We start from the raw sequence: 54,686 nt of genomic DNA, 5'->3' as shown, positions 1-54,686 counted from the left end.
ACATCCGGCAGTTCGACATTTTTGTTTGCCGGGAAAACAAACATCTGCAAGGGGATATCTTCCTGAAAATCTTTTGACAGGATAAAGTCCATGGTTTTTTTTGCAAGCTCCATGTTGGAAGTCCCTTTTAAAATCCCTGCAAACTCAATCTGCCTGAATGCAGATCCGTTTTCAATCACTACGCCGGTGGGGGCTTGATTTAACTTTGTTTCAGAAAAAAAGACTTCAGCAGACGGGCTTGATGCATAACTGACGACAATGGGTTTATCCCCTTTGGATGCTGCGGTGAATTTTCCCCAATAAGCTTCTTTCCAGCCATTGGTCACAAGAACCTCATTGGCTTTAAGTTTTTGCCAGTAATCAATATACCCGTCCTGGCCAAACCGGCTGATGGTTGCCAGTAAAAACGCCAGTCCCGGAGAAGATGTTGCAGGATTTTCAACAACGGTTAATCCTTTATATGCAGGTTTTATTAAATCTTCCAGCATGGCAGGAGGCACTTTATTATTCTCCTTAAACCATTTGATATCATAATTCAAACAGACATCTCCAAAATCCACTGGAACGAGCCTGTTTTCAGGGTCCAGTTTCAGCGCCTGGTCAACCGCATCCAAGTGCAAAGGGGCGTAAGCAACAAACATATCTGCTTTCAAAGCCCTGCTTAAAAATGTATTATCTACCCCGTAAAAGATATCTGCAAGGGGATTGTTTTTTGACAAAATCGCCTTGTTAAGCGCTTCTCCCGCGTCTCCGGATTTCAGGATGATAATTTTTGCATGAAGCCTGGCTTCAAACCTTGAGACGACCTCTTTACTGACACTAAAACTGTCATGGGTCATAATAGTTACCGTTTGACTCTCAGTTATTATCGGTTGTGCTTCATCCTGGTTTTGCTCTTCTTTTGAGCAGGCAAAAAGGCTGATCAGTACTAAGCATACTATAATCAAAAAAATCTTTTGTTTCATCATTTCTCTCCAAAATAAAAAAACCATCCTCTGAAAAAAACATCTGATCATCAGAGAATGGTTAATAATAGATTCGTTCCCTCCGCCGGCATTATCCGGATCAGGTTATGAACGGTCGGGCAAACCCCTCTCAGCATGACAATCATGCTCCCGCACAAATATTTTTTCTTTAATACTGAATAAAACGATTCTCACAGACTGTCAAGAAATAGATTTGATCCCGACAGACATTTGGCTCTTTCTACCCCTGCCTTTTTCTTGACTATCCTTGCTAACCACCTTATTATAAAAGGAAAAGGCCTCATCTTATGATGACTAACTCAAGTTTGCAATTAACCTTCATGCAAACTTAAAGAATCGATAAAGAGTCCCGATTATGAAACAATGCAAATCATGCGGACAAATTATCTCTCAAAAGATTACAACGTGCCCGGCCTGCGGCGGCCACATTGTAGACGGAATAAAATTTATTGATGATTACAGGATTTTGGCCATTATCCATGAGGGCCATTCCTCTCTTGTCTGCAAAGCTGTAAAAGGCCATGGTAAAACGCCGGTTTCCATCAGATTATTCGCGAAAGAATCAGGCGTGGATGACCGTGTTGCCAAACGGCTCGAAAAAGAGCTCAAAGAACTCAACAAACTGCCGTCCGAGCACTTTGTCCAGCATTATACCGTTAAAAAAAGCAGTGACGGGCTCTGGTACAGGGTCAGCGAATGGGTCGATGCGTCTGATTGGGGCTCTATCTTTATGTCCGGACAATTGAATGACCAGCGCAGGATAATCACCCTTTTTCACAATATCGCATCCGTACTTGATATGTTAAATAAAGCTGATCATTTTATGCCCTACCTGATTCTTGATGATATCCTGATCCCAAAAGAAAAAACAAAAAATCTCCATGTAAAAATCAACTATAAGCTTTCCAGGTTTCTGAGTGCAAGGGCAACCCACCACGGTCCCATGCTGCAAAAATTGCTTGAATGTCACCCTGATATTATCAACCAGGGAGCCATTGATTTTAAAAGCGGTATCTGGTCTCTTGGGAAAATATTTATTGAACTTTTAACCGCAGACCACAACCTGAAAGACTTCTCCTCAAAGGTTGATGAACTAAAAGGTCTAGATCCTGAACTTGCCGTTCTGATCAAAATCATGCTGTCGGACGACCCGGACCTGCGGCCTCAAACCATGGGCAAAGTAGTATCTGCGTTATCACACATTTTAGACCGGCTGCCTTATTCAAACCGAAAACTATCACCCTATAAAAAAAAGCCCAGGCTGCTCAAAGAATTACGGTGGTTTAAAAAGGTGGTGATCCTTTTGATTTTAATTATTATGGGGATCATTGCCTTTGGCGCCTTCTCATGGCTGTATGTCACTTTTGATAAAAACAAAAAAGAAGTGGTAGTTTCTAATTTTGTTGAATCCTATGCCAGTTCTGTTGCATTTCTTCTGGTGGAATACTGGCTGTCTGACACCCAGAAAATTATATATAAAAACAAGGTGGAAGGCACGGCCTTTCTGGTGGACAGCAACGGATATCTTTTAACCAATCGTCACGTCGCCTGTCCATGGCTTGATGACATCTCTCTTTTCCAGGTTCATAACCGGTATGCCATTTTTAAAAAACCCGTTAAATTTGATTACAGAATGTTTTTGTGGTTTGAAGGAGAAAAAGCGTTTAACCGTTTGCCGGCATTAAGAGACAGCAGGGAATTATCGGATTCTTATTATCTTTCATCCGCATACAGCACTGGTGGCGAAGGCAACTTAAGAATCGCCGGGGTTCCAAGGTCTTCTGTGAAAACCGGCGAAATAATAAAGTCTCCATTTAAAAACGATTTTGCGGTTTTAAAAATAGATGCACTGCCTTCCAACCTGAAACCTTTACCCCTTGAAACGACAATTGCTTCCGATGATATCCAGCGTCTCTCACCTGTGGTAATCTTAGGATTCCCCTTAGGAAGCCGTACCCAGGGTGACCATATTAATACAAGTATTACCAGGGGACATGTCAGAAGGACATCCAGAGAAATTATCCAGGTGGACTCCTCGATTTATAAAGGCAACAGTGGGGGACCTGCTATCAATGACAAAGGCCGTGTCATCGGTATTGCATCCGGAGTGGTGACAGATCAGATAAGTGAATATTTTAAACTTACCGCGCCTTTATCAGATTTTGGACTCATACTGCCCATTTCAAGACCGGCAAGGTTTATTGAATCGATTAAAACAGGTCAACCTCATTGGGATGGGGTTCTTGATTTTTCTTTGACATCCAAACTTGAACAGATTACCAGCCTTGCAAATGAAAATAAATTCAAGGAAGCTGCCGATCTCTGTGAAACCATGCTTAAAACAAGCAAAGACCCTGTCCTGCTGTTTTCAGCAGGAATGCTGAAGTTTTGTACCGGGGATTTTGATAAGAGCAGGCATTTTTTTAAAACCATTTCCTTGATCGAACAGGAAAACACAACCTCCCGGCTGATGCTCTATATCATCAACTGGATAAAAACCCGTGAAAGAACCAATGGCATTACAAAAGGCTTTTTTACTATGGACTGGTATGAAGGAGATGAATTTTTAGGCTATCTTGCAAAAGTATTAAAAGATAAAAAAAGAATGCGCCCCGGATTTATTGAGTATGAAACCCGGGCCGAAAAAAGCTGGAGACTGTTTGTTGAAGGGCTTATTTCAGAAAAAAATAATGAATTAGGCACTGCCCAAAAAATGTTTAAACAATCTATTCTAAGTGCCGGTATCAATAATTGGGTTTATTTTCTTTCTTTTTCAAGGCTGAATCGCATCCAGGAAGAACATGCGACATATCTGGAAGATAAACAATTGCACAAAAAGGATGTTGAAGTATTCCGGCAGAAAGCCAGAGAACACAAAAAGCAGGCAGCCGAACGCAGGGCAATGATGGCAGCATTGATTAACGAATTTGAGTCGAACAAATTGAGCCATGAAAAAAAAATCCAAAGTTATATCAAACTTCTTGAAATAGCACCGGAAAACAGGACCATTGTTGGAAGAATCGCTTTTTACCATGCCGTAAACAGTGAATGGCAAAAGGCACTTGACTTCATTGATGCCTATTTTAAGCAACCCACCCGGGAGTCCGCCTTAAGTCTCAGTCTGGGATTATTAAAAGGAGAAATTCTGAATATCATGGGAAACCGACAGGAATCAATGGATCACCTAACTAAATTTTCAAACGAAATCCATAACCCCTGGTACAGCATTATCAGCAAACACCTTGTTTCAAAAATAAAAGAGGGTAAGCTGATTAAACTTGCCGGGAAAAAACCTGAAAAACTAATTACCCTGCACACGGCACTGGGCCTGTGGGCAGAAGGAGATCAAAACAGGGAAAAAGCATCCCACCATTACAGGGAGGCCTTAAGCTCGTATCTCGATGACTGGAACGAGTACGATCTGGCCCTTGGCAGAATCATGCATTTCAGGCAGCCCCTTAACTGATTCATTGGAAAGCCTCCGGCCAATACGCATCAGAACTGTTTATCTGTTTTCTTTTTTAATTTGATCCAGGCTTCGAGCCTTAGTTTTACAGTTTTCTCATATCCCCGATCCATTGGAAAATAAAACCGCTGCTCTCCAAGGTCGTCCGGCAGATAGGACTGGGGAATATAGGCATCCTTATAATCATGGGCATACTTGTACCCTTTGCCGTAATTCAAATCTTTCATCAACTTTGTCGGGGCATTCCTGATATGAAGCGGAACCGGTGAATAACCGATCTTTCGAATTATCTTTTTTACCTGTTTATGCGCTGTATAGACTGCATTGCTCTTGAGAGCGGTTGCAAGATAGATGGCTGCCTGAAAGAGTACGTCGTCCCCTTCCGGGTGGCCTAAAATCCGAAAGGATTCACTGGCATTCAAGGCCATGGTCAGCGCTCCCGGATCAGCCATCCCAATATCTTCTGTAGCAAACCGGATCATTCTTCTGAGCATGTAATACGGGTCATCTCCTGCCATGAGCATCCGTTCAAGCCAGTAAATCGCTGCATCCGGATCACTGCCCCGCATGCTCTTGATAAATGCAGAGATCAGATTAAAATGTTCCTCTCCCGCCTTATCGTATAACAATGATTTTTTTTCGATGGCAGTCTCAATATCCTGAACATCAATCTGTTTTTTTTGAACGAAATGAAGCATTGCCGTCTCAAGATTGATCAGGGCAATCCGGGCATCGCCGTCAGACACCCTTGCTATGTGCTCCAATGCATCATGAGACAGCCTGTCTTTCTTAAGATCCAGACCGTTTTCCGGATCTGTTAATGCCCGTTTTAAAATAATTAAGATGCTTTCTTTTTCAAGGGCTTTAAGGGTAAATACCCTGCATCGGGATACCAGGGCGGGAATGACTTCAAAGGAAGGATTTTCCGTGGTAGCCCCCACAAGAATAATCAACCCTTTTTCCACATGATGGAGAAAGGCGTCCTGCTGGGCTTTGTTGAACCTGTGAATTTCGTCCACAAAAAGAATGGTTCGTTTTTGATACAACGCCCGGTTTCTTTTGGCCTGTTCGATAATCTGCCGGATGTCTTTAACCCCGGATAGAACAGCAGATATTTTTACAAATTCAGATTTTGTTTCATTGGCAATAATTCCTGCCAAAGTTGTCTTGCCGCATCCGGGCGGCCCCCAGAGAAGGATGGAAAATACCCTGTCATCTTCAATGGCCTTTTGAAGAAGGCTTCCTTTGGCTGTCAGGTGCTCCTGACCCACAAGCTCATCAAGGGTTCTGGGGCGCATTCTGTCAGCCAGAGGACGGGATAAGGATTTATCCAGGGGTTTATGAGATTCAAAAAGATTCATTCTGTTTAAGCGTTGTCCATGTCCCTTTTTCTTTTTCTTTGACTCTGTTCTTTTCGCAACTTTTGTTTTTTGGTCATCTGTCTTTTCTTTTTCTTAAAAATTCTTTGGTCCTCTCTTGTGTTACCTGAAAATGCTATTTTCCCTGTCTTTTCCCTGAAATAGAGTTTAATGGGCGTTTTTTCCAAAGGAATCATCTGCCTCAACTGATTGATCAGATATCGCTTATAGGAAAAATGAACTGCTTTTGAAAAATTGACAAAACAAACAAAGCACGGTGGTTTTGCCGCTACCTGTGTGGAGTAGAAAAATTTTAATCTTTTCCCTTTATGCAATGAAGGCTCTTCCCTGTAAACAGCATCCTCAATAATCCGATTCAGCACACCGGTATTGATCCTGTGGCAATATTCCTTGTAGATTTTGACGACTTCATCCAGGATCCTATGGCAGCGTTGTCCTGTCAGGGCTGAAATCGTTATGGCAGGCGCATAGGATAAAAATTTTGCCTTATACCTTAAATCCTTCATATATTTTTTTATATTTTTTCGTTCCTTGTCCAGAAGGTCCCACTTGTTTAACAGAAACAGGGCGCCGCATCCCCTGTCTTCAGCATATCCCGCAATGGTAATATCCTGATCCGTAATCCCTTCATCTGAATCAATCAAAATTAACGCCACATCACACTCATCAAGACTTTTCAATGCCTTCAGGATTGAAAATTTTTCAATTTTCTGGGTGACCTTGCCCTTACGTCGAATACCTGCCGTATCCACAAGGACAAACTGCCTGCCTCTATGCTCAACACTGAGTTCTATGGCATCTCTTGTGGTACCAGCCTTTTCATCGACCACTACCCGCTGTTCGCCAAACAGCCTGTTGGCAAGGGAAGATTTTCCTACATTGGGCCGGCCGACAATGGCAATTTTAATCAGGGAGTCATCGTCGTCGTCTTCCTGCTCATATTCCGGCAGCGCTTCCATAAGGTCATCTAAAAAATCACCCACACCAATACCGTGTTCTGCTGAAATCTTATAAAAATGATCAATGCCCAATGAATAAAACTCTGAAAGCTCATCATACTGTTTGGTGCTTTCTATTTTATTGATCAGATAAAACACCGGTTTGGACATCCTTCGTAAAAAATCAGCCAGCTCCCGGTCATAGGGTGACAATCCTGCCCGGCCATCCATGATGAATATGAGGACATCAGCCTGGTCAGCTGCAGCTGTCAACTGCTCTTTAATCTGGGAGGCAAAATAATCATCATCCGAACTTAAAAACCCGCCCGTATCGATCACGGTAAACTCAATATCATCCCATAGTGCATCCGCATAGTGCCTATCCCTTGTCACACCCGGAAAATCATCCACAAGCGCCTGTCTTGAGCGTATAATCCTGTTAAACAATGTGGATTTGCCCACATTGGGTCTGCCCAGAAGGGCCACAACCGGTTTCATGTTTTAACCTCCAAAAATTAAACGAAAACTTTTTTTGTCTTATACAATATATTGAATTATTTATAAATAGGTATGATGAATCCCATTTAAATTGTCTTTATTTTGTCCAGGAAAATAACAAAGAACCGATACACAGGAAAGCAAGGCTCATCACAAGGAGTATGGTAATCTCAGAGGAGACCTCGGAAAGCGTGGCACCATCATTGATAATTTTTCTGACTGCCGATAGAAAATGAGTTAACGGGAGCGCGTTTGCAATGCTTTTAACCCAGGCCGATGCCCCTTCTATGGAAAACCATACTTCAGACAAGAACATCATGGGCCAGCAAATAAAATTAATAGCCCCGTTGGTTAATTCTTCATTCGTCCCCCGGCATGCGATGATCAATCCAAGGGAGACAAGACAGATGCTTCCTGCCAGAAAAATCACAAATGCATCAAAATAAGATCCCTGCATCTGAAAAGAAAAAAATAAATCACATCCAAACCAGACCAGAGATGATGTTGCCAGCAAAATCAAAACCCGGGATACCAATTGGGCGGTCAGATATTCAAATGCCGTAACAGGGGTTGCCTTAAGCCGTTTTAACACACCGCTTCTCCTGTATCTGACAATGACATACCCCACCCCGAAAAGGGAAGAAAACATGATATTCATCCCAAGAATACCCGGAAAGAGCCAGTCTATATATCGTACCTGCGCACCTTTGATTTGCTGTTTAATTACCCTGGATGCAAACATCTCTTCGGGTATAATGGATTCCTTGACCACTTTTTCCAACACATATCCCTTGGGAGACGAATTGTTGATCCAGTACCTGAGTTTCGGACCTTTATTTTCTAACAAAATATCTATCTTGTGGTGCAGGAGCTTATCCATGGCCTCATCATGGGTTTCAAAAGGGACAATCTTGATGTGGTCATAGGTTTTAAGTTTCTCAGGAATCTTAAGCTCATTGACTGTCATCGAATCTTGTTTTACCGGGAAAACACCCAGTTTGAATTCAGATCTTGAATCGGAACTGAAAATTACACCAAACCCTGCAACAATTAAAAACGGAAAAAGAATATTCCAGCCAAATCCTGCCCGATCTCTTATAAACTCGAAGTTCCTGGCCACAAACAGTGCCCACATCCTTTTGAAACTCATGATACTATTCTCTTAAGCGCTTACCGGTTAATTTTAAAAAAACAGACTCCAGGTTCCGGGGGCTGTCCATATCTTTACAATGTTTGTCCACCAGGTTCTCAGGAGACCCCTGTTCAATGATACGCCCTTTATCCATAATGGCAATCGTATCACATAAGCTTTCAGCCTCTTCCATATAATGGGTGGTCAAAATAATGGTCCTTCCTTTTTTATTCATATCGTGGATGATTTCCCAAATATGTTTTCTTGCCTGGGGATCAAGACCGGTGGACGGCTCATCTAAAAATATGAGTTCCGGATCATTTAAAAGGGCAAGCCCCAGCAACAGCCTTTGCCGCTGGCCGCCTGAAATTTTATTATTCAGACTCTTTTTAATGTTTTCAAGCATGCACAAGGCAATAATGTCCTCAACCGGTAAATGGTTATGATAAAAAGCGGCAAATGTCCTTAAGGTTTCTTCCACGGTTAAAAATGCCAGAAGCTCTGTGTGCTGGAACTGGATGCCAACTTCCTGGTTAAAGGCTTTGTCTCTTTCACCACCTTTGTAAAAAATATCACCGGAATCCTGTGCAATGATATTCTCCATCATTTCCACGATAGTGGTTTTCCCGGCTCCATTCGGACCTAAAAGGCCAAAACAACTGCCTTTGGCGATAGTAAGAGAAATACCATCCACCGCAGTGTTGCCATTATATTTTTTCTTTAACTGCCTGACTTCAATAATGTTTGATACAGTTGACATTGATTTTTAAACCTGCTCGCTCCTTTTCCTTGTAATATAGAAGCCAAAAATTATTATTTAATGTATGATCAGCAATTAGACCTCAACCATATCTTCTATTTCCTTTAATCGTTTTTCTAAATCCTCTGATTTTTCCATATTCTTTTGCTCTTCAAGTTGTTCCATTATCGAGTCAAACATATTTCTGAGCGCTGGTAAAACTTCTTTTTTAAAAGTTTCTTTTTGTTCTGCTGAAAATTGTGAAATTTGATTAACAAGCTCATCTATCTTTTTATGAAATGCTTCAGTGTTAAAAGTATCTAAATATTCTTCAAGTTGACTCACAATCTCATTATTTTGTTTTTTAATACTCCCCATTACCTTTTTTAACTCTTCTTCAGCGGTAGCAATTTTGTATTCTAAAAAGGTAATCCCTTTCACTAAAGATCCTGATTTTAAAGGTGTTTTATCCGATGCTTCTAAAGAGGAAACAGCAACAATGTGTGCATTTGAATTTTTTGAAAAAAGATTGCTCACCAAAACAAATGGTGTGGTCTCATATATTTTTTCTTTATATTTTTTATCAATAATAATTTCAACTTTGGACATTTGAGACTCAACCAAGGATACTTTTCTTACCTTCCCTATTAAGACCTTTTGACCTTTTAGATCTTCTGCTAAATAGACATCACTACCTTGAATAAGGTTTCTATGATTTTTATAGAGCACATCAATTACCAAGTCTCGTTGAAACAATGACATGATGTTTGACAATGGATTTGCTAAACAAGGGCTATTAAAACCTAAAATGATAATAACGAATAAGATTACATTTAAATATTTTTTCATCATACATTCCTCAGGTTTGATTAATTTTTTCAATGATTGTTGTTTTGGTGAGTGCCAATGGGGGTTGCTCCTTTTAATTAACATATTGAAAACACATATTGACTTAGTATATTTACTTTCATTACATTGAAGTTGTCAAGAATAGGGATAAAATGAGACCGCCTTAAGCCGGGCAGTGATTATTAATGAGGATATTAACGGGATTAAGGAATAAGCATGCTGTTTGAGCCACTTAAAAAAGGGGATACCATAGCGTTTTTTTCACCCTCTTCTCCTGGTACATTTACAGCCCCGAAACGATTTGAACGTGCGAAAACATTCCTTAAAAATAAAGGATTTCATCTTATGCCGGGAAACCTGACCGGCATAAAGGATGGATACCGGTCAGGCAATGCCAAGCAAAGAGCAGATGAACTGAATGAACTGATTTCCAATCCCAATGTAGACTGCATCATTTCCACCATTGGCGGAATCAATTCAAATGCATTGCTGCCCCATATTGATTATGATGCATTTAAACAACATCCCAAGATCATCATCGGCCATTCTGATGTCACATCTATTTTGCTGGCACTTTACGCAAAAACTGGCATCACTACATTTTACGGCCCATCTGTGATCCATTCTTTTGGAGAATTTTCCCCTTTTCTGAACATGACCTGGACCTATTTTGAGGATATTCTCTTAAAAAATCATTCTCTGCCCCATCCCTACAAAATGCCGGATTACTGGACTGATGATTTTATGAACTGGGAGGAAAAGACAAAAGAGAAGACCCGTAACAAAAATAAATGGTTAACTATAAATAAAGGGCAGGTAGAAGGCAGGATCCTGGGCGGAACATTGAATGCAATGAGTACAATCTTGGGTACCGACTATATGCCTCCTGTAGATAAAAACACCATTTTATTTATTGAAGATACAACAAAAACAGCCGCCTATGTGGAACGGTTGTTCTCCCTGTTAAAAGCTCACCATTATTTTAAAAATATCGGCGGAATAATTTTGGGTAAGCATGAACAATACGATGACCAGAAAACAGGTAAATTGCCCCATGACATTCTAATGGAAATTGCAGGGGAAATAGACATACCGATTCTTGGAGAATTTGATTGTTGTCACACCCAACCCTGTTTTACACTGCCCCTGGGCAAAAGATTCAGACTTGATGCAACTAAACAAACAGTAAGTTTGTTGGAACCATGGAGTGTTGTCAAGGAATAAACAGTCCTCTTTTTTGACCCTGTAAATAATTGCTGTTTTATGCATTGATGGTTCTAACTATTCATGGGAAAATGGCCATACCTAATTATATAATGCATTTTTCCCTAATATTTATTTGAGAATATATACATCTGGATAGTCCATAAGCTTCAAGGTGACAGCGATGGCACCTGCAATTGCTTGGACATCATGGATGACAATCAGACTATTGCTTTTGTTTAATTCCTCCATCATAGGTTTAGAAAACATATCGCTGTAATCAACATAGTTAGCACCTTTAATATGATTTTTTTCATATTTTGATTTATCACGGAAATCAACAAAAGTGCAATTTTTTAACTTTCCTGCATCTTTTTCAGTTATAAGTAATGCGCCAAAATCAATTTTATTTACATCGATTAAATCATTAAGAAGTTTTAACCTGCCTTCAGTGGAGTACCCTGCTTTTTTCCATGTCTTGATACCGTCTCTCATCCAATATACATTTGTGTAACCATTCTCAACCGCCAACCTGGCGGCGTGATAGGATTTCCATCATGTGCCTGACGCACAATAGGTCATAATGGGAGTACTTTTATCTTTTGGAAGCTGTGCAATATCAAAGTCAACTTTGTTTAACGGCATATCAGTGCGTTTGTGATCCTTTGGGACCATGCACGTTATGTGTATTGTACCGGAAGGATGCCCTTTCATGAAATCAGTCGTATGGCTGTGACATGCAACCACTGTCACGCCGTCTTCATGAAGTTTTTTTGCTTCTTTCATGCTTACTGCCTTGAATCCGTCCCCCCCTTTTTCAGGAGCAGGCACCTTCGCCGCAAATCCGAATGTAGATGATCCAATTATAAAAAATAATGAAAGAATAAGAATTAATATTTTTTTATGCATCGTTAACCTCCTTTTTCTTTTAATGTTTTTGTTTTTTGAATAATTTCCATTCCTCAAAAATTAGGTATGACCATAGAATTATGTCCTTATTTCACCTCCTTTAGCTTAAATTACAATTTTCGGATATCTTCTTCACCATTCACAGCTGTATCAATCGTATATCCTTTTTTTGACAGAGTGTGTTTCATCAGCTTCAAGACAGATGGTTCATCATCTATTACAAGGATAGTGGGTGTTATGGAGTAGCTTTTCAGTAGTGTTCCTGTTTTTTTAATTTTACTTGGAACAAACTACAGGTCAACAAATTAAAAAGCTAAAAAATAGACATGATTTTATCAGGTAAAAACTGTCATTAATTAAGGGATGACAAATAAGTCCTCAAATTTATTTTTTTATTTTTCAATTCAAATTTTTGTCTGATATTATTTCGATGTGAGGATACTGCCCGTATGGATTTATTGAGAAGTTGTGATATTTCTTTGTTTGTTTTCCCATCTTTAACAAGGTGGGCTACCTGAATTTCTGTAGGTGTCAAACCCATCATTGGACCTGACAATTTTTTTGAAAAAGGGGTGGTCATCTCCTTAATACCGGATTCCAGGATATCAAGCATGTCTTCTTGAACATTCTTTGTAAGATGGGTTCTCAATTGATTTAGGAGGGGCTGTATAAGTGACTTAAAATTAGAATATATATTTTCACCGATTTGATTTTTATCCTCTTCTCTTTTATTCAACAGCACCCGTAAAGCTGTATTTACATCTTCAAGAGAGGAAGTCCTTTCTTTTATTTTTTCTTCAAGATCGACATTCCAATTTTTTAGCTTTTCTTCCATTTTTTTTCGGTGAGTAATATCTATTGCAATTTCCATACGTACAAGTCGTCCGCCTGTCCAGGGAATTGCTTGATCGTGCAGCTCATACCATTTGTCTAATATTTGATTGTGAATTTCCCATACATAGGGTCCCGTCGGATTTCCATCTGCATTTACTAATTTATCATTTGAGCAGAATTTACAGGGACCAATTTGGTTTTTGTGAAGTGATTTCCAGCATAATTTACCGATTAGATCCTTTCCATAAAGTTTTTTCATGTGATCGTTCATGAAAAGGATCTCATATGAGTCCATATCGGTAATGTAAATTAATGAATCAAGATTATTAAAAATAGCTTCTAATTGAAACTGACTATATTTCAGTATATTCTCCGCCTTCCTGCGATCAGATTCTGATTGCTCTAATTCCTGAATCCTTTTTTCTAATTCTTTATAAGTCGATTTTTCAGCCATGTGAATTCCCTTTTATATCGAAACGGGATTAGACCCAAGGTGGTGGAATACTTGCCATATTCCGCACGTTTCCCAAACCATACAGCAACCAGAATGCGTTTAATATTTGGCCACGATTTAAATAAAAATTACAATAATAGATATTGTGATGTAACGCAAATAAATTTTCAAAAAATAATTCAACTTCTTTGAAAGGTCAATTATAATTTTGTTACGTCAAGTTGGAGAGTAACCGAATTTTTCAAAAAAAAATATCCGGTGATTCGGGAAATGTGATCTATATATTGGTACTTTATTAAGTGTAATCTCAAAAAAATTGCAGGATAGGTTATCAACTCTTGCCTTTGTTCTTTTTCTTGCTTTTACCTTTACCTTTATCTTTAAGTTTTATTTTGTTATTTTTAGAAACATCAGGCATGTCATGATTCCGCTTTAAAGTATGGAATTCCTGTGATCCGGGTTTGATGCCCAGGTTTTTGGCAAGTACACCCCAACCTTTCTTCTTTTTTTCTCTGTATTTTTCCATAACTTGATTTGTTGACTTTGATGCCATCTCCCCATAACGGAAAACCATGTAAGCATCCGCAGGATTCGTTACATCTCTGAGTACAGCTTTTATTTCTGTATCACCTACTTTAAAACGAGCTCTAAGCCTTGCTTTGAATCCTTCCGGATCAGCTTCAGCTTGGATATTAAGATCCCTCATCCAACTGAAATCTCCAGCTATAGCAACAGTGGCTGACGAAACAAGCAAGAACATAAAGGATACTAAAAACAACATTTTTTGCATCTTCATAACATTTTCCTTTTAAAGTCCCTTCATAGAAGGAAGTATAACCTTATCAACAACAAATTTTATACTTATATTCTTTGTTTCACTTCCCCACATACAGCTTTTTGTGCCAACCGCAGCATCACATTTATCCGGTTCACCGATAATTTCAATCACCTGTTGATAATCCATTCCGACCTTAATCTTGTCATAATTCTCTTTGCTCAATTTGCTGCATCCAATGAGAGTGAAAGATAACAGTAAGGTTGTCAGAATCATAAATTTTAGAAGTTTTTTCATGTAAATTTCCTTTTTCATCTTTGATTTTGTTTGAATAAGAATATCCTTTTAGGTAACTGTGTGTCAAAGAAAATAACCGGTGAGTTGAAATTTAATAGTCACAGATTACCATAAAAAAACGCACCTGTATGTTCATGGTGCCGGGAGCAGATCATTGAGTGAGTCCAGTGGTCCTGCTAGTTCGTTTAATTATTTAACGATCTCCATTAATGGCTTAAATGAATACATTGCTGGACGCCTGCCTTGGGCGGGTGTGACAGTATCTATTATTTTATTTTCGAGCAAGTTTTTTATCACCCTGGCTGCATGTGGTTTTGACAATTCTGTTGATTCTGTAAAATTTGGTGTTTCAAATATTAATTTTGAAAAAAGAAAATCCTGAACTTTCAAAGAATTTCGTGATTTGGTTACATCTTGAATAATATGCTTCATTTCTTCATACAGCTGAATGATACTTTTAGCTCGTTTTGTATTGTTAATGGCTTGACTGGTAATTGCCTCAAGAAAATAATTAATCCATTCATGCCATGCTTTTTTGTCTGATACTGCTCTTAGATTATCATAATAATTTTGTCTGTTTTCTTCAAAAAATTCACTCACATACAATGCCGGATACTTAAGAATTTTTTGTTCAAACAAGAATAGAGGGATAAGAATTCTGCCAATTCTTCCGTTTCCATCTAAAAAAGGGTGAATGATTTCAAATTGAGCATGGATTATAGCCAATTGTACAAGTTTATCTTTTTCATTATAATGGCAATATTTTTCCCAATTAGATAAAAAATCTAAGAGAAGATGCGGTTCTGGCGGAACATAGCTTGCTGTTTCAATTGTTGAATTTGATTTTCCAATCCAATTTTGAATTCTCCTAAATTCACCTCTTGCTTTGTTTTGACCCCTTACTCCTTGTAAAAGTATCTTGTGCATGTCTTTAATAAAGTTTAAACAGACGGGTCTGTTTTCAAGTTCCTTTGTGGCAAACAGCAGGGCATTCCTGTAATTGATAACTTCCTCAATGTCGTTAATATTGTCCTGTTTTCTTTTTGGAGCTGCCTCAAACGCTAAAACTTCATTCAGAGATGCCTGTGTTCCTTCAATTTTTGATGACAACACTGCCTCTTGGATCATAAGTGGATTTAAAAATAATAAAGGGTTTGGAATGCTTTCAAGCAGACCATCAAATTTTGCCACTGCGGAATTTGCTTTGACAATATTGGTGACCAGGTTTTCCCAGTTAATATTTTCAAGCGGCAATTTTTCTGAAATAAAGGGTTTTGGCATGTTATTTCTCTTTAGTGTCTCATTTAAAGGCATATTACAAGACGAAACATCTTTTGTCAATCATTCATGATACGCAAGATTGCGTATTCATTTAGGAGGAAAACGACAGGCATCAGCGGATTATCCGCTGGATACCATGCTTATGCCTTTTTCATTCGCTCCATTAGCCAACCTACGATTGGTTCAAAAGGTGCCCTTTTGCTGTTAAATAATTGGGCCATTTCATCATCATAAAAAAACCTTTTGTAGAGTTTGTATCCGTCCAAAATTTCAATTATTCAAATTTTCTAAAATCAAATGGATCAAATTTTTGATTGCCAATCCGGTCTATTCTGCATCAAAATTCCTTAAAAATTCTGGCAAGTGGATGCCCTTTAGCTTCTATAACCAAATCATTAAAATACCCATAGGCCGTTTGAGATGCTTCATATTCTGCCTTTACAAGTCTATCCTGAACTTGGTCCAAAAGATGTTTTGCCTTATCTGGATCGGCTTTTTCTTCAGCCAAATGTGTAAATGAATGGAGCAGGATTTTTTTTACATCCCATTTGCGGGCAAGCCATTTAGCATTTTTTACCAGTTTGGTTTCAGAAGAACTGCCATTTTCAACATCTTTAGGTTCAACATGTATGAAGGCAACCACAGCTTTTTCATGCTCTTCTGGTTCTGAGTTTTGAACATTCTCAAGCGTCTTTATTGTTGGTTTCCAGGCAAATTTATCACAATACCAAAATAATACTCTCATCAAATCACCATCCAATTTTATTTTTCATTTCCATTCTCAATATATTCAAAAATACAACTTTTAGAGTATGAAAAAATGATTACTCTTCAAGCTCCTCCAATACAGGGTCATTCCTTTTTAAAATAGTACAGGTTTCAGATTTCTGGTCAAAAACAATAACAGCTTTCCCGGATTTAAGCTGACCGAGCACCTGAGATATTTTTGTATCCAAGGGGGTTTCAACTTCTCCATAGTCAGTGCCGTCCCGGGTGACAAATTCTTCGATAACGCTATGTAAAGCTTCTGGTGATAATTGATCGTATGGGATTTTAACAGCGGTCATTGTTCAAGATTATATTGTCAAAAGCTTTTCATCATTTACTAAAATTTCTGTAAGCGGAACTCCCCAATATATTACTTCAATTCCAAGTTTTTCCAGATTATCAGTTACTCCTAATTGATCAGCACAAGCTCTACAGGCGGTAACATGAACACCAGCTTCCAAAGCTTCTCCAACTTTTTTTTGAATATCGATATTTTCACTTACCAATTTGGTAGGCGCTCCCCAAACTATTAGAGTGACTTTTTCCCACCAACCTTTGAGAAGGGAATTAATGGTATACATGAAAACCATTTTTTCAGCAGTAATAGGGTTGTCATTGGTCCATAACACGTAAAGATGTTTATTTTTGCTCATCAATATCCTCCCCGGTAGCAGGATTTCTTCCCTTCCACGGTGCTTTTTCATTTGCCTGGAATTTACCAAAACTTGAAATCATAATATCTTTAAAACCCGCACAGGATTTTTATCATTATTTCCCTCAGCCGAAAACTGGACCACATGATTTTTTAGTAACCCCCTTTTTTTTAAGAATAGGATGTTCCTTGAAATAAAGCTTGTCCTTTGCAAGATGACATTTCTTATATTTTGATCCACTACCACACCAGCAGAGATCATTTTTCCGCGGTAATATTGCAGGGGGTACCTGTCCATTATTACTAAAAAGCTGACTGAACCAACCCATAAAAAATGCTCCTATTTTAATAAAATTTACAATATCTATAATATAAGCGAAGCATTGATTTTGTAAAGAATTAATGATCAAATTGAAAATTATCTTTTGGGATCTTTAACCGGGTCCTTTTGTTTTTTATGTGTACCAATACCCGCGCCCGTGAAAGCATCATCCCCTGAAATTATCCAAGGTTTTTCTGAGGATGTTACTTGATGCCTTTTTTAGGTGGGATGCTCCAATATCGAAAAATTGAGTATATACAGATGAATCACTGTATGGGTTATGACTCAATTACAATTGTACAAAAAATTCGAATTTGAAATGAAAAACGGTTTAAAAAAATAAAAAAGCTCTCAGCAAACACTGAAAGCCTTGATATTCTTGTTGGCGTCCCCAAGGGGATTCGAACCCCTGTCGCCGGCGTGAAAGGCCGGTGTCCTGGACCGGGCTAGACGATGGGGACGCAATGTCTTTTTTTTTGGTGGTGGGCCGTGCTGGGCTCGAACCAGCGACTCTCTGCTTAAAAGGCAGATACTCTGCCAACTGAGTTAACGGCCCAAGGCCAATCAAAAAAACAGAAAATATTTATATGATTTAAAAAAAAATGTCAATAGTTTTTTGGAAATCATATCTTTTTTTTAAAATCAAACAGGGCTTGTAATCCGCATTCAGAATATCAAGGATAAGGTCATTAAGAAGCTATGAAAACCAAAACCGTGTGCCATCTTAACATAAAATGAATATTGTTCGTAAAAATATATAATAATAAAAATTATATTCTTGACAAAAAATAATTATAAGAATATTATACTCAATTATTATGATTTAAAAAAATAAGGTGAAAAATGGACGGTACTGATCTTCAAATCCTGAAAATTTTGCAAAAAAAAGCGCGGGTGCCCAATGTAGAAGTCGCCAGGACTATCGGGATGGCTCCATCTGCAGTGCTGGAACGAATTAAAAAGTTAGAAGCACGGGGGGTGATTGAGGGGTATGAAGTTCGTCTCAATCCCGACATGTTTAATTGTTCAATGATTGCTTTTATCCAAATCAAGGTGACGGCACAGGCCAGACTCATTGAAACCGGCGAACTGCTTTCAAAAATAGATCAAATCCAGGAGGTGCACTACCTGGCCGGAGAAGACTGTCTCATGGTCAAGCTGCGCGTAGCAGACAATATAGAGCTTGAAACCATTTTAAGAACCCAAATAGCAACCCTTGATGTTGTAAAAGATACCAAAACATTTATCGCCCTTTCCACCTATAAAGAAAGTGCAAAAATAATGTTGCCCGAAACTTTTGAATAAGGAATTTATCCCCCGTGCCGATGTCAAATTCATACAAAAAAAGACTTTCTCGCCTTCTACCGCAAATTGTGGATACATTTGGAACACCTTTCCATATTTACGATGAAAAAGGGATAAAAGAGACATGCCGCAAACTGAACACTGCCTTTGAAAACATTGAGGGATTCAAAGAATTTTTTGCAGTCAAAGCACTGCCAAACCCCTCCATCATGAAAATCATGCAGGAAATGGGATTTGGATTTGACTGCAGTTCCACACCGGAGATCCATTTGTCCAGGCAGATCGGCAGTTTCAAGGAAGATATCATGTTTACTTCAAATAACACCAGCATCTCCCAGTTTGAAACCGCACTGGAAAATGGGGGGGGTGTATCCTGAATCTGGATGACATTTCCTTGATTTCAAAAGTACCGGACATTCCTGACCTTATCTGTTTCAGGTACAACCCCGGCCCCCTGCGAAAAGGCAATAAAATCATTGGAAATCCCGTGGAATCAAAATATGGTGTCAGCCATGATCAAATCATCGATGCTTACAGCCAGTCCATAAAACTTGGGGTTAAAAGATTCGGTATTCACACCATGCTGGCATCCAATGAACTGAATTACGAATATATGGTTGAAACCACCCGAATGCTGCTGGATATAGTTGAACGAATCTGTGAAAAACTTGATATTACCTTTGAATTTATCAATATTGGCGGCGGACTGGGCATTCCTTACGCCCCGGATGCGAAACCGTTTGACCTTGATTCCATGGCCAGTGAAACTGCCCGGCTTTTCAAAAAATTTAAAGGAATCAATGGATGGGCACCCAAACTATACATGGAAAGCGGTCGATATATCACCGGCCCTCATGGGGTGCTGGTCACATCTGTAATCAACCATAAAAATACCTATAGAAAATATGTTGGTGTGGATGCATCCATGTCAGCACTTATGCGACCGGGCATGTATGACGCCTACCACCACATCCATATTCACGGAAAAGAGGATTCTCTCCTTTTGAAAAAAGCCGATGTGATGGGTGCATTATGCGAAAATATAGACAAATTTGCCGTTCAAAGAGAACTGCCTGCCACGGTTGAAGGTGATATTCTGGTTATCCACGACACCGGGGCCCACGGGCACGCCATGGGATTTAATTATAACGGCCACCTAAGACCAAAGGAGTTGCTGTTGAGAGAGGATTCAAGTGTTGAGCTGATCAGAAGTGCTGAAACCATGGAAAATTATTTTTCAACCCTCTCTTTTGAACCCGATACGTTAACTTTTGAGGAGATATAAAAAACCATGACATACTGCATTATCCTGACAACCTGTCCCAACAACGAGGAAGCAAACACCCTCGCTTCAAAACTCATTAATGAAAAACTGGCGGCCTGTGTTCAGCTCTCCTCTATAACCAGTTACTATACCTGGAAGGGCGACATCCATACTGATCCTGAAATCAGGCTGTTTATCAAAACAAGAACAAGGCTGTATGAATCGGTCGAGCAATTCATCAAACAGCATCACAGCTATGAAGTCCCTCAAATTGTTCAGATTCCCATTATGGACGGATCAGCTGAATACCTTGACTGGATTGATGAGAATACGCCTGCTTAGTCAAAAACCCCTGAACATCCTCGACACTGTTAACACCTTCAAGCACAGCATGGGCAAGCTTTTTAGTATTTCCACCCTTTGAATAATAAAGAACAAAAAATGACCCTTGCTCTGTTTGCTTTCCCTTAGTATAATCGTCTTTACCATTGACACATTTGCAATCGAATCAACCATACCCATTCAACTCCAAGGTAGAGATATGGAAAAAGACCCGGTTAAAATAAAACTTAAAGATATCGGCAAAATCCTTGTTAATCATTTTGGAAACAGGGACAACATAAATTGCTATATCAGCTCAAACGCTGCAACCCCCACTGCCAGTATTGAAGCACTGACCGAAGCCATCAAGGAAGAAAGCCCCAAGCTTCCTTTTATGAAAATGATCCATATCCTTTTACAAGGGAATGTCCCCTATGTCGAAGACGGCCTGCAAGACCGGGTAAAAGCCTACTCCATTTTCTCCGGAGGTGCCGTCAGGGATGCTGCCAATGCTGGAAGGGCATACTATCTTCCCTGCACTCTGGGAACGATGGACCGCCTGATCGGCAAAGGGTGTGCTTACGAAATAGATGTCGTTATAATGAAAGTACGCCAAAATAAAATGACCGGTGAATACAGCCTTGGTCTTTCTGTTGATGCCATCCACTCAGCTCTTGAGACCGCCACGATTGTTATTGCCGAGCTTGACCCTTCCATGCCCTTCACACAGGGACAAAGTGTCATTTCAGAGCAGGATATTGATTACATTATTGAAGATGGCATTAAGCCTGTCTATGCGTTTGATGCTCCTGATTTTGACAATCTCTCCAATGAAGAAAGGAGGATAGGAGAACTCATCACCGAATATTTCCTCGATGATGGAATGACCTTACAGGTGGGAATAGGGAAAATTCCCGATGCAGTTATTGGCGTTATCAGTTCAGCTGGCTATAAAGACCTTGGCGTACAGACCGAGCTATACGGGGATGGTTTGATGCATCTTCAGGAAAAAGGGATCATTAACAACAAAAGAAAAAAGATTAATACCGGATACAGTACCACAAGCCTGGTTATGGGATCAAAAAAACTTTATGATTTTGTTCATATGCGCTCCCAGGTTCAGATGAGGCCCTGTATATATACAAATTCAGCTCAAAAACTCCAGGCCTGCGCCCCTTTCCTTTCAGTCAATACTGCCATCGGTGTGGATTTGACAGGCAATGTATGGGCAGATTATATTAACCCCTCAACCTATTACGGTGGTGTTGGCGGGCAGCCTGATTTTGTAAGGGCACTAAGCCATAAAAAATACGGTACTCCCATTATCGCCATGAGAAGCTGCGCAAGAAATGGAACATCGAAAATTGTCCCTGCTCACCCCTCCGGCATCACACTGACTGCTTCTGCCTATGACGGTGTCGTTATTGTAACCGAATACGGCATTGCGGATTTACGAGATCTGCCCACCGGATTCAAAGCACTTGCCATAGCGAGCATTTCACATCCTGATTTCAGGGATGACCTTTTAAAAACAATTTATAATAATTCAAGAATTACAAAGCCAAAAGGATTTTCACTGGATAAGATACCACCGGGTGTCATCATGTATACCGGCAAAATTAAACTATAACTTCCTAAGAACTCTTGCCAAAACAGAATGTTAAAAATAAAAATGTTAAAAATAAAAATAACTCTCTTGTTTTCCCTGTACTTTGGTTTAAAATTATTTAATAATTAGTGCACTCAATCACCTTCACAGGCACGGCAGGAGAAATTGAATGAATCTTAGGAATGTTTGCCCTGACAAACTGATTACAACGCAGGAGAGCGTTAAAAAAATAAAAAACGGATCAAGGGTCTTTATCGGCACTGGATGCGGTGAGCCCCAAAGATTAATAAAAGCCATGGTAGAAGATTTATCCATTCAGGATATTGTTATCTACCAAATGCTTTCAACCACCCTTGCCAAATATGTCAATGATAAAAATTTTCTTTCAAGATTCTCTATAAAACTGTTTTTCATTTCTGTTTTAATGCGGCAGGCTGCTTTTGAAGGAAAGATAGATTATATTCCAGTTTATCTGTCACAGATCCCTACCATTTTTGAAAACCACGAAATCGGCCTTGATGTCGCCCTGATACAGATCAGCCCGCCGGATGATCATGGTTACTGTAGTTTAGGGATCTCGGTTGACATCACCCTTTCCGGGATGAAAAATGCAGATATTGTCATCGCCCAGGTCAATCCTGAAATGCCCAGAACCTGGGGGGACAGTATTATCCATGTTGATGAGATTGATTATCTTGTAGAGCATAAAGAGCCCATACTGGAATCCCTTCCTGAAATGAAAAATCAGAAAATCGTTGAAAGAATCGGCCATTATGTCAATATGCTTGTGGATGACGGGGCTACACTGCAAATTGGATTCGGACATCTGCCCGATGCTGTCATCCCCTATCTTTCCGATAAAAAAGATCTGGGTATCCACACACAGGTTATCACGGACGGACTTTTGCCTTTATTTGAAAAAAAAGTCATCACCAACAAAAAAAAATCATACCTTCCGGACAAGGTTGTTGCATCCCTGTGCATGGGATCCAAAAAGTTGTATGATTATGTTGACAACAATCCCATTTTTTATTTTAAATCTTCAGAATTTGTAAATGACCCCAATGTGATTGCAAAAAATGATAATTTTATTTCCATCAGTTCTGCTCTTGAGGTGGATCTGACAGGCCAGGTCTGTACAGATTCAAAGGGATATCTTTTTTACAGCGGCATTGGTGATCAGGTTGATTTTATCCGGGGTTCAGCCATGTCAAAGGGTGGTTTTTCCATTATTATCATTCCATCCACTGCCCAAAATGGTGAGGTTTCAAGAATTGTCACTCACTTAAGTGAAGGTGCCGGTGTGGCAACCACCAGGGGAGATATTGATATTATTGTGACTGAGTACGGCATTGCTGAGATGCGAAGGAAAAGCATCTATCAACGGGTTATGGAACTTGCCCGGATTGCTCACCCGAAATTCAGGAAAAACCTGATAGAAGAAGCAAAAAAAAGGCGTTACATTTTTCCGGATCAGCTCCCGCCAACGACTCAGGATCTTCTATTCCTGGATCAATACCACCATTCAGTAAAACTGGCCAATGGAAAAAATGTTGATTTCAGGCCCCTTTTACCGTCTGATGAGTTTGAATCCAGGCATTTTTACTATTCTTTGCAGGAAGACTCTATTTATTACAGATTTTTTAACAAACGAAAAATTTTTTCAAGGGATATGCTTCAAAAACAATGGGCCCTGGTGGATTATCGAAGAAACATGACCATCATCGGACTGATGCAGTTGGGCAAACGAAAACAGATTGTGGCGATTGGATCTTATGCTGAAGCAGATGCTGATTCCGCTGAAGTGGCATTTCTTGTTAAGGAAAGGCTCCATGGAATGGGAATTGGATCATATCTTCTTAAAATCCTTGAAACTATTGCAAAGGAGAACAATTACAAACAATTTATAGCAACGGTTCTGGCTGAAAACCGCAAAATGATCAATGTATTCCAAAAAAAATATCCATCAGCAAAATTCTTACGGAGCGGTAGCGGTGAAGTGGAAGTTGAAATGTCTTTTATGTAAATTTCTTTTTTAAATTCAGTTCCGGAAAATCCCAGTAAAAATATTCCTTAATTTCTTCGTCAACCGCCTTCCCTTGTTTGGCAATCTCAATTTGTCTTAATTCAATTCGCCTGATTTTGCCGCTGATGGTCTTTGGAACTTCAGAAACAAACTCTATGATTCTTGGGATTTTAAATTTTGGTAAAATGGTGATGGTATGTTTAAAAAGTTTCAGCGCCAGTTCCCTCGAAGCCTGATAACTTGGATTTAAAATCACATAGGCTTTAACAAGCTGATATCGATTTGGATCAGGCGCACCGATGACTGCCGCTTCTGCTACGGCAGGATATTCCACAAGGGCACTTTCAACTTCAAAAGGACCAATCCTGTAATCCGAGGATTTAATCACATCATCTGCCCTGCCCACAAACCACCAATACCCGTCTTCATCAAAAGATGCCCGGTCGCCGGTATAATAATAATTATCCACGAAAACAGAACTCATTTTTTCAGGACTGCCAATATATTCTGAAAAGAGCCCAATAGCCCGCCATTTATCGAGTTTAACCACAATATGGCCCGCCTGGTCCGCTTCAGTGATCTCATTGCCTTCATTATCGGCCAAAGCCACATCATACATGAAAGAAGGATACCCAAAAGATCCGGATCGCATTTTACCTTTCATCCAGGGAGGGTTTCCAATCATGGCTGTGGATTCAGTCTGACCGTAAAAGTCCCTTATCTCTGTATCAGTATGATTTTTCCATTTTTCAATCACATCGGGATTCAAGGGTTCTCCGGCACTGATAGATTGCTTTAAACAGGACAGGTTAAAAGAGTCAAGATTCATATTCACAAACATTCTCCAGGCGGTTGGAGGCGCACAAAACGTTGTCACTCCATGCCGTGAAACAGCATCAAGATATTGTTCTCCATCCAGGAATGAAAATTTAAACCCGGTTGTTGTGGCACCGACATTAAAGGGGGCAAAAAAGCTGGACCATGCCCATTTTGCCCATCCGGGTGCACTCAGGTTATGATGAACATCATCAGGTTTTATACCAATCATCACTGTGGTTGACAAATGTCCCACAGGATACGATACTGCTGTGTGTCCGACCCTTTTAGGAAGACCGGTTGTCCCGGAAGTGAAAAAGCAGAAAAGAATATCATCAGATCTTGTCTTTGCAGCCTTAGCTTCAAGGGATTCATTTTCAATTGTTTCAAATGATATCCAGCCCTCTTTTTGTCCCAAAACCAGTTTGAGTGTCGGTTCAATATCTATTTCTTCAAGCGCTTTATCAATCAGGCATGCAGAATCTTCATCTGCCACGATAGCCTTGGGAAAATAAGTTTCAAACCTGAATTCCAACTCTCTTTGACTCATTGTAGTCGCTGTTGGGATATTGACCATTCCCGCCTTAATGCAGGCAAGTCCCGCAAACCAGCTTTCAGGCAAGACAGGACTCATCATATAAAAATTATCCCCTTTTTCAATCCCTGATTTTAAAAAGAAATTTATCAGTTGATTTGCCCTTTGTGATAAGGTTCTGTAAGAATAAGTTTTGGTCTCCAAAGTATCGATATCTGTCCAGATCAAGGCTTCTTTTTCAGGAGTCTCCTTGACATGAAGATCTTCAAATATATCAGCGGCCCAATTAAAATATTCAGGCGGTTCCATGACATTTAACCGGGCAAACAGTTTTTGGGCACGCTCTTCCTTGTCCAGGGCTTCTTCCATCATATTTATCCGGATAACCTCTTTGAAAAACTCTTTCATTCCCTTAAAACACTCCTTGCAATCTATTTTAATGTTATATATAAATTAAGACCAAAACTATGGATTGTATAATTGATCATAATTATATTTGTCAATTTTTTTTTCTAATTTTTTGTAGATTTAATAAATTATTTAAACCGAACACCTCTGTATGGAAAAAGACGATACCACAATAATACTTGCCCCTATTCAGGGGTTTACCGATGTTACTTATCGAAATGTATTTTCAGATCATTTCTCAGGCGTAGATGAGGCTGTGGCCCCGTTTATTTCAACCATGGGCCAAATGCGACTAAAACCCTCCAGGATAAAAGATGTGGATCCTGAAAATAATAAAACCCTTTTTGTGGTCCCTCAAATCCTTGGAAATGTCGCCAAAGACTTCATATTTCTTGCAGATCATCTTTATGAAATGGGATTGAAAAAAATAAACTGGAACCTGGGCTGCCCCCATTCAAAAATTGCAAAAAAAAAGAGAGGGTCAGGGCTTTTAATGTATCCTGAGGAAATTGATGCTTTCCTGGATACCGTGCTGTCCAAAATTTCAAATACACTTTCTATAAAGCTCCGGTTGGGCAGAAGATCAAAAGATGAAATTTTCAAAGTCTTGCCTGTTTTGGATAAATATCCCTTAGATGAAATCATTCTTCACCCCAGAACCGGGCTACAGATGTATGAGGGGACATCAGATCATGATGCCTTTGCGAAAGCACTTCTTTACACCCGGCACTCGCTCACTTATAACGGTGATATAACGAATTTAAATTCATTCCATGCTGTCCAAAAAAAATTCCCCCATACCAGACGATTCATGATTGGCCGGGGCATTCTTTCCAATCCATTCCTTGCAGAGGATATAAAAAGAATTATCGTAAAAAAAAATCAAACTGCACGATTAAAAGATTTTCATGATGATCTTTTTGACAGCTACGAAAAAATATTCTCCGGCCCAGCTCATTTAACCGGACGAATGAAAGGATTCTGGAGCTATCTTGGCCCGTCTTTCAAACAAAGCAAAAAACCGCTTAAAAACATACTGAAAACCACCTCTATTGCTAAATACCAGGATATGGTAAAACGGTTTTTCAAAGCCGAACTTGAATTTAATAAATAGATAGAAATTTTACCTATTGAATTATCATTAATTTTTTTATTATATATAGAGAATAATTCGGGGTGTATATTAATAATATGGAGAGAATAAGTGAATAAGCTTAAATTGATTGAAACACTGAAAAACAGATGTTCTCTGAGTCAAAATGAAGCAACTGACGTTGTGAATTTATTTTTTTTTGAGATGGCAAATGCCCTGACAAATGGGAATCGAGTTGAACTGAGGGGACTATGGTCCTTTCATCTGAAAGAATATAAATCCTATACCGGCAGGAATCCGAAAACAGGAGAAATTGTTCAGATTGATCCTAAAAAACTTCCCTTCTTTAAATGTGGCAAAGAATTAAAAAAAAGAGCTGATTACAGGCTCAATTAATTAATATAGGTAATAAAACACTAAAATAACCGTTCCTTAAATAAAAATACGGGGGTACTGAAAATGATTCAACCGACAAAAAATATCCTTTTTGCATCTGATCTTTCTGCTGATATGAGGCAGGTTTTTGAGCATGCTGCAACTTTAGCCACCTTCCATAATGCCAATATCATCGTTCTTCATGTGATGGAAGAGCATTCTGAAAATCAAGTCCGCATGGCCTTTGGTGAACAATTATATCAAAACTTAAAATCCAAGCATCGAAACGAGGCAAAAGACATTCTGATAGGAAAAAATATTGATGCCCTGAGAATCCGTCAGGCCATTGCCGGTTTTTTTGAAGGCGCCGAACAAAACAAAGACGAATCTGAGAACAATTCCCTGATTTCAAAAATTCTGGTAGCTGAAGGTCGTTCCATTGCTGATGAAATCACATCAACTGTTAAAGAGGAAGGCTGCGACTTGATTGTTATGGGATGCAAACAGCAGGGACTCCTGGCAGATGCCATGGGAAACAATATGGTCAGAAAGGTATTGAAACGATCCCGGGTTCCGGTTTTTATCATTCCTTTTGAGAAAAAATAGGGTCTATTGAAGGCAGATCTTTTTAATATGTTCCAGGTATTGGCCCATTCCTCTCATAAAAATATCATTATGATTTGCCCCCTTGATCTCCAAAAGTGTTTTATCGCTTGACGCACATGCATCAAAGAGAGCCTGACCATCTGAAAATGGGATGATGTGGTCAAATTGAGCATGAATCACCAGACAGGGTTTTGAAAACGTCTTGATTTTATCAATATTTTCAAAACCCTGTTCTTCCTTAAAGCCGATGATCTGAGGATTAATACCAAGCTTTTGCAGCAATGGTGCCGCCCAGGCAAATCCACTTTCAATAATCAGACATTTAAAATCATTTGCTCTTGTGGCACAAAGTTCAATTACAGAAGCACTGCCCAAAGATCTTCCCATGACACAGAGAGGACCGGTCAATTTCATGTTTGACATATACGCCAGGACAAAATCAAAAACCCTAAGGCAATCCGTCATCATTGATGTGACAGATGCAGTACCTGTTGATCTTCCGTATCCCCGGTAATCCACCACAAAAAAATTGATCCCCATATCATTATACAGACATCCGAAATCGTCATAATCCGAAACAATTTCCCCATTGCCATGAAAAAAAAGTATCAAGGGGGCATCGTTCTTTACAAAATGAAATGATGCCCCCACCTGAACATCTTCGTCAACCTGGATCATTATGTCATCCCGGTTGTTTCCTGTCTGCCTTAAGCTGTCTTCAAATCGTGGATGGAAAAGATGCCTTAAAACTTGAGGCTGATCCAAAACTGAGAAATTTTTCGTATTCAATTGTACCATACACCCTCCTCCTGACGAAATCATTCTTTATTCAGTGGTCTTTGCCCCTGGCAAAGGTTACCCCTATTCCAAAAATTGAAAGAATAGCACCCATCAGCATTGTTCGCTTAAAACTGATCATAAAAAAAGGTTCCATTGATGCCAGATAATTTTCAAGGCTTGAACCATTTGTAAGCATTGAAAAAGAACTTGTAAAAATCAATCCGGCCAGCGCAACTCCGACCACCATCCCAAGGTTCCTGGCTGTAGCAACAGCCCCGGAGGCGATTCCGCGTCTTGACAACGGCACGCAACTCATAATGGCCGTATTATTGGGAGACACATAAAGCGCTGTTCCGATTCCGGCAAGGGCAATCCGCCACAGGATTGATAAAACACCCATGGACGGATGAACATGCATTAATGAAATCAAAGACACTGCCAAGACACTCATACCCATCATACATAAACGCCTTGAACCAAACGTATCATACAGCATTCCTGACACGGGACTTACAAATAAAAGGAACAAAAAAAGGACAATCATGATCAACCCTGTTTTTGATGCGGAAAAACCACAGGGATATGTCAGGTAAAACGGCATCATAAAAACAATAACAAAAAGAGCCGCAAATAAAATAGCCGAAGAAATCACTGGAAATAAAAATAATTTTATTTTCAAAAGTTCCATATCAAACAAGGGATAGTCTGATCTTGCCTCATTTGTCACAAAACCGATACTTGCCAGAATGCAAAGACCTGCAAATGAGAGGGATAGAATTGAAGCGATCCCCCACTTGGACAATTGTGTTAAAAAAATAATCAGGCTTGATATCATAATGATCAATAAAACACTTCCTGTTTTATCCATGGGCTCATAACTTCCCCGGGCCGTATGAACGCTTTTTAAAATAAACATTCCCCCTATGGCAGCAGCAATCCCAATGGGAATATTGATATAAAAAATGAACCGCCAGGAAAGATATTCAAGAATAAGTCCGCCAACGACCGGTCCGGTCGTGAGTCCGGCAGCAACCACGGCCCCGATCATCCCAAGTGCTTTTCCCCGCTCCTGGACAGGGAAAACATCTACAATCAGGGCTGGTGAACAGGCCATCAGCATAGAAGCTCCACACCCTTGTACACTCCTGGAAACGATTAAAAATTGAGGCGTTCGGGCCATAGCACATAATAGAGAACCCGCCACAAATATGGCAAACCCCAGGACATACACAGATCTCCTGCCTTTAATATCAGAAAGCCTGCCAAAGGTTAAAAGCAAAGAGGAAATAGTCATAAGGTAAATTAAGACCACCCACTGAATGGTTTGCATATCTGTTTGCAAATCCTGCATCATATAAGGGAGTGCAACATTGACAATACTGGAATCCAGGGTTGACATAAAAATTGAGGTTGCAACAAGGAAAAAAATTTTCCATTTTTTTTCATCAACAGGGGTCATCTTTTCATTCCATTCTTTGTAGTAATGAAAAGATTATGTTATATGAAGCCAATTGACAAGAAAAATAAAAACGGATGAGGGGGCTATGGCCGCTGTTAATGAAGTTGTCTTAATATATCTTGAAGATACACCCATCTCTTTTGCAAGGGTGGAAGGTATCCTGCCGGATGCAAAAAAAGACTGGTATCATATCAAACTGCTAATGCTCCAAATCCCTTTACAGATTGTCACATGGACTTTAAAAGATGACTATATTAATGGCCAGGAATTTCATATGAGTGGCAAAAAAATGAAAATAGAAAAGGTTGAAAGCCCTGTTGAAGATCTGCCGTTATCAAAGCCAGACATTCCTTCCGATCAGAAAACCAAAAAAAATATTGGCTCCGAAAAAAAGGAACACGCCAAGATCATCTCTTTTTCCGACTTAAAAAAGAATCATGAACCGGAATCCGGATAAGATCTTATCTGCCTCAAGAAGAACGGATATTCCCGCCTTCTACCTGGACTGGTTCATGGACCGTATCAAACTCGGGTTTTTCAATGTAATAAACCCGTATAACAAAACCATTAAAAAAGTCGAAGTATCCAGGGATTCAATTCATTCAATTGTATTCTGGTCAAAAAACTATGATGCATTTATCAAAGCTAAAGCAGGTGAAAAACTGAATGAACTTGGCTTCAATCTCTATTTCAATTTTACAATAAACTCTGAGTCCTCTCTACTTGAGCCTAATCTGCCACCCTTAAGGAAAAGACTTGAACAATTAAACGAACTTGCCTCCCTCTTTGGGCCTGAAAAAATATCCTGGCGATTTGACCCCATTTGTTTTTACGAAACAGGTGACAACGGATCGGCAAAAAACAATCTTTCGGATTTTTCCATAATTGCAGGACAAGCCTCAAAACTTGGAATTAAAAAATGTGTCACAAGTTTTTTTGACAATTACACCAAGATCCGGAGAAGGCTTAAATTTTTATGTCAAAAAAATCATCGATCTGTTTTTTTTACTGATCCGTCAATGGATAAAAAAACAGCCGTGATTCATCGAATGGAAAAACATTTGGCAGCAACCGGCATAACGCTTTCTCTGTGCTGCGAAAAAGAATTGTTCGCAAATCTTGATACCGACACAAGGATTCGTCAAAATTCATGCGTAGACGGCAATTTGTTAAAAACACTCTTTAAGGGTCACCCTGAAATCAAAAGAGACTACGGCCAACGCTCAAAACAGGGGTGTAACTGCACTAAATCCATTGATATCGGATCGTATGAAGAACATCCATGTTTCCATAATTGTCTTTATTGCTATGCAAACCCTAAAATTGATACCTTCATTAAAAAAACTAAAATTCAATGAAAATTAAAAACCTTTTTATAAACGGAAAAACCTTTTTAGCTCCCCTTGCAGGAATTACCAACCTGCCATTCCGACTTCTTGTGAAAGAATGCGGTTGTGCTGTTGTCTGTTCCGAAATGGTCAGCGCCAAAGGGATTTTTTATAATTCTGAAAAAACCCTGGCTCTTTTATCTTCTAAAAAAGAAGAACAGCCCCTGTCTGTCCAATTGTTCGGTTCTGATCCCGATTCCATGGCAAAAGGTGCAAAAGTTATACAGGACCTGAAAGTTGCCAGTATTATCGATATTAACTTTGGATGCAGTGTGAAAAAGGTCGTAAAACAGGGGGCCGGGGTTGCATTGATGAAAGAAGCCGAACTAAGCGAAAGAATCTTAACCGCCGTCCGAAAGGCAATTGATCTGCCGCTGACCATAAAATTACGATCTGGCTGGGATTTTTCAGGACAACAGGCATTTAAAATCGCACAAATCGCACAGAACTCAGGCGTGGATGCCATCGTCATGCATCCCAGAACCGCAAATCAGGGATTTAAAGGCAAGGCGAACTGGGACTTAATTAAAGAATTAAAGCAGCAATTGTCTATTCCTGTTATTGGCAATGGTGACATTAACACTGTTGAAGATGCCCAAAAAATGATCGCACAGACCGGTTGTGATGCTGTCATGGTTGGACGCGCTGCCATGAAAAATCCATTTATTCTGTCCCAGATTGATAATTTTCTTTCTACCGGATCTTATAAAACCCCTTCGAATTACGATATATTCAGAACAATGGAGCGGTTGACCGAGATGTATGTGGACTATTTTGGAGAAAAACCTGCCTGCAAAATGCTTCGCGGCAGGCTTTCATGGTTTGTAAAAGGAATGCCTGGAAGTTCTGCTTTCAGAAAAAATATATCCCGCATCAATTCAAATAATCAAGTGCTGGCCCTCATTAAAGAATTTGAAACCAGTATGGCATAGGCTTTTATTCTTTTTTATAGGCGGCCGTTGCTATGGAGCTGATTCCTCCTCTGGGTGTAAACTCACCGGTGACTTCCATTCTCAAAGGTTTTAAAACCTGAACCAGATCATCAAGGATCTTGTTGACCACATGTTCATAAAACATGCCGACATTTCTAAATTGTAACAAATAATATTTTAACGACTTCAGTTCAACAATGGTCTCATCAGGTTGATACTTTATCGTGATGCAACCATTATCCGGCAGCCCTGTCATTGGACATACCGACGTATATTCAGGCTGCTTTATGATGATATCAATACTTCGTTTGGATTTATATGCGTATTCTATCGGTTGCAAAAAATCAGTTTTTACAATGCTTGGATTTTCGATTCGGTAATTGGTCTTATACGTTTTATTTTCAATCATATTTCAATTGTCCTTACAAATGATAAAATTTAATAAATAATAAATTTTATCATAAAAAAAATTATGTTTCAAACAATTAAACAGCGAAAAGGCGCATCGTTATCGCCATTTGAAAAATCGTAAAAAAAGCTTGACAAAAGTCTGGAAAAAAAGGATAAATTTGACAGTAATATTATGCTGACATTAAAGAAATTTTGAACCTTCTTTAAAAATTAATAGGTTGAAAGATTTGATCAGTTTTAGCCGGATTTGGTGTTACCATTTTTGGCATTTTAATATAGTTCGAGGAGGATACAAACCAAATGAATGATTTTTTACAAAGTCTCCGTAATGGCCAGACCGAAAAACAACGAACACCAAAAACACGTAAAAACTATGATAATTCCTATCATTACACCAGTCTCCCCAGATTCCCTTCTTATGGTGGATACCAGAATACCAGAAACCAGCACATGAAAAAACCCTCTGCTCCACATCAGGCTGGAAATCAGCTCCCAGTGGAGGATACTTCAACAACATCCATATTAGCAGAAGCCATTGAAAACTTAAGCAGCCACTTTGAAATTCTGATAAAAAATCAGGATGACCTGATAAATACTCAGGAAAGAACTGTAGACATGCTGGAACGCCAGGCTATCGCCATTGAAAGGATTGTAGATCATCTGAATATCGCTCCCGTAAAAAAACTAATATATCAAAAAAACAGCGTCTCTAATAAAAAAACTTTTGAACACCATTATGTAACCTCCCAAAAACCGAAACCTGACATCACCACACCTGTTGAAACACCTGTTGAAACACCTGTTGAGAATATTGAACCTAAAAAATCGATTATTCGAAAAAGGAAAAAAGTCGTAGCAAAAAAGATCGAAGAAACTGCTTCAACTGATCCAAAACTTCTCAACCGTAAAACTGTCATGGATATCATCCACAGTATGAGAGCCGATGGCGCGACATTTGATCAGGTTGCCAGCCGCTTGATTGAACTGGGCCAGCCGACCTTCTCCGGTCGGGGAGAATGGCACGCACAAACCATTCACAGGCTTTGCAATAAAAAATAAGCTTATCTTAAGCTTCAAAAATAAACAGCGGACAAGAAAATGCTTCCTCGCTGTTTATTTTTTTATGGACGTCATATATCCTTCCCATTCCGAAGGGATAAGCTGCTTTTTTTTCGTATTACAATCTTTACAGCATGTCACAAGATTAAACTTTTCCGACTTGCCTCCCCTGGCCAGGGGAATGACATGATCCATGGTAAGTTCTTTGGGTAAAAAATTATTTTTACAATAATGACAGATTCCCAACGCGCGTTTTCGCTTCCACCATTGACTGGATCGCAGTTTTCTCGCCTTGTCCCGTTCTTTTTTCAAGAATGCTTCGTCTGCGAAAGTAAAAAACTGATCCATGGATTTAGTAACCGAATTCGTTCAACATTCTTCCATTGTCGACCCAGTTTTTCGTCACTTTTACAAACAGCTTTAACAGCACTTTCTGGCCGGTCATTTGTTCAATGTCTTTTCTTGCCTTGGTCCCTATTTTTGATAACATGGAACCTTTCTTTCCGATGATGATACCCTTTTGAGAATCCCTGATGACATGAATGCTGGCATGGATGACGATCAACTTCTTTTCCACTTCAAAGGAATCCACAGTCACCGCGCTTGAATAAGGGATCTCCATCCCTGTTAACCGAAATACTTTTTCCCTTATTATCTCTTTGACCATAAATTTTTCAGACACATCCGTAAATGTTTCTTCAGGAAACAGCCTGGGACCTTCGGCTAAAGATTGTTCGATTTCTTCGAGAAGATTTTTTACCTGAATATCCTTTTTAGCCGAAACCGGAACGATTGCCTTAAAATCATGCAATTTTTGAAATTCTTCAACAAGCGTATAAATCTGTGCCTTTTTAACCAGATCAATTTTATTCAGCGCAAGGAAAACTGTTTTAGATATTTTTTTTAATTGCGATATGATCAATTTCTCTGCTGAATAATTTCTAGCGGCTACATCCACCATAAACAAGATCACATCTACATCTTCTAAAGCCAGTATGGCCTGACCAACAATTCTCTTGTTCAACAGGGTTGTACTTTTATGGATCCCGGGTGTATCAACAAAAATAATCTGGGATGACGGCCTGTTCACAATACCAAGAATTCTATCCCGGGTTGTCTGAGGTTTTTTGGATGTAATGGAAATTTTCTGACCCAGCACCTGGTTGAGCAAGGTGGATTTGCCTGCATTGGGGGCGCCGATGATTCCCACAAATCCTGATCGGATATTATTTTCTTTTTTCTTATTCATTATACCAGTCTATTAAATTCTCAATTTCCCCTAAAACCGTATCTCTTCCTCTTTTTGTCTTGGTAGAAAAAAGAATAACGCTGTCCTTTTCCCGGTTCATTTGGGAGCAGATAGATAAAAGTCTTTTCTGCTGTTTTGTTTTTGACAGTTTATCAGATTTTGTTAAAATTACCAAATACGGCATTTCATGAGATTCCAGCCAGTCAACCATATCAAATTCCTCTTTTCCAGGGTCTCTTCGAATATCAATCAATAAAACCAAACCCAAAAGATTTTGGCGCTGGGAAAGATACAAATTAACCATTGGCTGCCATTGAGATCTGATTTTTTTTGATACTTTAGCATAGCCATAACCTGGAAGATCTACAAAAGAAAGCATTTCATTAACTAAAAAAAAATTGATGAGCTGGGTACATCCCGGTTTTGAACTTGTTTTCACCATATTTCTTCTCTGGATCAATGTATTGATCAAAGAGGATTTGCCTACATTGGATCGGCCCGCAAAAGCGATTTCAGAAAAATCATACTCCGGGTACTGAGATGGCTTAACAGCACTTTTAACAAATTCGACAGTTTTAATCATCATGACAAGTTTTTTAAATAACCTTCCATACGGTCTAAACCAATTTTCAGATTCTCCATGGAATTTGCATAGGAAAATCGTAAGTACCCTTCCCCGTTTTCCCCAAAATCAATCCCCGGGGTGACCCCGACATGAGCTTTTTCCAAAATATCAAAGGCAAGGGCATATGAATCGGTTGAGATGTGTTTTGCATTGGCAAACACATAGAATGCACCTGTGGGTTCAATGGTAATCCCAAGCCCCATTTGTTTTAATCTCTCAATGACATAGATGCGTCGCTTGTTGTACGTCTCTTTCATGGCCCGGGTCTCTTTCTGGGCACCTTTTAAGGCTGCTGCGCCTGCAAGCTGGGCCACGGAATTTGCACAAATGAAAAAATTCTGCTGAAGGATCTGTAACGCCCGAACAAATTCAGGTGGTGCTATTAGATATCCAAGACGCAGGCCGGTCATGGCAAAAAGTTTTGAAAAACCGTTCAACACAAAGGCCTTATCTGTAAATTCAAAGATTGAATGTTCTTTTCCTTCATAGACAAGTCCGTGATAAATTTCATCTGAAATCACATAAAGGTTGTTGGCTTCTGCAATATCCACAATCTGCTGCATTCTTTTCTTTGGAATGACATTTCCCGTTGGATTAGAAGGAGAATTAATAAAAATCGCTTTTGTTTTAGATGTTATCTTCTCTTTTATCGCTTCCGGGGTATAGACAAACCCTTCCTCTTCCAGGACCTTCACCGTCACCGGAACCCCTTGAACATAATTGATGAAATTAGCATAGCAGGCATAATGCGGATCGGAAACAATGACCTCATCCCCAGGATTTACCAAGGCGGAAAACAACAGCAGCATGGCCGGAGAAGTACCTGACGTCACCAGGATCTGCCCGGGATCAATGGTCGTGTTATAGGTTGTTTTATGGTACTCACTGATGGCCTCCCTCAATCGAATATCCCCCAGGCTGTGGGTATAGTGTGTCTCATTTTTGGAGAAAGCTTCAATGGCGACCTTATTGACACACTCGGGCACATTAAAGTCAGGCTCTCCGATCTCCATATGGATGACATCAATACCGGATGCCTCCATTTTATGGATCTTTTCAAGAATCTCCATAACGATAAAAGGCGTTATTTTTTCACATCTGTCGGCGGGTTTCATTTAAAGCACCTTATTTAACGGATATTCAATAATGCCTTCTGCACCAACTTTGAGCAGCTTTGGAATCAAATCCCTGACCAGCCCTGTATCGATAATGCTTTCCACGGCAAACCAGTCGGATTGATACAAGGGTGCAATGGTAGGTGTATTCAGGCTTGGTAGAAGAGCAACAACCTTTGCAATTTTATTTTCAGGTACATTCATTTTTATTCCCACCAGCTTTTCAGCAACGAGTGCCCCTTGCAGCAACATAGCGATCTGTTCTATTTTCTCTCTTTTCGCAGGACTTTTCCAGGCTGTCTTATTTGCAATCAATTGCGTGTTGGTTTCCATGACTTCATGGATCACCCTTAAGCTATGAGCCCTTATCGTACTCTCGGTTTCCGTGATCTCCACAATGGCATCTGCAAGGCCTGAAACAATCTTCGCCTCTGTGGCACCCCAGGAAAATTTTATGTTTACATCAATATTCCGGTCTTTGAAAAACCGTTTTGTAAATTTTACAAGCTCAGTGGAAATGGTTTTGCCTGCAAGATCCTCAAGGGTTTTTATGGGAGAATCCTTTGCAACGGCAATCACCCATCTTGCAGGTCGGGCACTGACTTTTGAATAGATAAGATCGGTCACCACATGGACATCGGATTCATGTTCTGCAATCCAGTCAAGACCTGTCAATCCGGCATCGATAACGCCACTTTCAACATTGATGGACATCTCCTGGGCACGGCACATGGCGCATTCAATGGACGCATCATTTATATCGGGGAAGTAACTTCTTCCTTCTATATTAATTTTCCACCCGGACCGTTTAAAAAGATTTATTGTTGCATTCTGAAGGCTTCCCTTGGGAATTCCTAATTTCAGTATTTTTTCCATTATTTATATACCTCTTTGGGGTCAAAAATTCTCGATTCTACTATTTTCAACTCATTATCTTCCACTTTTGAAAAAAAGCAACTCTTATATCCTTTATGACAAGCTGCACCACCCACCTGATCCACCTTTAAAAGGAGGGTATCCTTATCACAATCCACCCGGATTTCCTTTACATTCTGCACATGACCGGATGTTTCTCCTTTTTTCCATAATACCTGCCTTGATCGGCTATAGTATGTAGCTCTTCCGCTTTGCAGCGTTTCTTCAAAGGCGTGTTCATTCATGTAAGCCAGCATCAAGACTTCACTGGTGTTATAATCCTGTGCAATGACGGGAATCAATCCATTGGTTTTTTTAAAATCAAGTTCAAAATCAAGTTTTACCATGACGTGTAACAACTCCTTTAGAATGTAATAATAAAAACTTATCTAAATAACCGGTATTGTTCAAAAAGTCAAATTTTAAAAAATTTTTCTTGCTTCAAAAAATCCTATCTGATAGGGATCGAACCCATATAAGTTCAGATTTCCTTTGGTCAAAAACAGGGTCGGTGCTCTGGCTCCCTTGACGGTTTTTGATCAAATATATTTTTGATGTATTGAGGATTTTTGTTAAAATGAATTTTAAATGGGAAAATTTTCTAAGCAGACATAGAGGCCGGGTTGTGGTTGAATGGGAAAAAAGGCTCAAACATGATGTGTCTGAGCATTATACCAAAAGATCCTCAGAAGAACTGAACATGACCACAGGAGAAGCATATGATGCGTTCCGTCAACTGATTACCCGCAATGATTATACCCGCATAAATAAGTTTATCAATGAAATCACAAAAATCCGATTAGAGACAGGCTTCCCCCTGGATGATGTCCAGAAAGCATTTGAGCTTTACCGGCAGATTATTATTCCAGTCCTTGTAAAAGAATCACCAAGACAATTGTTGTACGAAAATATTGAATCCATCAACACGGGCCTTGCCTACACCATCCATCGATTCAGCAAGCACTTTCAAAAAACGCATGAAAAGTATTTAAAAGAATATGCAAACCGGCTTGAACAAGATGTAACAACAAGAACAACAGAATTGAAAGAATCTGAACATAAGTACAAAACCCTTGTTGAAGATATCAGTGACGGCTATCTGGTGCTGGATAAAGAAAAAATTGATTTTGTGAATCCGGCTTTTTCCAGAATGCACGGGTATCGGACAACTGATAATATCCCAAAATCATTCATGTCTTTTGTTGCCCGGGAAAGCCATGAAAAGGTAAGAGACATTATCACCAAAAATATTGAGCCGGGCATTGAAACCGATGCATTCGAATACCAGCGGTTGACAAAGGATAGGGAACACCTGCCCACGGAAATTAATTTCAGGCCATCATTGTTCAAAGGTAAAAATTATAACCTTTGTATTGTCAGGGATATTACAAAGCGGGTTGAGATGGAGAAAAAAAACAGAGAAACAGAGCGAATGGCATATATCGGCAAATTAACGGCATCTCTTTCCCATGAAATCAGAAATCCTCTATCATCAATAAAAATGAATCTTCAAATTTTAAACAAAACTATTCTCTTAAAGGGGAATGATAGAAAACGGCTTCAAATATCAGAAAGAGAGATTAAACGACTTGAAAGCATTTTACGGGAACTTCTTAATTTTGCAAAACCAGTATCATTGCAACGTACCCCGACAAATATCAACCATATTATTTATTCCTGTGTTGAGCTTTTAGAAATAAAACTCTATAGAAAAAATATTGATTATAAAATCAATATTGACCGAAGATTAAAAGAACTTTCTGCTGATAAAGGAAAAATTGAGCAACTGATTATCAATTTACTTTTAAATGCATTGGACTCTGTTGATGATTTCGGGAAAATAATAATTTCAACAAGTAAGGAAAACAATAATGGTCAAGCCTATTTTGTCATCAGAGTTGAAGATGATGGAAAAGGTATCCCGAAAGAAGTATTAGTAAATATTTTTGAACCGTTTTATACAACAAAAACAAAAGGTACCGGTCTCGGTCTTGCAAATGTGAAAAGGATTGTAGAGGCCCATGGTGGCATAGTAAAAGTATCTAATGCAGAAGAGACAGGAACCATATTTGAAGTACTCATTCCTATGGGAGAAACAAATGGCTAAGATATTAGTTGTTGATGATGAATATCCGATCCGTAAATCAATCGACATGTTCATGTCTGAAAAAGGGCATGCCGTTCACACGACATCAACAATTAAAGAGGCATTAAATCGATTTAATGAGCTGTGTCCTGAGGTGGTCATCCTTGACATCAGACTTCCTGACGGCAGTGGTCTGGATGCCTTAAGCCAGATGCACACTGTTTATCCTTTGTCAAAAATTATTATGATCACAGCATTCCAGGATATGGAAACTACCATAGAAGCCATAAAAAAAGGGGCTTATGATTATATCCATAAACCTTTAGATGCGGATGAGCTTGAAAAAATAGTAAACGATGCAATTGCAAGTTTTTATGAAGACACTAAAACAACGGAAAAATATGAAAACCGGATCTCTTATAAAGCAAATGAAATAGTCGGTAAAAGTAAAGAAATGAAAGAAATTTATAAAATGATTGGCATGCTTTGCCAAAACAGGGCCACGGTACTGATTACGGGTGAAACCGGCACAGGTAAAGAACTTGTTGCAAGACGGATCCATTTGAGCGGCCCGTACTGCAATCAACCCTTTATCACCTTTGACTGTTCAGCTGTGGTTGATACTCTTCTGGAAAGTGAACTGTTCGGCCATGAAAAAGGAGCCTTTACAGGAGCTGTGAATTCAAGACCGGGTAAAATTGAATTGGCCGGTGAAGGTACTATCTTCCTTGATGAGGTCGGGGAACTGCCGTTAAACCTTCAGGCAAAGCTTTTGGGATTTCTTGAAAGAAAGCAGTATATGCGTGTTGGTGGCAAGAATGTTCTAAAATCCAGGTGCAGAATCATTGTCGCCACTAATAAAAACCTTGGAAAGATGGTTAACAAAAATACATTCAGGGATGATCTCTATTACAGACTCAATGTGGCAACCATAACCCTTCCTCCATTAAGGCAGAGATTATCTGATATCAATGATCTTGTAGCCCATTTCACCATGAAAAGCGCTCGAGAGCTGGGTGTAAAAAAAGCAAACCTTCAAAGCGGCTGCATTGAAAGACTGAAACGTCATCCCTGGACAGGGAATGTCAGGGAGCTTGAAAATATTATTATTTCAGCATCCATACAAACCAGGGGGACTGTAATCCTTTTGGATACCATTGAAGATCTGTTGTCAAATGATCCAATTTCAGGGGAAAAAAATACAAACACATTTTCTCTTTCACGAATAGAAAGCAAGCACATTTTTAACATCCTTCAATCCGTTCGATGGAATAAAACAAAAGCCGCTAAAATTCTTAAAATTTCTTTGCCCACTTTACGGAAAAAAATTCAAAAGTACCAGCTTACTCCCCCTGACTAGTGAAAGAAACTTGCTATCCCAGAAAGATTCTTTCCGATAAATCCGATCGGTCATCAACCCGTCAATATTTGAAAACCATTGTCCCTGTGATTGTTTCACCTCTTTAAATTTTTCCAAAAAACTGGCACAGGATTTGCTCTTTACTGAGAACCAGTGAAGATTCATTGGTAAATGTGTCTGTATTTTTTAACATCTTTAACACAAAGGGAGAAAGTGAATGTCGTCTAATGTAAACAAAAAGAAAAACACTCTTTTTTTAAGCTTGTTTCTTATTCTCACTGTATTGTGCTGGTGCCCTATTGGATATGGAAGTTATGGTGAAGTTGGATTGATTATGGGAATGCCCTCGTGGGCGTTCATCATGCTGGTAATTGGAGCTGTCCTCTTTATAATTGAATGGATTTATCTATTTTGGACGGACTTGGCGTTGTATGATGAGGATCTTGAAGAGATCATAGATGCGCTCATAAAAGACACTCAAGAAACCAGCAAGGAGGAGATATAAAATGATAGCCGTTATTATTATTACCAGCCTTTGCCTGGTATCGGTCTATATCAGCTATGTGGCATTCCGAAAAGGGTTCACAAAAACTGCAGACGATTATTTTGTGGCAGGGTCAAGCCTTGGCTATTTTGTTCTTATTTTCAGCCTTCTGGCATCCTTCTTAAGTGCTTTTTCCATGTTCGGAATGTCAAGCTTTGGATACCGTCTGGGATTCGGGTCCTTATATGTCCTGACTGCCAACCTGGTTCCTTTAGGATTTTTATGGTATTTCATGCACAAAAAGACATTCCTTTTGGGAAGGGCCAGAAAATGGATGACTATGGGTGCGCCGTTTGGTGAAAGATATGGCACTCCCATGAGAATTATCCTGGTTCTTGTGGTGCTTGTGGCATCCATCCCATACATCGTCGCTCAGATCCAGGGAATCGGTGTCATGCTGGAAGCCATGAGCGAAGGCATTATTTCTTTTCATGCCGGGTTGTTCTTTGTTCCCTTTTTTATTGCATTATATCTGATGATGGGCGGGATGAAAGGAGCGGCATGGGTCAATGCTATCCAGGGGGTCTTTTTTTCCATCATGGTGTTTGTTCTCTTCTTTTTTGTTATGATGAAAAATGGCGGATTTGTTCCGACCATGGAACTGGTTATGGCAAAACATCCCAACCTGTTTCAGATTGGCTGGGCAGGGGGTAAAGTCTGGAGTTATCCCATGATTTTTGGAATGGCAGCTGCTATGTGCCTGGGATGCGTCTGTTTCCCTCAGCCCTTTATGCATGCCTATTCAAGCCGGTCCGTCCGGGGACTCAAAGCAATGTTCCTCGCATTTGGCGGCATCTGCCTGGTCGTCATCACCATGCCCACTCTGATCGGCATTGCCGGCAACATCATCGTTCCGGGGCTTAAGGGGGTTGAAGCCGATAAAATTTACGGACTTGTTGCAAGTGCAACCATGCCGGACTGGCTGGCAGCATTTGCAGTAGCGGGTGGATTTACGGCTGCCATGTCAACAGTGAACGGTCTTGTTTTTGGAAATGCGGCAAATCTTTCAGTGGACATTGTCAAGATACTCAGGCCGGAAACCAAATCATCACAACTCATTACCATTGCCAGGGTATTTGTGGCCATTATCATGGCCATCTGTGTATTTATTGCCTGGAATCCCAATACCCCGGTGGCAGAGCTTTCCATTATTGCTTTCGGTACAGTGGCGGTAACTTTTTTTGCTCTTTGGGGGGCTTATTATTGGAAAAGGGCCACCGCGACTGGTGCTATCTTATCCACACTGGTCGGTGTCACATTAAACGTCACCTTCTTTTTTGTCGGCGGCAAAGCCATGGTTCTGTTTCCCCAGAAATCGCTGCTCAACTTGAACGGATTCCTTGCCTCGTTTATTCTCTCCGGGATTGTTTTCTTTGTCGTGTCTTATCTGACAACACCCGGCAAAACCGAAGAAAAAAGCCTTAAATTATTTTTCCACCCAATTTTGACCAAATAACTTATCAGGAGAAAATAAATTATGAAACTTGACATTCTTGAATCTGAGCACTTTAATGCTGCAGATTATTTTGTGGACAAAAATATCCGTGAAGGAAGAAAGGATAAAGTCGCGGTTCTGTGTGAAGACCGGCAGATGACTTATGGAAGGCTTGCCAAAGAGGTCAACCGATTTGGTAATGCCCTGTTGTCAAAAGGGGTCAGACTGGAAGACCGGGTGGCCATGCTCATGCTGGATATGGAACTTTATCCTGTGGTATTTTTCGGCTCTATCAAAGCCGGTGCAATTCCCATCTGCCTGAATACCTTGATGCGGCCAAAGGATTATCTCTATTTTTTAAATGACAGCCGGGCAAGGGTTCTGGTGGTTGACGAGAGCCTGTATTTCAATATAGAAGAAATCAAAAATGAACTGAAATTTCTGGAGCGGATCATCATGGTCAACCGCACCCAGGCCCGGTCGGATGTCATGGCATATGATGACTTTGTCAGCAACCAGTCCGATTCCCTTGAACCGGCCGAAACCTGCCCGGATGATGCCTGTTTCTGGTTGTACAGTTCGGGGTCAACAGGAAAACCCAAAGGGACAGTTCATTTACAGCATGATATGCTGTTCAGCGTTGAGACCTATGGAAAGCAGGTATTAAAGATACAGGAAGATGATGTCTGTTTTTCAGCTGCAAAATTGTTTTTTGCCTATGGGCTGGGTAATGGGCTCTATTTTCCTTTCAGTGTCGGTGCAACAGCCGTATTGATGCCGGAACGCCCCACACCGGAATCTGTCTATAACACCATTGCCCTTCACCAGCCCACCTTGTTCTTTGGGGTCCCCACCCTGTACGGCGCCATGCTCGCAGCAGAAGAAGGAAAGGTGAATGGGATCAGGCTTTGTGTGTCTGCAGGCGAAGCCTTGCCCGCAGATATCTTCCACCGCTGGAAAGACCGATTTAATGTGGACATCCTTGATGGTATCGGGTCTACGGAAATCGCTCATATCTATGTTTCCAACCGGGTGGAGGACATCCGACCGGGAAGTACGGGACAGATTGTGCCCGGGTATGAAGCAAAGATTGTGGACAATGATTTCAATGAAGTGCTTCAGGGAGAGATCGGAACTCTTTTGATTAAAGGCGACAGCACAGCACCCTACTATTGGAACAAACATGAAAAAACCAAAGAAGCCATGTTGGGAGAATGGTTTAATACCGATGATAAATTTTTTGTGGATGAAGAAGGGTTTTTCTTTTATGTAGGGCGATCAAATGACATGTTGAAAGTAGGCGGCATCTGGGTTTCCCCCATTGAAGTTGAGGCTTGTCTCATTGGTCACCCGGCTGTCCTTGAAAGCGCAGTTGTTCCGTCCAGAAATGAAGAAGACCTTGTAAAGCCCTGTGCTTATATTGTTTTAAATAAGGGCTTTTCTCCATCAGAGGGACTTGAGAAAGAAATAAAAACCTATGTTAAAAAGGAACTGGCCCATTATAAATTCCCCCGGTGGATTTATTTTGTGGACGATTTGCCCAAAACTGCAACAGGAAAAGTAAAACGGTTTGAATTAAAAGACCAGGAAGATCGTAAGGCTTTATTGGTTTAACCATTTATATAATTGCCTGCTTACCGTTTACGCTGCCCTGGCCATGACGGCCAGGGCTTCTACCGGTTAAATCAATTCCGGTTAAGAACGCGGGAAGCTGGAAATTTTCAGGTGTTCGGTTGCAAGAGTTATTTTTGTTTGTCTTGTACCAAACAATGCGTTAATACTGTTATGAAAGGAGCATAACATTTGACAGTCTTTTTAAAACTGGGTTCCAGAAAAATTGAAGTCCAATGGTATCAGACAAAACAAAAAGATCGCCCGACCCTGATCTTTTTGCATGAAGGCATAGGGTGTGCCGAAATGTGGAAAGATTTCCCCGGGATGGTATCCCGGAATACAGGTTGCCCTGCCCTGGTTTTTTCACGGTTTGGATACGGCAGTTCAGATCCGTGCCCTACCCCATGGAAAATTAATTTCATGCACAAAGAAGCGTTAACCATACTGCCTGAAATTATAAAAAAAACTCAAATAGAAAACTATATCCTGATCGGTCATTCCGACGGCGGCTCAATTGGAACTATATTTGCCGGCAGTCCCTATGCAAAAGGCCTGAAAGGGTTGATCACTGAGGCGGCCCACGTTTTTTGCGAACAGGTCACCGTGGATTGTATCCAACAGGCAAAAATAAATTATGAACAGCATACCTTAAAACAAGGCCTTGAGAAATATCATGGTAAAAATACAGATAATGCATTCCGGGGCTGGAATGACGTCTGGCTGCACCCCAATTTTATCAAATGGAACATTGAAAAATACTTATGCAGAATCAAAGTCCCCATGCTTGCCATCCAGGGAAAAGACGATCAATATGGAACAAAAAAACAGATGGAATCCATTAAACGCCATGTTAAACATGCCAAAACCTATCTGATTGATGATTGCAGGCACTCTCCACACCTTGAACAGCCTGAAAAAGTATTACATATCATGACCCAATTTATTCATCAGATTAAGGAATAAACAATAGAACATGAGGAGAAGAGTGTGATCCCCTGGGAAGAAATTGACAGGGCCAACGTCCCCGGACATGAAGGAGGCGTCACACTGATGAAGCGAGGCTCGGAATTCTCGATCCGAACCGCAGGAACAGAGCTGATGAACAGCCGTGTCCACGGTTCCGAAGATGCGCTGGCACAGCTCACATGCAGCCGAATCAAACAAAAATCAGACTTAAGGATTCTCATTGGAGGCCTCGGCATGGGCTATACCCTGGCAGCCGCACTTGAACAATCAAGACCGGATACATGCATCATCGTATCCGAACTGATCCCGGCGGTGGTCAGATGGAACCGGGAATACCTGGGACACCTTTCAGGAGTGCCGCTGGATGATCCCCGGGTATCTGTCAAAGAAGAAGATGTGGCAAAAATCATCAGAAGGAAAAAATCCGCATGGGATGCAATACTTCTTGATGTGGACAACGGACCTGCCGGACTTACCCGGACAGCCAATGACCGCCTCTACAGCAGACCCGGTCTGGAAAGCTCCTTTTTAGCTCTCCGCCCCAAAGGGATTCTGGCCGTCTGGTCTTCCAAACCAGACGAGGCATTCACCCGCCGCCTGAAGCAGTGCGGATTTAAAGCCCAAACCGTTACCGTACGAGCCCGCAAATCCGGAAAAGGCAGCCGGCACACCATCTGGCTTGCAGAAAAACCCTGACCGCACCATGCTTCTTTGAACCCGGTTGCTTAAGCAGCCTTTTGGGTCATGGCTTTTCGGGTTTGTGCAACTTCCGTGCTTTCAATATACTCATCGAACGTCATGAGCCGATCGATAACTCCGCCGGGTGTGATCTCTATAATCCGGTTTACCACGGTACTCACAAACTCATGGTCATGGGAGGCAAAAAGAATCACCTCCTGGAATTTGAGCAGGCTGTTATTTAATGACGTGATGGATTCCAGATCAAGGTGGTTGGTGGGTTCATCCAGCATCAGGACATTGGATTTGGCAAGCATCATCCTTGAAAGCATGCAGCGTACTTTTTCCCCGCCGGAGAGCATGCTGATCTTTTTTGTGGCATCCTCCCCGGAAAAGAGCATGCGCCCCAAAAAAGTCCGGGCAAAGTTTTCGTTCTCTTTGGGGGGAGCGAATTGCATGAGCCACTCGATAAGATTCCGGTCGCCGTTGAAATAGTCACTGTGTTCCTTGGGGAAATAGGAGTGAGTAATGGTGACTCCCCAGTTAAAAGTACCGCTGTCCGGTTCTATTTCTCCGGCCAGAATCTGGAAAAGAGTGGTCCTGGCCAGACTGCTGCTGCCCATAAAAGCGATCTTATCTGCACCGTTCACCGTAAAACTCACATTATTCAACACTTTTTCACCATCAATGGTTTTTGTGAGCTTGTCCACTTCCAGGATCACATTTCCACAGGATCGTTCCGGCTTAAAACTGATAAACGGGTATTTCCTTGAGGATACCGGCATGTCTTCAATGGTAAGTTTTTCTAAGAGTTTCTTGCGGGAGGTTGCCTGTTTGGATTTGGAAGCGTTGGAACTGAATCGCTGTATAAATGACTTCAACTCATTGGCCCGGTCAGTCACTTTCTTATTATCAGCCAGTTTTTGTTTCAGGTTCAGCTGGCTGGCCTGGTACCAGAAATCATAATTCCCTGCGTATACAGATATTTTACTAAAATCAATGTCTGCAATATGGGTACAGACCTGGTTCATGAAATGACGGTCATGTGATACCACGATTACCGTGTTCTTGAACCGGTAGAGGAACCTCTCAAGCCAGGAAATGGATTTGATGTCCAGGTTGTTGGTGGGCTCGTCCAGAAGCAGGACGTCCGGGTTTCCAAACAAGGCCTGGGCAAGAAGTACCCGCACTTTTTCCCCACCCTCGAGTTCCTTCATCTTTTTCTCATGCAGCTCTTCACTAATTCCCAGACTGTTTAAAAGAACTGCCGCTTCAGACTCTGCCTCATAGCCGTTCATCTCTGCAAATTCGAGCTCAAGCTCACCTGACCTGATGCCATCCTCTTCGGAAAAATCGGGCTTGGCATAAAGCGCATCCCTCTGTGCCATAATTTTGTACAACTTTTCATGGCCCATGATCACAGTATTTAAAACCGTGTCCTCGTCAAAGGCAAAGTGATCCTGTCTTAAAACCGCGATTCGCTCTTTGGACCCTACTGATACGGTCCCTGTGTCTGATTCGATATCCCCGGCAAGAATTTTTAAGAATGTGGACTTTCCTGCGCCGTTGGCGCCGATGAGCCCGTAAATATTTCCCGGTGTAAACTTTATATTGACGTCTTTGAACAAGACCCTCTTGCCATAGGCGAGGGTAACGTTGGTTGCGCAAATCATTGTTGTTGCTTTCCTTTTCATTAAATAAAAAAAACCACCGGAACAGATCCCGCGGTTCAAAATTCGACTGTAACCTATCATCTTTTAAAGTGAAAGGAAATCCTTAAATTAACAAAATTTTATGATATCTTTAACCTTTTTAAGATATCATGTTGAAAACACGATAACATTCTGAGTATAAGTAATTATGTCAGATAATGAACGGTTATATTTTTCCAAGGTGGTATAAATGAAATTGAGGGACAAACAATCAGCTCTTCAAGATGCACAGAACGCAGAAAAATCAGCTATAAAATTGTACCAGAAAACCCGTCTCGCACAAGAACGTCTCCGCACACTCTTAAAGTTCCTGCCTGACCCGGTATTTGCCTTCACCCTTGACAACACGGTTGAATACATCAATCCGGCGTTTGAAAAAGTCTTCGGATGGACCCTCAAAGAGGTAAAAGGAAAAAATATTAAATTCATTCCCGATCACTTGATTGATCAGGCAAAACAGGGGATGAAACAATTGTTCAAAAACCAATCGGTTCATGACTTTGAAACCCAAAGATACACTAAAGACGGACGAATTCTTGATATATTAATCAATGGATCAATTTTGTATGATGAACATAACAAACCGGTAGGACAGGCATTGATACTGCGGGACATGACCGTTGAAAAACGGATGGCTAAAAGCAACCGGATCATGTTCACTATCTCCAAAGCACTGCATCAATACCAGAAACTGGAAGATCTTATCGCTCTTATCAATAAAGAGATACAAAAACTGATATCTGTGGAAGGGGCCTTCATTCTGCTGGCAGATAAATCAAAAGACCAGCTCTATTTTTTTTCTGCCCAGTACCGGAACCTGGAATCGGAAAAAAAATTCGAGAAAATCAGGTTTCAGGCAGACCAGGGAGTTTCCGGGCGTGTTTACAAAACCGGAAAACCCCTTATAATTCCAGATGCCGCCAAATGCTCTTTTTTCTTAAGACGGGTCGATGATGAAACCGATCTTACCACAAAAAACATTCTGTCCGTTCCCATAAAGCTTAAAGACCGGACCATCGGTGTGATTTCCGTTGTCAATAAAAGCCATGGAGAATTTGATAACACAGATATTGAACTGCTGAGCATGGTGACCAGTACGATTGCGCTGCCCATTGAAAATACCCGGATACATGAAGAGTTACGCAAATCCTATAAAGAACTGAAAACATTAAACCGTGCAAAAGACAAGGTGATCAACCATCTTGCCCATGAACTTAAGACCCCTGTTGCAGTTTTGAGCGCATCGATGAAGCTCTTGTCAAAAAAACTTAAGGCCTTAGGATTAGAAAACCATTTGATTGAAAAAATTTTCACAAGAGGACAAAGAAATCTTAACAGAATTCTGGATATACAGTATGAAGTTGAAGACCTCTTAAGAGAAAAAGATTTTAAAGCCTATCATATTCTTAACAAGCTTCTTGATGCATGCAAAGATGAATTGAGCATCCTGATTGAAAGCGAAACTGAAAATATTGATATTATCAACAGGGTACACGACACCATAGAAAACCTTTTCGGTCCAAAAAAAATTCAATCTCAATCTCTCCTTTTTGATGAATATCTGACAAAACTCATTGAACAGCTTCGACCCGAATTCCAGCATCGAAACTGTCTTTTGAACATTCGAATTGATAAAAATATTCCTGTTTATATTCCGCCTGAAATTCTTGACATTATAACAACTGGGGTCATCCGGAATGCAGTTGAATACACCCCGGATGCCGGCAAAATTGATATTATTTTGAAAAACACACAACATCATCCGGAATTGATTGTCACAGATTATGGAATCGGATTTACCAAAGAAAACCTGCACCTGATATTTAAAAATTATTTCACCCCACCGGAATCCATGGATTATTCAACAAAAAACCCCTATGATTTTAATGCTGGCGGCAGAGGGTTTGATCTTCTGAGAATAAAAATTTTTTCTGAACAATATCACTTTAACATATGGATTGATTCAAACCGGTGCGGCGTCATACCAAATGATAATGATATCTGTCCCGGCGATATTCGCCTGTGCCGGGCATGCACAACCCCGGATGGCTGTTTCAATTCAGGCGGCACTTCCATCCACATTCAATTTCAACAAGGTTCTGCTTACAGGGTCTAAAATTCTATTTGTTTTGCCCCAAGATATATTGTATGCTGATTTTTATCGAATTTTCAATTGAGATGTAATCAGAATTCATAGTTTGTATATGGCCCCTCCACTTGCCTGCTTCTTGTTTTTAATCAGGCAGGACATATATCCTGCTGACTATTATCACTTTTAAAATAGAATAACATTGGCGGCAATATGTTTGTAGAATTCATTATCACCGCATATATTGCCTGAATCATTTAATATAAAAGGGGGCATTATGCCGATTATTTTTATTGAAAGCCAGTACCCGGCACACAAAAACAAGGAAGTATTAACTGCCTGGTTAGGGGCAACTGAAAAATACCCTAGACCGGAAGACCTGTTTACCACTTTGGTTGATACGGCAATTAGCAGCGACAAAAAAGGGCTGAAAGTTTTGTCGGCCTATTTAATCAATCCCGGCAAATATGATGAAGCCTCTGCGTATTTTCGTAAATTTATGACCGAATTTTTTGACATTGAAGGCTATGGTTATGAATTTAACAACTGGTCAACCATTGAAGAGGCCATGGGATCAATAGAAGAAAGGATGCCCGAACGATAACCACACAGGCAAAAAAGTATTAAAAAGCAGGGTGAATTTGTGCCCTGCTTTTTAATAAATGCAAGGGTTAAAATGGATTTCAAAGAGGAACGAAGAAAAATCTTAGCCTGTTTTTTGAATTGGGTTGCTGCTTTTGGTATTGCCTCATCCTGGCCTTTGAGACAGGCAATTTCAAAAAACATTGAGCCATATCAAGGGGATGTTATGAAACTGCCACCCGCTAAAACAAAAGGAACGATCGCAGTAGAGACGGCGATCAAACAACGAAGGACCGTCCGGTCGTATAAGCCGCAGATTTTGAGTTTAGAACAATTCTCCCAGCTGTTATGGTCTGCCCAGGGTATTACGGAAACCAACGGGTTTAAGCGGGGCAGCCCTTCAGCAGGGGCACTGTATCCCATGGATGTCTATGCTGTTGCAGGGCAAGACGGTGTGGAGCAGATGGAAGCCGGGGTTTATCACTATGAAGCCAAAAGGCATATGGTGTCATGGATAACAAAACAAGACTTGAGAGATCGTGTCGCCAGGGCCGCTTTTTCCCAGATGTGGATGGCCAAAGCACCGCTTAACCTTGTTATTACTGCAGAGTATAGCCGGGTGACCGTTAAATATAGAAACCGTGGGGTTCGATATGCAATGATTGAAGCGGGCCATATAGGTCAAAATCTTTTTCTCCAGGCAGAAGCTCTGGGACTCAAGGCCGGAATTGTCGGAGCTTTTCATGATAATAAGCTCATTAAGGCCATGAAGATACCCCGCTCACACGAACCTTTGCTGATCATGCCTGTCGGATATGCAGGATAAAGAATTCATTTTTGTAGGAACCGTTTAATATTTAAATGCGCTGACCCTGCTTAAGGATGGTTGTTACATTGCATTAAATTCATTCATGTGTTAAATTTTATCTATATTCAATGCAGACTACTAAAGAGCAACTTCAATTAAGAATAAGCACGATTTCAAATCTCAATTGATCTCTACTCAGCAGATTATATCTTTTTTTGATCAAAAAATTACATGGTGTGAGTTGATGAAAGATAAAATCAACTCTGATTCAAAAAACAGACTTACGAAGGGGGTATCATGCTTGTAAAAGTCATTATTAAAAGGAACGTTAGTGAAGGCAAGGAAAAACATTTTTTTTCACTGCTGAAAAATCTCCGTTTCAACGCCATGCATCAAAAAGGCTATATTTCAGGAGAAACCCTGATTTGTGCTGAAAACACAAACAGAGTGGTTGTAATCAGCAAATGGGAATCCCTGGAAGACTGGGGCAATTGGAAAACAGATATAAAAAGAAGGGAAATAGATGCCAGGCTGGGTGAACTCCAGGATAACCCGACTATTTATGAACCTTATGTTTTTAGCAAGTATAAGGCTGCAGCTGAACAGGGTTTTCCACCTCCTCTCCAGAAACAGCGCTTATAAAATTTAATACATTCGGCAACAATTTATAGATGAATAATTTCAATTTGAGTGTCCGTAATCTGTGCAAGGCCAATATCATCGGCCAAATTAAATACCTTGTCCAGTTTTGAATTCACCACCCTTGGATCGTTGCCGATGATTGAAAATCCGATTTGAGCCCACGAATGACTGTCATTATAGTCGGTTTCCGCAATGGAGATATTGAACTTGTTTTTAATTCGGTTGATAATTGATTTAACGATACTGCGTTTTTCCTTCAAGGAACTGACACCGTACAGTTTAAATTTGATTTTGCCAGTTCCGACCACCATGAATATTTCCTTGAATAGGGTTAAAAATTCAGACAACCAAGATCTATATGTTTTTTAATGATAAATGGAAGGTTGATTTTTTTCAATCTATTTTCAACAGATCATTTTAAGCGAACTAAACAGATTATAGATTTTAACAAAAATAATGTTGATGTAACTACCTTGATGGGGGGTTGTTTTTTAGGTAAAAAATAGTACCATTTTCCAACATGGGACGGATACCCGTAGTTTCATATTCTCATTTCCACAAAAATTGATTTGTCAAAATGCCTTTACAGGCATTAGAAATGTTGCTACAAAATTCTAAATCCAGATTTTTCGCTTATCTGGTTGGATGTCATTCAAATTTACAAGATACACAGAACCACACAATTACTTGTTCTTTTTTAAAGGTAAGAAACATGTGATTATTTTTATAGAAATCTGGTGCTAACAACAATTTGGTAAAATATATATAAATATGCTTGAGTCAATTATATTCAAAAACTATCGATGTTTCGCTGACCATGAGTTACCAGTCAATCATGAAACAATTATTGTTGGGAGAAACAATGCTGGCAAATCAACAATTGTAGAAGGTTTAAGACTTGTTGCTATAATTACGGAACGATATAAAAATTTAGTATTTAAAAAAGTCCCCGTCTGGATTGATTTGCCAATAGCTCATAAAGGTGTCGGAGTATCTTTATCTGGGCTCAATATGAGTTGGGAAAATATATTTCACCGTTACCACGACCCGCCCGGAAAAATATTGGCTACTTTTTCGAATGGTTATAAAATGACTGTGCACATAGGCCCGAATAAGCAAACCCATACAGTTATTCAGAAAAGTAATAATCATATCATCGGAAGTAAAATAAAGGCGAAATCGGCTTCATTACCAAGAATCAGTGTCCTACCACAGATCTCGCCTCTTCAGAAAGAAGAGAATATTCGATCTACTGATTATGTTAAAGCGAATCTATCATCACACCTTTCATCTAATCATTTTCGAAATCAATTAGCTATTTTTTATAATGATTATTTTGACGAATTTAAATCATTAGCAGAGGAAAGTTGGCCTGGTTTACAAATTATAGGTTTGGAAGGAAGGGGTAATTTACCTGACCAACCTATTGAGTTAATGGTGAGGGATGGAGACTTTGTAGCGGAAGTTGGATGGATGGGACATGGCTTGCAAATGTGGTTGCAAACAATGTGGTTCATCACCAGATCCAAAAACAGCGATACAATTATTCTTGATGAACCTGATGTGTATATGCATCCAGATTTACAACGGAAATTACTTCGATTTATTAGAAGCCGAAATCCGCAATGCCTCATTGCGACACACTCTACAGAAATATTATCAGAAACAAAGCCAAATAATATTCTGATTATTGAAAGGTCTCAGAAGAAGTCTTCATTTTCCACAAATCTTCCTGCAGTCCAAAAAATAATTGAAAAAATTGGTAGTGCTCAAAATTTACAGCTAACCCGTTTGTGGTCTTCGGGAAAATTGTTGCTCGTAGAGGGAAAAGATATAAAATTTTTAAAGCAGTTTCAAAATTTAGTTTTCCCGAATTCCAAAATACCCATCGATATTTTACCGAATATGCCGATCGGTGGTTGGTCTGGGTGGCCATATGCTATTGGCTCGGCTATGTTGTTGACTAATTCATTCGGTGAAAAAATTTCCACCTACTGCATTCTCGATTCTGATTATTATCCGGGTGAAGTGGTGGAAAAAAGATATGAAGAGGCTGATGAAAAAAATGTGAGGTTGCATATATGGAACAAAAAAGAAGTTGAGAATTATCTGATCGTCACTTCGGTTATTGAAAGAGTCGCCAACATAAAAAATAAAAAGGGGTCCATCCTTTCAATTAGCATTGAAGACAAAATTGATGAAATAACTGACCAACTCAAAGATCAAACTATAGATTGTTTTTCTCAAGAGTTTTATAATTATGACCGTTCGAAAGGGATTGCTACTGCAAATAAGAAAGCCCGAAAATTTGTAAAAGATCATTGGAGTGATGTATCAAAACGTTTATGTGTTGTGTCTGGAAAAAAAGTAATTTCAAAATTATCATCTTGGATGAAT

General features: G+C 40.0%; 56 protein-coding genes, 2 tRNA genes and 1 riboswitch. Of the genes, 27 read left to right on the top strand and 31 right to left on the bottom strand.

All coding sequences use genetic code 11. The features are described 5' to 3' along the window. Positions 1 to 965 (bottom strand): thiamine ABC transporter substrate-binding protein (locus HGJ91_RS08430; protein ID WP_291347277.1); only part of this gene is annotated, 965 nt, incomplete at its 3' end. A gap of 60 nt (positions 966 to 1,025) precedes the next feature. Beyond that, positions 1,026 to 1,129: riboswitch (TPP riboswitch) on the bottom strand. A gap of 212 nt (positions 1,130 to 1,341) precedes the next feature. Between HGJ91_RS08430 and HGJ91_RS08425 the strand changes: the two genes are divergently transcribed. Beyond that, entirely contained in the window at positions 1,342 to 4,452 is a 3,111-nt protein-coding gene (locus HGJ91_RS08425; RefSeq protein WP_291347276.1) for a trypsin-like peptidase domain-containing protein, read from the top strand. A 29-nt stretch (positions 4,453 to 4,481) separates the two neighbouring features. Here HGJ91_RS08425 and HGJ91_RS08420 read toward each other — a convergent pair whose 3' ends face one another. From HGJ91_RS08420 to HGJ91_RS08400, 5 genes are all read right to left on the bottom strand, one after another. Then, positions 4,482 to 5,813, bottom strand: coding sequence for a replication-associated recombination protein A (locus HGJ91_RS08420; protein WP_291347275.1), 1,332 nt, complete (start codon positions 5,811 to 5,813; stop codon positions 4,482 to 4,484). A gap of 5 nt (positions 5,814 to 5,818) precedes the next feature. Beyond that, complete coding sequence (gene der / locus HGJ91_RS08415) at positions 5,819 to 7,267, bottom strand: ribosome biogenesis GTPase Der (protein ID WP_291347274.1); 1,449 nt, start codon at positions 7,265 to 7,267, stop codon at positions 5,819 to 5,821. A gap of 97 nt (positions 7,268 to 7,364) precedes the next feature. Further along, positions 7,365 to 8,417, bottom strand: coding sequence for an ABC transporter permease (locus HGJ91_RS08410; protein ID WP_291347273.1), 1,053 nt, complete (start codon positions 8,415 to 8,417; stop codon positions 7,365 to 7,367). A gap of 4 nt (positions 8,418 to 8,421) precedes the next feature. After that, positions 8,422 to 9,159 (bottom strand): ABC transporter ATP-binding protein, encoded by a 738-nt coding sequence (locus tag HGJ91_RS08405; RefSeq protein ID WP_291347272.1) that lies wholly within the window; start codon positions 9,157 to 9,159, stop codon positions 8,422 to 8,424. Between the two features lie 75 nt (positions 9,160 to 9,234). Further along, positions 9,235 to 9,990 carry a hypothetical protein gene (locus HGJ91_RS08400; RefSeq protein ID WP_291347271.1) on the bottom strand — a complete coding sequence of 252 codons (756 nt, stop codon included), beginning with the start codon at positions 9,988 to 9,990 and terminating at the stop codon, positions 9,235 to 9,237. A 213-nt stretch (positions 9,991 to 10,203) separates the two neighbouring features. Here HGJ91_RS08400 and HGJ91_RS08395 point away from each other — a divergent pair, with 213 nt between their 5' ends. Continuing rightward, positions 10,204 to 11,211, top strand: coding sequence for a S66 peptidase family protein (locus HGJ91_RS08395; protein ID WP_291347270.1), 1,008 nt, complete (start codon positions 10,204 to 10,206; stop codon positions 11,209 to 11,211). Positions 11,212 to 11,322: 111 nt separating this feature from the next. Here the strand turns inward: HGJ91_RS08395 and HGJ91_RS08390 are convergent, their stop codons facing one another. From HGJ91_RS08390 to HGJ91_RS08330, 13 genes are all read right to left on the bottom strand, one after another. Beyond that, a complete protein-coding gene (locus tag HGJ91_RS08390; RefSeq protein ID WP_291347269.1) occupies positions 11,323 to 11,685 on the bottom strand; it encodes a rhodanese-like domain-containing protein in 363 nt (120 codons plus the stop codon). Between the two features lie 60 nt (positions 11,686 to 11,745). Next, positions 11,746 to 12,099: a hypothetical protein gene (locus tag HGJ91_RS08385; RefSeq protein WP_291347268.1), complete on the bottom strand. Its 354-nt coding sequence runs from the start codon at positions 12,097 to 12,099 to the stop codon at positions 11,746 to 11,748. A 352-nt stretch (positions 12,100 to 12,451) separates the two neighbouring features. After that, positions 12,452 to 13,387, bottom strand: a complete 936-nt coding sequence (locus tag HGJ91_RS08380; protein ID WP_291347267.1) for a LuxR C-terminal-related transcriptional regulator — start codon at positions 13,385 to 13,387, stop codon at positions 12,452 to 12,454. Between the two features lie 331 nt (positions 13,388 to 13,718). Next, complete coding sequence (locus HGJ91_RS08375; RefSeq protein ID WP_291347266.1) at positions 13,719 to 14,183, bottom strand: hypothetical protein; 465 nt, start codon at positions 14,181 to 14,183, stop codon at positions 13,719 to 13,721. Between the two features lie 12 nt (positions 14,184 to 14,195). Further along, a complete protein-coding gene (locus HGJ91_RS08370; protein WP_291347265.1) occupies positions 14,196 to 14,459 on the bottom strand; it encodes a DUF3862 domain-containing protein in 264 nt (87 codons plus the stop codon). A gap of 189 nt (positions 14,460 to 14,648) precedes the next feature. Further along, on the bottom strand, positions 14,649 to 15,800 hold the full coding sequence (locus tag HGJ91_RS08365; RefSeq protein WP_291347264.1) for a Fic/DOC family N-terminal domain-containing protein: 1,152 nt from the start codon (positions 15,798 to 15,800) through the stop codon (positions 14,649 to 14,651). Positions 15,801 to 16,077: 277 nt separating this feature from the next. Beyond that, complete coding sequence (locus HGJ91_RS08360; protein ID WP_291347263.1) at positions 16,078 to 16,500, bottom strand: threonyl-tRNA synthetase editing domain-containing protein; 423 nt, start codon at positions 16,498 to 16,500, stop codon at positions 16,078 to 16,080. A gap of 64 nt (positions 16,501 to 16,564) precedes the next feature. Next, positions 16,565 to 16,807: a YheU family protein gene (locus HGJ91_RS08355; RefSeq protein ID WP_291347262.1), complete on the bottom strand. Its 243-nt coding sequence runs from the start codon at positions 16,805 to 16,807 to the stop codon at positions 16,565 to 16,567. Positions 16,808 to 16,816: 9 nt separating this feature from the next. Next, a complete protein-coding gene (locus tag HGJ91_RS08350) occupies positions 16,817 to 17,161 on the bottom strand; it encodes a DsrE family protein (RefSeq protein WP_291347261.1) in 345 nt (114 codons plus the stop codon). Then, positions 17,148 to 17,243: an HU family DNA-binding protein gene (locus HGJ91_RS08345; RefSeq protein WP_367142590.1), complete on the bottom strand. Its 96-nt coding sequence runs from the start codon at positions 17,241 to 17,243 to the stop codon at positions 17,148 to 17,150. Before HGJ91_RS08345 ends, HGJ91_RS08350 begins: the two co-directional genes overlap by 14 nt. 42 nt (positions 17,244 to 17,285) lie before the next feature. Next, a complete protein-coding gene (locus HGJ91_RS08340) occupies positions 17,286 to 17,489 on the bottom strand; it encodes an SEC-C metal-binding domain-containing protein (RefSeq protein ID WP_291347278.1) in 204 nt (67 codons plus the stop codon). 376 nt (positions 17,490 to 17,865) lie between these two features. Then, positions 17,866 to 17,943: transfer RNA gene (locus HGJ91_RS08335), tRNA-Glu, on the bottom strand. A 19-nt stretch (positions 17,944 to 17,962) separates the two neighbouring features. Then, a tRNA-Lys gene (locus HGJ91_RS08330) sits at positions 17,963 to 18,038 on the bottom strand. Positions 18,039 to 18,325: 287 nt separating this feature from the next. Between HGJ91_RS08330 and HGJ91_RS08325 the strand changes: the two genes are divergently transcribed. From HGJ91_RS08325 to HGJ91_RS08305, 6 genes are all read left to right on the top strand, one after another. Next, a complete protein-coding gene (locus HGJ91_RS08325) occupies positions 18,326 to 18,787 on the top strand; it encodes an Lrp/AsnC family transcriptional regulator (RefSeq protein ID WP_291347260.1) in 462 nt (153 codons plus the stop codon). A gap of 20 nt (positions 18,788 to 18,807) precedes the next feature. Then, the gene (locus HGJ91_RS16520) at positions 18,808 to 19,164 is read left to right on the top strand and encodes a hypothetical protein (RefSeq protein ID WP_367142591.1); all 357 of its coding nucleotides are present in this window, start codon (positions 18,808 to 18,810) and stop codon (positions 19,162 to 19,164) included. A 17-nt stretch (positions 19,165 to 19,181) separates the two neighbouring features. Continuing rightward, the gene (locus tag HGJ91_RS08320) at positions 19,182 to 20,072 is read left to right on the top strand and encodes a hypothetical protein (RefSeq protein ID WP_367142589.1); all 891 of its coding nucleotides are present in this window, start codon (positions 19,182 to 19,184) and stop codon (positions 20,070 to 20,072) included. 6 nt (positions 20,073 to 20,078) lie between these two features. Continuing rightward, positions 20,079 to 20,393: a divalent-cation tolerance protein CutA gene (cutA, locus tag HGJ91_RS08315; RefSeq protein ID WP_291347259.1), complete on the top strand. Its 315-nt coding sequence runs from the start codon at positions 20,079 to 20,081 to the stop codon at positions 20,391 to 20,393. 199 nt (positions 20,394 to 20,592) lie between these two features. Further along, the gene (locus tag HGJ91_RS08310) at positions 20,593 to 22,002 is read left to right on the top strand and encodes an acetyl-CoA hydrolase/transferase C-terminal domain-containing protein (RefSeq protein WP_291347258.1); all 1,410 of its coding nucleotides are present in this window, start codon (positions 20,593 to 20,595) and stop codon (positions 22,000 to 22,002) included. 148 nt (positions 22,003 to 22,150) lie between these two features. After that, on the top strand, positions 22,151 to 24,007 hold the full coding sequence (locus HGJ91_RS08305; RefSeq protein ID WP_291347257.1) for a GNAT family N-acetyltransferase: 1,857 nt from the start codon (positions 22,151 to 22,153) through the stop codon (positions 24,005 to 24,007). Here the strand turns inward: HGJ91_RS08305 and HGJ91_RS08300 are convergent. Next, the gene (locus tag HGJ91_RS08300) at positions 24,000 to 25,766 is read right to left on the bottom strand and encodes an acyl-CoA synthetase (protein ID WP_291347256.1); all 1,767 of its coding nucleotides are present in this window, start codon (positions 25,764 to 25,766) and stop codon (positions 24,000 to 24,002) included. The two genes, HGJ91_RS08305 and HGJ91_RS08300, sit on opposite strands and share 8 nt — an antisense overlap. Positions 25,767 to 25,917: 151 nt before the next feature. Here HGJ91_RS08300 and HGJ91_RS08295 point away from each other — a divergent pair, with 151 nt between their 5' ends. The 3 genes from HGJ91_RS08295 (at position 25,918) to HGJ91_RS08285 (ending at position 27,840) form a co-directional block, all read left to right on the top strand. Beyond that, on the top strand, positions 25,918 to 26,880 hold the full coding sequence (locus HGJ91_RS08295) for a tRNA-dihydrouridine synthase family protein (protein ID WP_291347255.1): 963 nt from the start codon (positions 25,918 to 25,920) through the stop codon (positions 26,878 to 26,880). A 90-nt stretch (positions 26,881 to 26,970) separates the two neighbouring features. Continuing rightward, positions 26,971 to 27,255 (top strand): HU family DNA-binding protein, encoded by a 285-nt coding sequence (locus tag HGJ91_RS08290; RefSeq protein ID WP_291347254.1) that lies wholly within the window; start codon positions 26,971 to 26,973, stop codon positions 27,253 to 27,255. Between the two features lie 63 nt (positions 27,256 to 27,318). After that, complete coding sequence (locus HGJ91_RS08285; protein WP_291347253.1) at positions 27,319 to 27,840, top strand: universal stress protein; 522 nt, start codon at positions 27,319 to 27,321, stop codon at positions 27,838 to 27,840. A gap of 3 nt (positions 27,841 to 27,843) precedes the next feature. Here the strand turns inward: HGJ91_RS08285 and HGJ91_RS08280 are convergent, their stop codons facing one another. Together HGJ91_RS08280 and HGJ91_RS08275 are read right to left on the bottom strand one after the other, a co-directional pair. After that, positions 27,844 to 28,638 carry an alpha/beta hydrolase gene (locus HGJ91_RS08280; protein ID WP_291347252.1) on the bottom strand — a complete coding sequence of 265 codons (795 nt, stop codon included), beginning with the start codon at positions 28,636 to 28,638 and terminating at the stop codon, positions 27,844 to 27,846. A gap of 31 nt (positions 28,639 to 28,669) precedes the next feature. Further along, positions 28,670 to 30,079, bottom strand: a complete 1,410-nt coding sequence (locus HGJ91_RS08275; protein WP_291347251.1) for an MFS transporter — start codon at positions 30,077 to 30,079, stop codon at positions 28,670 to 28,672. Between the two features lie 85 nt (positions 30,080 to 30,164). Here HGJ91_RS08275 and HGJ91_RS08270 point away from each other — a divergent pair, with 85 nt between their 5' ends. From HGJ91_RS08270 to dusB, 3 genes are read left to right on the top strand one after another with little or no spacing between them, the layout of a single operon-like run. After that, entirely contained in the window at positions 30,165 to 30,536 is a 372-nt protein-coding gene (locus HGJ91_RS08270) for a hypothetical protein (protein ID WP_291347250.1), read from the top strand. Further along, positions 30,517 to 31,437, top strand: a complete 921-nt coding sequence (locus tag HGJ91_RS08265; RefSeq protein ID WP_291347249.1) for a DUF1848 domain-containing protein — start codon at positions 30,517 to 30,519, stop codon at positions 31,435 to 31,437. Before HGJ91_RS08270 ends, HGJ91_RS08265 begins: the two co-directional genes overlap by 20 nt. Beyond that, positions 31,434 to 32,399 carry a tRNA dihydrouridine synthase DusB gene (gene dusB / locus HGJ91_RS08260; RefSeq protein ID WP_291347248.1) on the top strand — a complete coding sequence of 322 codons (966 nt, stop codon included), beginning with the start codon at positions 31,434 to 31,436 and terminating at the stop codon, positions 32,397 to 32,399. Before HGJ91_RS08265 ends, dusB begins: the two co-directional genes overlap by 4 nt. A 4-nt stretch (positions 32,400 to 32,403) precedes the next feature. On the opposite strand, the gene queF is transcribed toward dusB, so the two are convergent. After that, positions 32,404 to 32,808: a preQ(1) synthase gene (queF, locus tag HGJ91_RS08255; protein WP_291347247.1), complete on the bottom strand. Its 405-nt coding sequence runs from the start codon at positions 32,806 to 32,808 to the stop codon at positions 32,404 to 32,406. Between the two features lie 302 nt (positions 32,809 to 33,110). Between queF and HGJ91_RS08250 the strand changes: the two genes are divergently transcribed. Further along, a complete protein-coding gene (locus tag HGJ91_RS08250) occupies positions 33,111 to 33,869 on the top strand; it encodes a hypothetical protein (protein WP_291347246.1) in 759 nt (252 codons plus the stop codon). A 54-nt stretch (positions 33,870 to 33,923) separates the two neighbouring features. Here the strand turns inward: HGJ91_RS08250 and HGJ91_RS08245 are convergent, their stop codons facing one another. The 6 genes from HGJ91_RS08245 to hisI are packed head-to-tail and all read right to left on the bottom strand — an operon-like array spanning position 33,924 to position 38,120. After that, positions 33,924 to 34,217 (bottom strand): HNH endonuclease, encoded by a 294-nt coding sequence (locus tag HGJ91_RS08245; protein WP_291347245.1) that lies wholly within the window; start codon positions 34,215 to 34,217, stop codon positions 33,924 to 33,926. Between the two features lie 4 nt (positions 34,218 to 34,221). Beyond that, positions 34,222 to 35,118, bottom strand: a complete 897-nt coding sequence (gene era, locus HGJ91_RS08240) for a GTPase Era (RefSeq protein WP_291347244.1) — start codon at positions 35,116 to 35,118, stop codon at positions 34,222 to 34,224. Then, positions 35,111 to 35,704 carry a ribosome biogenesis GTP-binding protein YihA/YsxC gene (gene yihA, locus HGJ91_RS08235; RefSeq protein ID WP_291347243.1) on the bottom strand — a complete coding sequence of 198 codons (594 nt, stop codon included), beginning with the start codon at positions 35,702 to 35,704 and terminating at the stop codon, positions 35,111 to 35,113. The genes era and yihA overlap by 8 nt, the downstream gene beginning before the upstream one ends. Continuing rightward, a complete protein-coding gene (locus HGJ91_RS08230) occupies positions 35,701 to 36,858 on the bottom strand; it encodes a pyridoxal phosphate-dependent aminotransferase (protein WP_291347242.1) in 1,158 nt (385 codons plus the stop codon). The genes yihA and HGJ91_RS08230 overlap by 4 nt, the downstream gene beginning before the upstream one ends. Continuing rightward, on the bottom strand, positions 36,859 to 37,734 hold the full coding sequence (gene hisG, locus HGJ91_RS08225) for an ATP phosphoribosyltransferase (protein ID WP_291347241.1): 876 nt from the start codon (positions 37,732 to 37,734) through the stop codon (positions 36,859 to 36,861). Next, positions 37,734 to 38,120 carry a phosphoribosyl-AMP cyclohydrolase gene (gene hisI / locus HGJ91_RS08220; protein WP_291347240.1) on the bottom strand — a complete coding sequence of 129 codons (387 nt, stop codon included), beginning with the start codon at positions 38,118 to 38,120 and terminating at the stop codon, positions 37,734 to 37,736. The genes hisG and hisI overlap by 1 nt, the downstream gene beginning before the upstream one ends. 230 nt (positions 38,121 to 38,350) lie before the next feature. Here hisI and HGJ91_RS08215 point away from each other — a divergent pair, with 230 nt between their 5' ends. The 7 genes from HGJ91_RS08215 (at position 38,351) to HGJ91_RS08185 (ending at position 46,474) form a co-directional block, all read left to right on the top strand. Then, on the top strand, positions 38,351 to 39,880 hold the full coding sequence (locus tag HGJ91_RS08215) for an ATP-binding protein (RefSeq protein ID WP_291347239.1): 1,530 nt from the start codon (positions 38,351 to 38,353) through the stop codon (positions 39,878 to 39,880). Next, on the top strand, positions 39,873 to 41,219 hold the full coding sequence (locus HGJ91_RS08210; protein ID WP_291347238.1) for a sigma-54 dependent transcriptional regulator: 1,347 nt from the start codon (positions 39,873 to 39,875) through the stop codon (positions 41,217 to 41,219). The genes HGJ91_RS08215 and HGJ91_RS08210 overlap by 8 nt, the downstream gene beginning before the upstream one ends. A gap of 217 nt (positions 41,220 to 41,436) precedes the next feature. Then, positions 41,437 to 41,724, top strand: a complete 288-nt coding sequence (locus HGJ91_RS08205; protein WP_291347237.1) for a DUF997 domain-containing protein — start codon at positions 41,437 to 41,439, stop codon at positions 41,722 to 41,724. Position 41,725: 1 nt separating this feature from the next. Continuing rightward, on the top strand, positions 41,726 to 43,219 hold the full coding sequence (locus tag HGJ91_RS08200) for a sodium:solute symporter (protein ID WP_291347236.1): 1,494 nt from the start codon (positions 41,726 to 41,728) through the stop codon (positions 43,217 to 43,219). 21 nt (positions 43,220 to 43,240) lie between these two features. Then, positions 43,241 to 44,812, top strand: coding sequence for a benzoate-CoA ligase family protein (locus HGJ91_RS08195; protein WP_291347235.1), 1,572 nt, complete (start codon positions 43,241 to 43,243; stop codon positions 44,810 to 44,812). Between the two features lie 189 nt (positions 44,813 to 45,001). After that, on the top strand, positions 45,002 to 45,775 hold the full coding sequence (locus HGJ91_RS08190; RefSeq protein WP_291347234.1) for an alpha/beta hydrolase: 774 nt from the start codon (positions 45,002 to 45,004) through the stop codon (positions 45,773 to 45,775). 24 nt (positions 45,776 to 45,799) lie between these two features. Then, a complete protein-coding gene (locus HGJ91_RS08185; protein ID WP_291347233.1) occupies positions 45,800 to 46,474 on the top strand; it encodes a hypothetical protein in 675 nt (224 codons plus the stop codon). A gap of 29 nt (positions 46,475 to 46,503) precedes the next feature. On the opposite strand, the gene HGJ91_RS08180 is transcribed toward HGJ91_RS08185, so the two are convergent. After that, the gene (locus HGJ91_RS08180) at positions 46,504 to 48,129 is read right to left on the bottom strand and encodes an ABC-F family ATP-binding cassette domain-containing protein (RefSeq protein ID WP_291347232.1); all 1,626 of its coding nucleotides are present in this window, start codon (positions 48,127 to 48,129) and stop codon (positions 46,504 to 46,506) included. A 229-nt stretch (positions 48,130 to 48,358) separates the two neighbouring features. Between HGJ91_RS08180 and HGJ91_RS08175 the strand changes: the two genes are divergently transcribed. From HGJ91_RS08175 to HGJ91_RS08160, 4 genes are all read left to right on the top strand, one after another. After that, complete coding sequence (locus tag HGJ91_RS08175) at positions 48,359 to 50,284, top strand: PAS domain S-box protein (protein WP_291347231.1); 1,926 nt, start codon at positions 48,359 to 48,361, stop codon at positions 50,282 to 50,284. A 250-nt stretch (positions 50,285 to 50,534) separates the two neighbouring features. Continuing rightward, positions 50,535 to 50,861 carry a hypothetical protein gene (locus HGJ91_RS08170; RefSeq protein WP_291347230.1) on the top strand — a complete coding sequence of 109 codons (327 nt, stop codon included), beginning with the start codon at positions 50,535 to 50,537 and terminating at the stop codon, positions 50,859 to 50,861. Positions 50,862 to 51,065: 204 nt separating this feature from the next. Next, positions 51,066 to 51,665 carry a SagB/ThcOx family dehydrogenase gene (locus HGJ91_RS08165; RefSeq protein ID WP_291347229.1) on the top strand — a complete coding sequence of 200 codons (600 nt, stop codon included), beginning with the start codon at positions 51,066 to 51,068 and terminating at the stop codon, positions 51,663 to 51,665. Between the two features lie 279 nt (positions 51,666 to 51,944). Next, entirely contained in the window at positions 51,945 to 52,289 is a 345-nt protein-coding gene (locus tag HGJ91_RS08160; protein WP_291347228.1) for an antibiotic biosynthesis monooxygenase, read from the top strand. A 23-nt stretch (positions 52,290 to 52,312) separates the two neighbouring features. On the opposite strand, the gene HGJ91_RS08155 is transcribed toward HGJ91_RS08160, so the two are convergent. Then, complete coding sequence (locus HGJ91_RS08155) at positions 52,313 to 52,600, bottom strand: DUF503 domain-containing protein (protein WP_291347227.1); 288 nt, start codon at positions 52,598 to 52,600, stop codon at positions 52,313 to 52,315. A 460-nt stretch (positions 52,601 to 53,060) separates the two neighbouring features. Here HGJ91_RS08155 and HGJ91_RS08150 point away from each other — a divergent pair. Next, a partial coding sequence (locus HGJ91_RS08150; protein ID WP_291347226.1) for an ATP-dependent endonuclease occupies positions 53,061 to 54,686 on the top strand: 1,626 nt, incomplete at its 3' end.

The sequence above is a fragment of the Desulfobacula sp. genome (genome assembly GCF_014237455.1).
GTDB lineage: Bacteria > Desulfobacterota > Desulfobacteria > Desulfobacterales > Desulfobacteraceae > Desulfobacula.
The sequence above is the reverse complement of the archived record's forward strand: the minus strand, read 5'-3'. Positions and strand labels throughout refer to the sequence as shown.

Coding starts and splice junctions, on each gene's coding strand:
- HGJ91_RS08425 (WP_291347276.1), top strand. CDS start 1,342: ATGAAACAATGCAAATCATGCGGACAAATTATCTCTCAAAAGATTACA.
- HGJ91_RS08420 (WP_291347275.1), bottom strand. CDS start 5,813: ATGAATCTTTTTGAATCTCATAAACCCCTGGATAAATCCTTATCCCGT.
- der (WP_291347274.1), bottom strand. CDS start 7,267: ATGAAACCGGTTGTGGCCCTTCTGGGCAGACCCAATGTGGGCAAATCC.
- HGJ91_RS08410 (WP_291347273.1), bottom strand. CDS start 8,417: ATGAGTTTCAAAAGGATGTGGGCACTGTTTGTGGCCAGGAACTTCGAG.
- HGJ91_RS08405 (WP_291347272.1), bottom strand. CDS start 9,159: ATGTCAACTGTATCAAACATTATTGAAGTCAGGCAGTTAAAGAAAAAA.
- HGJ91_RS08400 (WP_291347271.1), bottom strand. CDS start 9,990: ATGATGAAAAAATATTTAAATGTAATCTTATTCGTTATTATCATTTTA.
- HGJ91_RS08395 (WP_291347270.1), top strand. CDS start 10,204: ATGCTGTTTGAGCCACTTAAAAAAGGGGATACCATAGCGTTTTTTTCA.
- HGJ91_RS08390 (WP_291347269.1), bottom strand. CDS start 11,685: ATGAGAGACGGTATCAAGACATGGAAAAAAGCAGGGTACTCCACTGAA.
- HGJ91_RS08385 (WP_291347268.1), bottom strand. CDS start 12,099: ATGCATAAAAAAATATTAATTCTTATTCTTTCATTATTTTTTATAATT.
- HGJ91_RS08380 (WP_291347267.1), bottom strand. CDS start 13,387: ATGGCTGAAAAATCGACTTATAAAGAATTAGAAAAAAGGATTCAGGAA.
- HGJ91_RS08375 (WP_291347266.1), bottom strand. CDS start 14,183: ATGAAGATGCAAAAAATGTTGTTTTTAGTATCCTTTATGTTCTTGCTT.
- HGJ91_RS08370 (WP_291347265.1), bottom strand. CDS start 14,459: ATGAAAAAACTTCTAAAATTTATGATTCTGACAACCTTACTGTTATCT.
- HGJ91_RS08355 (WP_291347262.1), bottom strand. CDS start 16,807: ATGACCGCTGTTAAAATCCCATACGATCAATTATCACCAGAAGCTTTA.
- HGJ91_RS08350 (WP_291347261.1), bottom strand. CDS start 17,161: ATGAGCAAAAATAAACATCTTTACGTGTTATGGACCAATGACAACCCT.
- HGJ91_RS08345 (WP_367142590.1), bottom strand. CDS start 17,243: ATGATTTCAAGTTTTGGTAAATTCCAGGCAAATGAAAAAGCACCGTGG.
- HGJ91_RS08340 (WP_291347278.1), bottom strand. CDS start 17,489: ATGGGTTGGTTCAGTCAGCTTTTTAGTAATAATGGACAGGTACCCCCT.
- HGJ91_RS08325 (WP_291347260.1), top strand. CDS start 18,326: ATGGACGGTACTGATCTTCAAATCCTGAAAATTTTGCAAAAAAAAGCG.
- HGJ91_RS16520 (WP_367142591.1), top strand. CDS start 18,808: ATGTCAAATTCATACAAAAAAAGACTTTCTCGCCTTCTACCGCAAATT.
- cutA (WP_291347259.1), top strand. CDS start 20,079: ATGACATACTGCATTATCCTGACAACCTGTCCCAACAACGAGGAAGCA.
- HGJ91_RS08310 (WP_291347258.1), top strand. CDS start 20,593: ATGGAAAAAGACCCGGTTAAAATAAAACTTAAAGATATCGGCAAAATC.
- HGJ91_RS08305 (WP_291347257.1), top strand. CDS start 22,151: ATGAATCTTAGGAATGTTTGCCCTGACAAACTGATTACAACGCAGGAG.
- HGJ91_RS08300 (WP_291347256.1), bottom strand. CDS start 25,766: ATGAAAGAGTTTTTCAAAGAGGTTATCCGGATAAATATGATGGAAGAA.
- HGJ91_RS08295 (WP_291347255.1), top strand. CDS start 25,918: ATGGAAAAAGACGATACCACAATAATACTTGCCCCTATTCAGGGGTTT.
- HGJ91_RS08285 (WP_291347253.1), top strand. CDS start 27,319: ATGATTCAACCGACAAAAAATATCCTTTTTGCATCTGATCTTTCTGCT.
- HGJ91_RS08280 (WP_291347252.1), bottom strand. CDS start 28,638: ATGGTACAATTGAATACGAAAAATTTCTCAGTTTTGGATCAGCCTCAA.
- HGJ91_RS08275 (WP_291347251.1), bottom strand. CDS start 30,079: ATGACCCCTGTTGATGAAAAAAAATGGAAAATTTTTTTCCTTGTTGCA.
- HGJ91_RS08270 (WP_291347250.1), top strand. CDS start 30,165: ATGGCCGCTGTTAATGAAGTTGTCTTAATATATCTTGAAGATACACCC.
- HGJ91_RS08265 (WP_291347249.1), top strand. CDS start 30,517: ATGAACCGGAATCCGGATAAGATCTTATCTGCCTCAAGAAGAACGGAT.
- dusB (WP_291347248.1), top strand. CDS start 31,434: ATGAAAATTAAAAACCTTTTTATAAACGGAAAAACCTTTTTAGCTCCC.
- queF (WP_291347247.1), bottom strand. CDS start 32,808: ATGATTGAAAATAAAACGTATAAGACCAATTACCGAATCGAAAATCCA.
- HGJ91_RS08250 (WP_291347246.1), top strand. CDS start 33,111: ATGAATGATTTTTTACAAAGTCTCCGTAATGGCCAGACCGAAAAACAA.
- HGJ91_RS08245 (WP_291347245.1), bottom strand. CDS start 34,217: ATGGATCAGTTTTTTACTTTCGCAGACGAAGCATTCTTGAAAAAAGAA.
- era (WP_291347244.1), bottom strand. CDS start 35,118: ATGAATAAGAAAAAAGAAAATAATATCCGATCAGGATTTGTGGGAATC.
- yihA (WP_291347243.1), bottom strand. CDS start 35,704: ATGATGATTAAAACTGTCGAATTTGTTAAAAGTGCTGTTAAGCCATCT.
- HGJ91_RS08230 (WP_291347242.1), bottom strand. CDS start 36,858: ATGAAACCCGCCGACAGATGTGAAAAAATAACGCCTTTTATCGTTATG.
- hisG (WP_291347241.1), bottom strand. CDS start 37,734: ATGGAAAAAATACTGAAATTAGGAATTCCCAAGGGAAGCCTTCAGAAT.
- hisI (WP_291347240.1), bottom strand. CDS start 38,120: ATGGTAAAACTTGATTTTGAACTTGATTTTAAAAAAACCAATGGATTG.
- HGJ91_RS08215 (WP_291347239.1), top strand. CDS start 38,351: ATGAATTTTAAATGGGAAAATTTTCTAAGCAGACATAGAGGCCGGGTT.
- HGJ91_RS08210 (WP_291347238.1), top strand. CDS start 39,873: ATGGCTAAGATATTAGTTGTTGATGATGAATATCCGATCCGTAAATCA.
- HGJ91_RS08205 (WP_291347237.1), top strand. CDS start 41,437: ATGTCGTCTAATGTAAACAAAAAGAAAAACACTCTTTTTTTAAGCTTG.
- HGJ91_RS08200 (WP_291347236.1), top strand. CDS start 41,726: ATGATAGCCGTTATTATTATTACCAGCCTTTGCCTGGTATCGGTCTAT.
- HGJ91_RS08195 (WP_291347235.1), top strand. CDS start 43,241: ATGAAACTTGACATTCTTGAATCTGAGCACTTTAATGCTGCAGATTAT.
- HGJ91_RS08180 (WP_291347232.1), bottom strand. CDS start 48,129: ATGATTTGCGCAACCAACGTTACCCTCGCCTATGGCAAGAGGGTCTTG.
- HGJ91_RS08175 (WP_291347231.1), top strand. CDS start 48,359: ATGAAATTGAGGGACAAACAATCAGCTCTTCAAGATGCACAGAACGCA.
- HGJ91_RS08170 (WP_291347230.1), top strand. CDS start 50,535: ATGCCGATTATTTTTATTGAAAGCCAGTACCCGGCACACAAAAACAAG.
- HGJ91_RS08165 (WP_291347229.1), top strand. CDS start 51,066: ATGAAACTGCCACCCGCTAAAACAAAAGGAACGATCGCAGTAGAGACG.
- HGJ91_RS08160 (WP_291347228.1), top strand. CDS start 51,945: ATGCTTGTAAAAGTCATTATTAAAAGGAACGTTAGTGAAGGCAAGGAA.
- HGJ91_RS08155 (WP_291347227.1), bottom strand. CDS start 52,600: ATGGTGGTCGGAACTGGCAAAATCAAATTTAAACTGTACGGTGTCAGT.